The organism is Spirosoma spitsbergense DSM 19989 (assembly GCF_000374085.1).
GTDB lineage: Bacteria > Bacteroidota > Bacteroidia > Cytophagales > Spirosomataceae > Spirosoma > Spirosoma spitsbergense.
This window is the reverse complement of sequence record NZ_KB893522.1, coordinates 1-57,671: the sequence shown is the minus strand read 5'-3', so window position 1 is coordinate 57,671 and position 57,671 is coordinate 1. Positions and strand designations below refer to the sequence as shown.

General features: G+C 51.7%; 52 protein-coding genes and 1 pseudogene (1 of these 53 running past the window's edge). 24 read left to right on the top strand and 29 right to left on the bottom strand.

Going from position 1 to position 57,671, the window contains the following annotated elements:
• From B157_RS0113470 to B157_RS38990, 4 genes are all read left to right on the top strand, one after another.
• A protein-coding gene (locus B157_RS0113470) for a glycoside hydrolase family 3 C-terminal domain-containing protein (protein ID WP_211224991.1) crosses the window boundary here: on the top strand, positions 1 to 1,012 show its 3' end. It extends 1,499 nt beyond the left edge of the window; only the last 1,012 of its 2,511 coding nucleotides appear in the window; the start codon falls outside the window, past its left edge; the stop codon is at positions 1,010 to 1,012.
• A 21-nt stretch (positions 1,013 to 1,033) separates the two neighbouring features.
• Positions 1,034 to 3,367 carry a glycoside hydrolase family 3 N-terminal domain-containing protein gene (locus B157_RS0113465; RefSeq protein WP_020603841.1) on the top strand — a complete coding sequence of 778 codons (2,334 nt, stop codon included), beginning with the start codon at positions 1,034 to 1,036 and terminating at the stop codon, positions 3,365 to 3,367.
• 76 nt (positions 3,368 to 3,443) lie between these two features.
• Entirely contained in the window at positions 3,444 to 4,394 is a 951-nt protein-coding gene (locus tag B157_RS0113460) for a sugar phosphate isomerase/epimerase family protein (RefSeq protein WP_211224990.1), read from the top strand.
• Positions 4,395 to 4,465: 71 nt separating this feature from the next.
• Positions 4,466 to 4,636 carry a hypothetical protein gene (locus B157_RS38990; protein ID WP_020603839.1) on the top strand — a complete coding sequence of 57 codons (171 nt, stop codon included), beginning with the start codon at positions 4,466 to 4,468 and terminating at the stop codon, positions 4,634 to 4,636.
• A 70-nt stretch (positions 4,637 to 4,706) separates the two neighbouring features.
• On the opposite strand, the gene B157_RS0113450 is transcribed toward B157_RS38990, so the two are convergent.
• The 3 genes from B157_RS0113450 to holA form a co-directional block, all read right to left on the bottom strand.
• Positions 4,707 to 5,264, bottom strand: coding sequence for a hypothetical protein (locus tag B157_RS0113450; protein ID WP_020603838.1), 558 nt, complete (start codon positions 5,262 to 5,264; stop codon positions 4,707 to 4,709).
• Positions 5,265 to 5,293: 29 nt separating this feature from the next.
• Complete coding sequence (locus B157_RS0113445; protein ID WP_026308681.1) at positions 5,294 to 7,690, bottom strand: TonB-dependent receptor; 2,397 nt, start codon at positions 7,688 to 7,690, stop codon at positions 5,294 to 5,296.
• Between the two features lie 221 nt (positions 7,691 to 7,911).
• Positions 7,912 to 8,946, bottom strand: a complete 1,035-nt coding sequence (gene holA / locus B157_RS0113440; RefSeq protein WP_020603836.1) for a DNA polymerase III subunit delta — start codon at positions 8,944 to 8,946, stop codon at positions 7,912 to 7,914.
• 260 nt (positions 8,947 to 9,206) lie between these two features.
• On the opposite strand from holA, the gene B157_RS0113435 reads away from it, so the two are divergent.
• Together B157_RS0113435 and B157_RS0113430 are read left to right on the top strand one after the other, a co-directional pair.
• Positions 9,207 to 10,217, top strand: coding sequence for an aldo/keto reductase (locus B157_RS0113435; protein ID WP_020603835.1), 1,011 nt, complete (start codon positions 9,207 to 9,209; stop codon positions 10,215 to 10,217).
• 65 nt (positions 10,218 to 10,282) lie between these two features.
• Positions 10,283 to 11,218 (top strand): helix-turn-helix domain-containing protein, encoded by a 936-nt coding sequence (locus B157_RS0113430; RefSeq protein ID WP_020603834.1) that lies wholly within the window; start codon positions 10,283 to 10,285, stop codon positions 11,216 to 11,218.
• A gap of 2 nt (positions 11,219 to 11,220) precedes the next feature.
• Here the strand turns inward: B157_RS0113430 and B157_RS0113425 are convergent, their stop codons facing one another.
• The 7 genes from B157_RS0113425 to B157_RS0113395 all read right to left on the bottom strand — a co-directional run bounded on the left by B157_RS0113425 (position 11,221) and on the right by B157_RS0113395 (position 17,556).
• Positions 11,221 to 11,823 (bottom strand): acyl carrier protein phosphodiesterase, encoded by a 603-nt coding sequence (locus tag B157_RS0113425; RefSeq protein ID WP_020603833.1) that lies wholly within the window; start codon positions 11,821 to 11,823, stop codon positions 11,221 to 11,223.
• Positions 11,820 to 12,347 carry a deoxycytidylate deaminase gene (locus tag B157_RS0113420; RefSeq protein WP_020603832.1) on the bottom strand — a complete coding sequence of 176 codons (528 nt, stop codon included), beginning with the start codon at positions 12,345 to 12,347 and terminating at the stop codon, positions 11,820 to 11,822. The genes B157_RS0113425 and B157_RS0113420 overlap by 4 nt, the downstream gene beginning before the upstream one ends.
• A gap of 44 nt (positions 12,348 to 12,391) precedes the next feature.
• Positions 12,392 to 13,213, bottom strand: coding sequence for a TatD family hydrolase (locus tag B157_RS0113415; protein WP_020603831.1), 822 nt, complete (start codon positions 13,211 to 13,213; stop codon positions 12,392 to 12,394).
• A complete protein-coding gene (locus B157_RS0113410) occupies positions 13,210 to 14,226 on the bottom strand; it encodes a glycosyltransferase family 2 protein (RefSeq protein ID WP_020603830.1) in 1,017 nt (338 codons plus the stop codon). The genes B157_RS0113415 and B157_RS0113410 overlap by 4 nt, the downstream gene beginning before the upstream one ends.
• Positions 14,213 to 14,857, bottom strand: coding sequence for a polysaccharide deacetylase family protein (locus tag B157_RS0113405; RefSeq protein ID WP_020603829.1), 645 nt, complete (start codon positions 14,855 to 14,857; stop codon positions 14,213 to 14,215). The genes B157_RS0113410 and B157_RS0113405 overlap by 14 nt, the downstream gene beginning before the upstream one ends.
• A gap of 615 nt (positions 14,858 to 15,472) precedes the next feature.
• On the bottom strand, positions 15,473 to 16,594 hold the full coding sequence (locus B157_RS0113400; RefSeq protein ID WP_020603828.1) for a glycosyltransferase family 2 protein: 1,122 nt from the start codon (positions 16,592 to 16,594) through the stop codon (positions 15,473 to 15,475).
• Complete coding sequence (locus B157_RS0113395; protein WP_020603827.1) at positions 16,591 to 17,556, bottom strand: lysylphosphatidylglycerol synthase domain-containing protein; 966 nt, start codon at positions 17,554 to 17,556, stop codon at positions 16,591 to 16,593. The genes B157_RS0113400 and B157_RS0113395 overlap by 4 nt, the downstream gene beginning before the upstream one ends.
• A gap of 46 nt (positions 17,557 to 17,602) precedes the next feature.
• Between B157_RS0113395 and ruvC the strand changes: the two genes are divergently transcribed.
• The gene (gene ruvC, locus B157_RS0113390) at positions 17,603 to 18,193 is read left to right on the top strand and encodes a crossover junction endodeoxyribonuclease RuvC (protein ID WP_041952090.1); all 591 of its coding nucleotides are present in this window, start codon (positions 17,603 to 17,605) and stop codon (positions 18,191 to 18,193) included.
• Between the two features lie 136 nt (positions 18,194 to 18,329).
• Here ruvC and B157_RS0113380 read toward each other — a convergent pair whose 3' ends face one another.
• The 4 genes from B157_RS0113380 to B157_RS0113365 all read right to left on the bottom strand — a co-directional run bounded on the left by B157_RS0113380 (position 18,330) and on the right by B157_RS0113365 (position 21,607).
• The gene (locus tag B157_RS0113380; protein ID WP_020603824.1) at positions 18,330 to 18,677 is read right to left on the bottom strand and encodes a hypothetical protein; all 348 of its coding nucleotides are present in this window, start codon (positions 18,675 to 18,677) and stop codon (positions 18,330 to 18,332) included.
• Between the two features lie 95 nt (positions 18,678 to 18,772).
• Positions 18,773 to 20,368 (bottom strand): peptide chain release factor 3, encoded by a 1,596-nt coding sequence (locus B157_RS0113375; protein ID WP_020603823.1) that lies wholly within the window; start codon positions 20,366 to 20,368, stop codon positions 18,773 to 18,775.
• Between the two features lie 72 nt (positions 20,369 to 20,440).
• Positions 20,441 to 20,818: a DUF423 domain-containing protein gene (locus B157_RS0113370; protein ID WP_020603822.1), complete on the bottom strand. Its 378-nt coding sequence runs from the start codon at positions 20,816 to 20,818 to the stop codon at positions 20,441 to 20,443.
• Between the two features lie 129 nt (positions 20,819 to 20,947).
• Positions 20,948 to 21,607, bottom strand: a complete 660-nt coding sequence (locus B157_RS0113365) for a YggS family pyridoxal phosphate-dependent enzyme (RefSeq protein WP_020603821.1) — start codon at positions 21,605 to 21,607, stop codon at positions 20,948 to 20,950.
• Between the two features lie 181 nt (positions 21,608 to 21,788).
• Here B157_RS0113365 and B157_RS0113360 point away from each other — a divergent pair, with 181 nt between their 5' ends.
• From B157_RS0113360 to B157_RS0113315, 10 genes are all read left to right on the top strand, one after another.
• The gene (locus B157_RS0113360) at positions 21,789 to 22,730 is read left to right on the top strand and encodes a hypothetical protein (RefSeq protein WP_020603820.1); all 942 of its coding nucleotides are present in this window, start codon (positions 21,789 to 21,791) and stop codon (positions 22,728 to 22,730) included.
• A gap of 115 nt (positions 22,731 to 22,845) precedes the next feature.
• A complete protein-coding gene (gene rpsF / locus B157_RS0113355; protein WP_018620832.1) occupies positions 22,846 to 23,220 on the top strand; it encodes a 30S ribosomal protein S6 in 375 nt (124 codons plus the stop codon).
• Positions 23,221 to 23,222: 2 nt separating this feature from the next.
• On the top strand, positions 23,223 to 23,474 hold the full coding sequence (gene rpsR / locus B157_RS0113350) for a 30S ribosomal protein S18 (RefSeq protein ID WP_018620831.1): 252 nt from the start codon (positions 23,223 to 23,225) through the stop codon (positions 23,472 to 23,474).
• A gap of 99 nt (positions 23,475 to 23,573) precedes the next feature.
• Positions 23,574 to 24,017 (top strand): 50S ribosomal protein L9, encoded by a 444-nt coding sequence (rplI, locus tag B157_RS0113345; protein WP_020603819.1) that lies wholly within the window; start codon positions 23,574 to 23,576, stop codon positions 24,015 to 24,017.
• An 88-nt stretch (positions 24,018 to 24,105) separates the two neighbouring features.
• Positions 24,106 to 24,768, top strand: a complete 663-nt coding sequence (locus B157_RS0113340) for a Uma2 family endonuclease (RefSeq protein WP_020603818.1) — start codon at positions 24,106 to 24,108, stop codon at positions 24,766 to 24,768.
• Positions 24,769 to 24,845: 77 nt separating this feature from the next.
• On the top strand, positions 24,846 to 25,847 hold the full coding sequence (locus tag B157_RS0113335; RefSeq protein WP_020603817.1) for a GSCFA domain-containing protein: 1,002 nt from the start codon (positions 24,846 to 24,848) through the stop codon (positions 25,845 to 25,847).
• Between the two features lie 83 nt (positions 25,848 to 25,930).
• Positions 25,931 to 27,034, top strand: a complete 1,104-nt coding sequence (locus tag B157_RS0113330; protein WP_020603816.1) for an Mrp/NBP35 family ATP-binding protein — start codon at positions 25,931 to 25,933, stop codon at positions 27,032 to 27,034.
• Positions 27,035 to 27,074: 40 nt separating this feature from the next.
• Positions 27,075 to 27,341 (top strand): NifU family protein, encoded by a 267-nt coding sequence (locus B157_RS0113325; protein WP_020603815.1) that lies wholly within the window; start codon positions 27,075 to 27,077, stop codon positions 27,339 to 27,341.
• Between the two features lie 176 nt (positions 27,342 to 27,517).
• Positions 27,518 to 31,585 carry a putative type IX secretion system sortase PorU2 gene (gene porU2 / locus B157_RS0113320; protein WP_020603814.1) on the top strand — a complete coding sequence of 1,356 codons (4,068 nt, stop codon included), beginning with the start codon at positions 27,518 to 27,520 and terminating at the stop codon, positions 31,583 to 31,585.
• Positions 31,585 to 32,649, top strand: coding sequence for an acyltransferase family protein (locus B157_RS0113315; protein WP_020603813.1), 1,065 nt, complete (start codon positions 31,585 to 31,587; stop codon positions 32,647 to 32,649). Before porU2 ends, B157_RS0113315 begins: the two co-directional genes overlap by 1 nt.
• 57 nt (positions 32,650 to 32,706) lie before the next feature.
• Here the strand turns inward: B157_RS0113315 and B157_RS35300 are convergent, their stop codons facing one another.
• Together B157_RS35300 and B157_RS0113305 are read right to left on the bottom strand one after the other, a co-directional pair.
• Positions 32,707 to 35,046: a T9SS type A sorting domain-containing protein gene (locus B157_RS35300; RefSeq protein ID WP_084761810.1), complete on the bottom strand. Its 2,340-nt coding sequence runs from the start codon at positions 35,044 to 35,046 to the stop codon at positions 32,707 to 32,709.
• 166 nt (positions 35,047 to 35,212) lie between these two features.
• Positions 35,213 to 35,707, bottom strand: a complete 495-nt coding sequence (locus B157_RS0113305) for a hypothetical protein (RefSeq protein WP_020603810.1) — start codon at positions 35,705 to 35,707, stop codon at positions 35,213 to 35,215.
• A gap of 438 nt (positions 35,708 to 36,145) precedes the next feature.
• Here B157_RS0113305 and B157_RS0113300 point away from each other — a divergent pair, with 438 nt between their 5' ends.
• The 4 genes from B157_RS0113300 to B157_RS0113285 all read left to right on the top strand — a co-directional run bounded on the left by B157_RS0113300 (position 36,146) and on the right by B157_RS0113285 (position 39,939).
• Positions 36,146 to 36,886, top strand: coding sequence for a proteasome-type protease (locus B157_RS0113300; RefSeq protein ID WP_020603809.1), 741 nt, complete (start codon positions 36,146 to 36,148; stop codon positions 36,884 to 36,886).
• Between the two features lie 95 nt (positions 36,887 to 36,981).
• Positions 36,982 to 37,812 (top strand): transglutaminase family protein, encoded by an 831-nt coding sequence (locus B157_RS0113295; RefSeq protein WP_020603808.1) that lies wholly within the window; start codon positions 36,982 to 36,984, stop codon positions 37,810 to 37,812.
• A 98-nt stretch (positions 37,813 to 37,910) separates the two neighbouring features.
• Positions 37,911 to 39,323 (top strand): phosphoglucosamine mutase, encoded by a 1,413-nt coding sequence (glmM, locus tag B157_RS0113290; protein WP_020603807.1) that lies wholly within the window; start codon positions 37,911 to 37,913, stop codon positions 39,321 to 39,323.
• 253 nt (positions 39,324 to 39,576) lie between these two features.
• Positions 39,577 to 39,939 carry a YtxH domain-containing protein gene (locus B157_RS0113285; protein ID WP_020603806.1) on the top strand — a complete coding sequence of 121 codons (363 nt, stop codon included), beginning with the start codon at positions 39,577 to 39,579 and terminating at the stop codon, positions 39,937 to 39,939.
• 211 nt (positions 39,940 to 40,150) lie between these two features.
• Here the strand turns inward: B157_RS0113285 and B157_RS0113280 are convergent, their stop codons facing one another.
• The 3 genes from B157_RS0113280 to B157_RS40270 form a co-directional block, all read right to left on the bottom strand.
• Positions 40,151 to 40,669, bottom strand: a complete 519-nt coding sequence (locus B157_RS0113280) for a heme-degrading domain-containing protein (protein ID WP_026308679.1) — start codon at positions 40,667 to 40,669, stop codon at positions 40,151 to 40,153.
• A 102-nt stretch (positions 40,670 to 40,771) separates the two neighbouring features.
• A complete protein-coding gene (locus B157_RS0113275) occupies positions 40,772 to 41,782 on the bottom strand; it encodes a phytanoyl-CoA dioxygenase family protein (RefSeq protein WP_020603804.1) in 1,011 nt (336 codons plus the stop codon).
• Between the two features lie 127 nt (positions 41,783 to 41,909).
• Positions 41,910 to 42,095, bottom strand: a complete 186-nt coding sequence (locus B157_RS40270; protein ID WP_020603803.1) for a hypothetical protein — start codon at positions 42,093 to 42,095, stop codon at positions 41,910 to 41,912.
• A 43-nt stretch (positions 42,096 to 42,138) separates the two neighbouring features.
• Between B157_RS40270 and B157_RS35295 the strand changes: the two genes are divergently transcribed.
• Entirely contained in the window at positions 42,139 to 42,828 is a 690-nt protein-coding gene (locus B157_RS35295) for a helix-turn-helix domain-containing protein (protein WP_020603802.1), read from the top strand.
• 369 nt (positions 42,829 to 43,197) lie between these two features.
• Here B157_RS35295 and B157_RS0113260 read toward each other — a convergent pair whose 3' ends face one another.
• From B157_RS0113260 to B157_RS0113240, 5 genes are all read right to left on the bottom strand, one after another.
• Positions 43,198 to 44,211, bottom strand: coding sequence for a zinc-binding alcohol dehydrogenase family protein (locus tag B157_RS0113260; RefSeq protein WP_026308677.1), 1,014 nt, complete (start codon positions 44,209 to 44,211; stop codon positions 43,198 to 43,200).
• A 250-nt stretch (positions 44,212 to 44,461) separates the two neighbouring features.
• On the bottom strand, positions 44,462 to 45,823 hold the full coding sequence (locus B157_RS0113255) for a hypothetical protein (protein ID WP_020603799.1): 1,362 nt from the start codon (positions 45,821 to 45,823) through the stop codon (positions 44,462 to 44,464).
• A 117-nt stretch (positions 45,824 to 45,940) separates the two neighbouring features.
• A complete protein-coding gene (locus tag B157_RS0113250; RefSeq protein ID WP_020603798.1) occupies positions 45,941 to 47,839 on the bottom strand; it encodes an AAA domain-containing protein in 1,899 nt (632 codons plus the stop codon).
• A 138-nt stretch (positions 47,840 to 47,977) separates the two neighbouring features.
• On the bottom strand, positions 47,978 to 48,544 hold the full coding sequence (locus B157_RS0113245) for a dihydrofolate reductase family protein (RefSeq protein ID WP_026308676.1): 567 nt from the start codon (positions 48,542 to 48,544) through the stop codon (positions 47,978 to 47,980).
• A gap of 39 nt (positions 48,545 to 48,583) precedes the next feature.
• On the bottom strand, positions 48,584 to 49,045 hold the full coding sequence (locus tag B157_RS0113240) for a VOC family protein (RefSeq protein ID WP_020603796.1): 462 nt from the start codon (positions 49,043 to 49,045) through the stop codon (positions 48,584 to 48,586).
• A gap of 285 nt (positions 49,046 to 49,330) precedes the next feature.
• Between B157_RS0113240 and B157_RS0113235 the strand changes: the two genes are divergently transcribed.
• Positions 49,331 to 51,082 carry a PQQ-dependent sugar dehydrogenase gene (locus tag B157_RS0113235; protein ID WP_020603795.1) on the top strand — a complete coding sequence of 584 codons (1,752 nt, stop codon included), beginning with the start codon at positions 49,331 to 49,333 and terminating at the stop codon, positions 51,080 to 51,082.
• Positions 51,083 to 51,282: 200 nt separating this feature from the next.
• Here the strand turns inward: B157_RS0113235 and B157_RS0113225 are convergent, their stop codons facing one another.
• The 5 genes from B157_RS0113225 to B157_RS35290 all read right to left on the bottom strand — a co-directional run bounded on the left by B157_RS0113225 (position 51,283) and on the right by B157_RS35290 (position 57,392).
• The gene (locus B157_RS0113225; protein ID WP_026308675.1) at positions 51,283 to 52,725 is read right to left on the bottom strand and encodes a family 43 glycosylhydrolase; all 1,443 of its coding nucleotides are present in this window, start codon (positions 52,723 to 52,725) and stop codon (positions 51,283 to 51,285) included.
• Between the two features lie 361 nt (positions 52,726 to 53,086).
• Positions 53,087 to 53,845, bottom strand: coding sequence for a hypothetical protein (locus tag B157_RS0113220; RefSeq protein ID WP_020603792.1), 759 nt, complete (start codon positions 53,843 to 53,845; stop codon positions 53,087 to 53,089).
• A gap of 312 nt (positions 53,846 to 54,157) precedes the next feature.
• Positions 54,158 to 54,709: a hypothetical protein gene (locus tag B157_RS0113215; protein ID WP_020603791.1), complete on the bottom strand. Its 552-nt coding sequence runs from the start codon at positions 54,707 to 54,709 to the stop codon at positions 54,158 to 54,160.
• Positions 54,710 to 54,979: 270 nt separating this feature from the next.
• Positions 54,980 to 55,609 (bottom strand): response regulator, encoded by a 630-nt coding sequence (locus B157_RS0113210; RefSeq protein ID WP_020603790.1) that lies wholly within the window; start codon positions 55,607 to 55,609, stop codon positions 54,980 to 54,982.
• 43 nt (positions 55,610 to 55,652) lie between these two features.
• Positions 55,653 to 57,392 carry a tetratricopeptide repeat-containing sensor histidine kinase gene (locus B157_RS35290; RefSeq protein ID WP_281168463.1) on the bottom strand — a complete coding sequence of 580 codons (1,740 nt, stop codon included), beginning with the start codon at positions 57,390 to 57,392 and terminating at the stop codon, positions 55,653 to 55,655.
• Positions 57,393 to 57,425: 33 nt separating this feature from the next.
• On the opposite strand from B157_RS35290, the pseudogene B157_RS0113200 reads away from it, so the two are divergent.
• Positions 57,426 to 57,671 (top strand): annotated as a pseudogene (locus B157_RS0113200) (ISLre2-like element ISRsl1 family transposase); the annotation flags it as partial.

Sequence of the window (57,671 nt, the reverse complement as noted above, 5' to 3'; positions counted from 1 at the left end):
CAACGTGAAGGGGCTGCTCTACGCCTTTTATCCGGGGCAGGAAGGCGGGCGGGCCATTACCGACGTGCTGTTCGGCGCCCACAACCCATCGGGTAAGCTCCCGGCTACCATACCGAAGGACGATAGCCAGATTCTGCCCATCAGCCCCGATTTTCGTAACATGGTGAGCCGGGGCGTTGGTTACCGCTGGTTCGACTCGCAAAAGCTCACCCCCGAGTTTCCCTTCGGCTTCGGGCTCAGCTACACCACCTTTGCGTACAGCAACATCCGGATCAACCGCTCCGATGCCCGGGTGGGTGATCTGATCACCGTTTCGTTCGATCTGAAAAATACCGGTTCGGTGCCGGGTGCCGAGGTTGCCCAGTTGTACCTGTCGACTGACCGGATCGTGCCCAGCCTCCCCATGCCCGAAAAGCAGTTGCGGGGGTTTGAGAAAGTGCGGCTCAATCCCGGTGAAACCAAACGGATAACCCTGACGCTCACGCCCGAGGAACTGTACGTGTACGACGAACAAACCCACGCGTACCGCGTGCCCGAAGGCGCGTTTCGGGTCCAGGTAGGCGGGTCGTCGGGTACGCTGCCCCTACAGGCTGCCTTTACCCTTAGCCGGGCCGATGCCCGTCCTGACCTGATGGTGCGTAATATCCGCACCATCCCGGCCTTCCCCAAAGCGGGCGACACGGTCTTGTTTACAGCCTCGCTCATCAACAACGGCACGGGACCGACCCAAAAGGGCGACCTGCACCGCGTCAGTTTCGCCGTCGACGGCCGGGAGGTGGCCCTGTATCAATCCACCCGCACGAGTATTCCCGTGGGCGGCATGCAACAGATCTGCGGGCAGGCCATCGCCGGCAAAGGCTGGACGGTACCCACGGGCACGGTGACCATTAAGGCCCGAGCCGGGGGCGTAGCCGATAACGACCTGAACCCGGCCAATAACCGCTGCGAAGGGCGGCTCTCCTTACCCGATGGCCGTGTTATTCCAACCGACATTGCCAATCTCATCAAGTAACCCCATCCCCCCGCCGGGCTTATGAAGAAAATACATCGTTCCATCTGCCTCCTCACGGTGTCGACCTTTTTGCTGGCGGGCAACGCACCGGCCCCGCCGAAGCCGCTGTACAAAAACCCGAAGGCTCCGCTCGAAGCGCGGGTGCGGGACTTGCTGTCGCGCATGACGCTCGAAGATAAGTGCCGCCAGCTCGACGTCTGGCACCCCAAAGCCGACCTGAGCCAACCCGACACGCTCGCCCTGACCCTGGCCGCCATGGGCGATACCGTTCATAATGGCGTTGGTTTTCTGCAATTCAAGGTGCAGATGAACCGGGCAGACTACGCGGCCCGGTTCAACGCCATTCAGCGGTATTTTGTGGAGCAGACCCGGCTGGGCATTCCCGCTATTTCGAACGGCGAAGGATGCCACGGCTTTGTGGGCAATGAGGATAAGTCGACGGTATTTCCGGCTCCGCCCCTGCTGGGCAGCACCTGGAACCCCGACATGATCGAGCAGGTGTACACGGCCGTGGCCCGGGAAATGCGGAGCTACGGCATCACCCACACGGCTACCCCCGTCATCGACCTGCTGCGCGACCCCCGCTTCGGGCGGGCGGAAGAGTTTTTCGGCGAAGACCCGTACCACGTAGCCGAAATGGGCGTAGCGTCCATTCGGGGCTTGCAGGGCCGCACCCCCGACATCGACGAAAACCACCTGATTGCCTGCGCCAAGCATTTTTCGGGCCACGGCGAACCCGAAGGCGGCACGAACCTGGCGCCGGGAAATTTTTCGGAGCGGGTGCTGCGCGAAACGCATTTTTACCCGTTCGAGATGGCCGTCAAAAAGGCGAATGTGCGCACCGTGATGGCGTCGTACAACGAAATCGACGGGGTGCCGAATCACGCCAACAGCTGGCTGCTCAACGATGTGCTGCGGGGCGAGTGGGGCTTTACGGGCTACGTTATCTCTGATTATGACGCCATGAACCGCATGGTGTCGCGGCAGCATGCCAGTGCCAGCCAGGCCGAAGCGGGTCGCCGGGCCATCACGGCAGGCATGGATTTTGAATGCCCCAGCAGCCCGCAGGCGTACTGTTTCCGGTTTTTGCCGGAGCAGGTTCGGTCGGGGGAGGTGCCCCAAGCGGTCCTCGACTCGGCCGTGACCCGCGTGTTGCGGAACAAGTTTATGATGGGCCTGTTTGAGCATCCCTACATCCCGGTCATGAGCGAGCCGGAAGCGCAGGCAATGGCGCAGACTCACCGGCAACTGGCCCGGCAGGCAGCCGAAGAAGGGCTGATTCTGCTCCGCAACGAGAACCAGACGCTGCCCTTCAACGAAAACGGCATCATACGGCTGGCCGTTATCGGCCCCAACGCCGACGAGGTACATTATGGCAATTACTCCAACGACAAAACGCCCGGTGTTCCGATTCTGGACGGGCTGCGGGCCTACGGAAAGGGTAAGTTTGAGGTGGTTTACGCCGAGGGGTTCAAGATTTACGAGAACGACGAATCCATTGCCCCGGCCGACAAAACGCCCGAAGCCGAGCAGCGCCGGATTGCCGAAGCAGTGGCCCTGGCCGGCAGTTGCGACGCCGTGCTGCTGGTGATGGGCGGCAACGAGCTGACCTGCCGCGAAGAGTGGAAAGGCCACACCGGCGACCATTACGACCTGGACTTGCTGGGCCGGCAGAACGACCTGGCGAAGGCGATCTTCGGACTAAACAAACAAACCGCCGTGCTGCTCATCAACGGAAGGCCGCAGTCGGTCAACTACCTTTCCGAAAACGCCCCCGCCCTGCTGGAAGGCTGGTACCTGGGCCAGGAACAGGGAAATGCCGTGGCCAATGTACTGTTTGGCCGGACCAATCCGGCCGGCAAGCTTACCGTTACCATCCCACGTCACGTGGGCCAGTTGCCGGTGTATTACAACCATAAGCCCTACGTCCACGAAAGTCCGTACATCAACGGCGCGTACTCACCCCTGTACCCATTCGGCTATGGGCTGAGTTACACGACCTTCGCGTACCGGAACCTACGGCTGGACACCAGAAAAGTCGCCCCCGACGGGACGGTTACGGCCACGATTGAGGTAAGCAATACCGGCGACCGGGACGGCGACGAGGTGGTGCAGCTGTACATCCGCGACCTGATCAGCTCGGTTACGCGGCCGGTGCAGGAGCTGAAAGACTTCAAACGCATCCGGATCAACAAAGGCGAAACCAAAACGGTGTCCTTCCGGATAACACCCGACAAACTTCAATATTTCGGGCTGGGTATGAAGCGACTGGTGGAGCCGGGCGACTTCGAGGTACAGATCGGACGCAGTTCGGCCGACTACCTCAGGGATACCTTCGAAGTTGTCCGTCGCTGAGCCCCAAACCCGGTAAATTCAATACACTTTCTTGCTTTATACACTAGTGTCTCTTACATCCTTACCCCTTACGATTGTGCCTGTACATCCTACAAAACACCTTACCAGGATATCGTTGCTGGCTCTGCTGCTGGCGTTTAGCCACGTGGCCCTATTGGCGCAGGGCGTCATTAAGACAGATCACCCCGCCCACATCAAACTGGCGCTGAACGCCTACTCGTTCAACGACGTGCTGACGGGCAACCGGCAGGTCGATAAAAAAGCGACGCTGACCCTGCCCGAACTGCTGGACTGGTGCGCATCGCAGAACATTGCCGCGGTCGACCTGACCGGGTACTATTTTCCCGGCTACCCGGAAGTGCCCTCCGACGAGTACATCTATAACCTGAAGCGCAAAGCGTTCAAGCTGGGTATCGACATCAGCGGTACCGGCATCCGCAACAACTTTGCCTCGCCCGACCCCGCCGTGCGGGCGGCCGACGTGAAGCGGGCTAAAGAATGGATTATCGTCGCTGAAAAGCTGGGTGCTCCCGTGCTGCGTCTGTTTGCCGGCGAAATTCCGAAGGGTTACGAAAACAAGTGGGACGAGGTAGCGGGCTGGATGATCGACTCCTACAAAGAGTGCGCGGCTTTTGGGGCGCAGCACGGCGTAATTATCGGCATTCAGAACCACGGTGATATGCTGCAAACGGCCGAGCAGTGCATTAAAGTCGTGAAAGCCGTCGACTCTAAATGGGCGGGCCTTATTCTGGATACCGGCAATTTCAAGGTAGTCGATCCCTACGTCGATATCGAAGCCGTCATTCCATACACCGTGAACTGGCAGGTGAAAGAAAGCGTGTTCGGTATTGGCAGCGAGATCCCCACCGACATGCCCAGGCTCATGCAGATTCTGAAACGCAGCAATTACCGGGGATACCTGCCCATCGAAACGCTGTATGTAAAAAATAAACCCTATGATCCCTACGTGCTGGTACCGGCCATGCTCCTCGACCTAAAAGCCGCGCAGGATAAGGTGTTTAAGTAGATCACCTGTGTTGACCAACGCCATTGGGACCTTCCTGAAGCCAGGCTCAACGGCCTGTAGTTCCCAAACACATGAGTACGAAGCGGCTGGCTCTGGCTATACCGTTTGGTTTGACCACAACGAATTTCACTATTTATGGAAAAAAAACGGGTGATTTTATCCTGTACACTCGTGCCAGCCTGATTGGTAAGGGCAATATGCATCGAAAAACATATATCGAACGTATTGTAAGAAAGTTCTGAACCTCTCTTTTGGTACGCAGCGAGTTAATCCATCGGCAGTGTTAACCCACAATCTGATTCTAATTCCATCCTACTTAACCACTACCGGAAAATCGGTATCCAGGTCAGATGTACCGGGTGTGGGCGTTCCGTTTTTTGAACCCGGCTGGTGACGCAGTACCACATTCAGCTTGCCCGTGCCAACCGTTCCGGTCTTTATCTCGATGGTTAATCCGATTGGATACGGGCCGGGGGCGGGATTGGTGTCTTTATCCATCGGGGTTATGGTAAGCAAACTGGCGGGGGTGGGCGTATAGACAAACAGGTGCTCGTTTGCCAGGTCTCTTATCTCTTCAGTAGCATCCAGCGTGGGCATTATCGACTTATTGAGCAGCGTTATTTCGCCCCTATAGGTCGTATTCGCCCTGAGGTTTAGCGTAGCTCTGGTGAAATCGACTGTGGCGTTCAGGTTTTCAATGGTGGCCGTCACGATCTCGGTTGGAACGGCCTTATTTGTCAATACGAGGGTGGCGGTTGTCACAGCCTCATTGTCGCCGGTTGGCGACACATGCTGCTCATCTCTGTTACAACCTATGGCTACCAGCACAAGGCAGACCAGCCCAATAACCTGTTTTTCAATTTGTTTCATAATCAGTACAAAAACTACGAAGCTAAGATTTACGACTGCTTACCAACGCTAATGGGAAGTCGGAGTTTTAGTATGATACTGCGGCCCGGTTCATCGGCAAAGTAGCGGAACCGGTTCAGGTAATCGCGGTAGGCGGTGTTGGCAAGATTAGTCCCACTCAGAATAACACTCAGCGGATGCGCTCCTACCTGAACCGTAAAGCCTGCTTCGGCACCCAGCAGAAAGTAAGCCGGTGGCGGAGGGGCAAAATCGCCGGTAAAAATAACCTGCCCATCTCCCTGACGGGTGGTAACGGCGGGGGCGCGATTCTGCCGGGCCACATACAGTCCACTCGCTGAAATATACACGTCCGATAACTTACCACCCTGACTCAGGTCATAGCGCAGACTATTGTCGGAGCGATTGGGCGGAATGAACACGAGGTAGTTGCGCTCCGTCTGGTTGTAGGCAAACAGCAGGGAATTTTTGGTTGTAAGCGTCAACTGCGGGGTAATCTTATAGTTCAGGGTGGCATCGATGCCCCGAAATGTGGCGCGCACCTGCGTGTAGGTATAGGCCGGGAAGGCCCCCCGTTGCCGGATGATCGGAACGGAGTCCGGTTTCAGATAGATGTAATTGTTGATGAGGTTATTATAAAAACCAACCTCTCCACTCAGGCGATGACCCGAATACGCCAGTACGGCATTGCTGTTATACGCCTGCTCGGGTTTGAGAGTTGGATTACCAATTTCGTAGGCTACCGCGCTCTGGTGCAGGCCATTTGAATACAGATCAGCCACATTAGGTGCCCGCCAGGCCGTACTGAGATTGGCAGTCAACGTTAAGTCGGGACGTAGCTGATAGGCGGCTCCCAGTGAGCCATTGGCGTTCTGCCAGTTGTGGGTCGTATTATACGGCTGACTCGTTACTTCATTGAGGAAATAAGCCCGTAGCCAGCGGTAGTCGTAGCGCAATCCGGCCTCCAGCGTTACCCGCCCTTTGGCGTACCGCTCAATGGCAAAAAGTCCAGCCCCGTAACTACGAAAATTAGGAATCAGAAACAGATACTGCCGGATGTTCTTCTGCGTAATCCCATTGAAGCCCGCGCTACCCGACCACTGACCACCGCCCGGCGTTTTCAAATCCCGATGCTCCCATACTAAATCGGCGGTATGGGTTACCAGTTTAAGCGACAGTTCGGGGTTGGCTAATCCACTGAACGACAGGTAATCATACTCCTGACGGGTGTTTTGTTGCCGGGCAAAGGTAGCCGTTACGACGCCACCCTGCGCCGTGTGGTAGTACGCCCGTATTTTCAGTAAATCGTGCTTTACTGCTTGGTAAGGGCGATCCAGGGCGTACGAAAACCCGGGTTGAGACAGAGGCTCCGGGCGGCTGATAGCCGCGTAGAGATCAGACAGGCTACCCACCTGTGCGCCGGTAAACAAGCCAATCTTTGTGTCGAACTGACTATAAAAAGCTTCAATACCCACATTTTTATACTGGTAGTGAATATCACCCGAATAGTTGGTTTCGTGATAACTGGTATTGTCCAGAAAATAATTCGGTGTTTTGATATAGCCCGACCGTTTGAGTGTTCCCTGCAACCGCCAGCTTAATCCCGTCAGTTTTTTGGCGAAGGCTCCTTCTATCATGCCCGACGCCACGCCCATACGGCCATTGGTAGCTCCCACCAGATTTACTTCACCCTGTATACCCGACCGGGCAGGCATCTCTTTTGGTTCGACCAGAATAACGCCCCCGATGGCATCGGAGCCGTACCGGATGCTGGCCGCTCCTTTGATAACCGTTAGCCGGGAAGCCAGAAACTGGTCTACCTGTGGAGCGTGTTCGGTACCCCACTGCTGGTCTTCCTGCCGAATACCGTTATTCAGGATAATTATCCGGTTGCTATATAACCCGTGAATGACCGGCTTGGAAATGGTAGGGCCGGTCTGGATGGAATACAAACCAGTTATCGTTTTTAAACTCTCACCCAGCGACTGGCCACGCGTCTGATCGAGGGCAGCCCCTGATATACTACTTTGGGTCTGGAGTAGTTGCTGGGCCTCGGAGCGGTGTTCGGTCACGACTACCTCCTGAAGCATCTGGTTATCGGGCACCAGTTGAATATCGGGTACCGTAATGAGCGTGTCCCGGGTTACGACAACGGGCAACGTAACGGTTTTGTAGCCAACGAACTGGTAATCGACCGTATATTTTCCAGGACACAGGTTCGTTAACCGAAAGTAGCCGCTGGTATCCATTACCGCACCGGCCTTGAGTTCATGGATATAGGCAGTCGAGCCGAGCAACGGCTCCTGCGAATCCTGCCCCACAATACGCCCTTTGAGTATGGCAGTACAGGTTCCAGACTGCGCCCATCCCGCCGTAATTGTACTGATCAGCAACCAACTTATTACCCCTAACGTCCCGTATTTACGCATCACTTTTTCAACGCTACCCCTATGAATTACTCAGTAAAAAGTACCATTATGCAACAACGTTGCAATATTAACGTAAAAATAGTCAGGTTGTCTATTAAAATACGATAATGGCTTTTTTTCTGTCCCCTGTGTTATCAGACCTTATACGCATAAAGGTCGCTGACTATCAGTGACCTTTATGCGTTCTTGAGAATTCCCCCTTTGACCCAGTTGCCCGTTAATCAGTGCAGTATGTCAAAAATCAGTTCCCGCAAAATATCTGCTTCGGTCATGGTTGGGGTGTCGATACCTTTACTCTGCGCATCGGCCCGGCGGATGGCGTGAATGATGGCCGCTACTTTGGGCAGGGGGAATGTGCGGGCGGCAGAGAGGTAGTCTTTCACAAAATAGGGATTTACCCCCAGCAACGGTCCCAGCCCTTTATCGGTCTGATCTTTCGACGCCTGCACCAGTACCACCTTACTAAAATAGTTGAACAACTGCGCCAGAATGACGACCAGTGGATTATCTTTCGCATTACGTCCGAAGTAATCGACAATCTGGTTTGCCTTAACCACGTTTCGGTCGGTGAGGGCTTTCTGCAATTCAAACACGTTGTATTCTTTGCTGATGCCGACCAGCCGCTCAACGGTACTGGCCGAAATCTCTTCGCCCACGTGCAGATTAATCAGGATTTTATCAATTTCACCCGCCAGCCGTTTCAGGTCGTTACCAATGTGATCGGCCAGAAGCTGGCAGGCTTTGGGGCTTACTTTAGCCCCCTGTTCGCGGCAGTACTCCCCTACCCAGTCCGGTATTTTGTTGTCATACAGCTTCTTGACACCCAGTAGTTTCCCTTTTGCCCCGAAGGCTTTCACCCACGCTTTACGTTCATCGAGCGCAGGTTTTCCATCTTCCCGGACGTAACAGAGCATCAGAATCGTGCTGGAAAGGGGATTGAGGGCATAATCTTCAAACAACGTCTGCGTCGATTTGTCCCCGATGCCGTTCATTTGCTGGGCTTCTTTCACCAGGACCAGTTGCCGCTCGGCCATGAACGGGTACCGGCGGGCGTAGTTCAGCACGGCCCCGGCATCCGTATCTTTCCCGAACAACACGAACTGGTTGAACCCCCGTTCGGCAACGGGTACGGCCACTTTCTCCAGTTCCTCGGCAATCCGGTCGAGGTAAAAGGGTTCGTCGCCATGAATCAGGTAAACGGGAGCGATTCGTTTGTTACGAATATCTTTCAGCAGAGCGTCAACAGCAGCAATCAAGGTACGTACGATTTATGACCAAACAGCAGGCCGCAACACGCTAGTCGGGCAACCTCATTCGGTCTATGCCGCAAAATTAACGGTTTGGCCACTACCGCATCGGTTTATCCGTAAGATTTTACCCATCCGACGCTCAGCAAACCAGCTTAACAGGAACCTTGCTCCATTCTGGATACAACATTAAGAGATTGGGCTACTTTTCTGTTTTCGGGTCTGTTGACCTTTGTATCGTTAAAACACACAACAAAAAAGGTACACAGATGACTAGTATTCAACAAACAAAACTGGGTGGTCAGGGACTCATCGTTCCGAATGTAGGGCTTGGCTGTATGGGAATGACCAAAATTGCGGGAATGGATATTTATGGGAAAGCGGATGAGACCGAAGCAATCGCTACGATTCACCGTTCGCTGGAGCTGGGTGGCAATTTTTTAGACACGGCCGATTTATACGGGCCGCTGGCAAATGAACGACTGGTTGCAAAAGCGATAAAGGGGAACCGAAGCAGCTATATCATCGCGACCAAGTTCGGGTACGAAATCGATGATAATCAACAACTGACCCGGCGGATAAACGGCCAGCCGGATTACGTTAAAAAAGCCGTTGAACGCTCGCTGAAGAATCTGGGTACCGATTATATCGACCTGTATTACCTGCACCGGCTGGACCCGAACACGCCCATTGAAGAAACCGTTGGGGCAATGGCCGAGTTGGTCAGGGAAGGGAAAGTCGGCTACATTGGTCTGTCGGAAGTATCATCGGCCACTATCCGGAAGGCGCATCAGATTCATCCAATGACGGCTGTACAAACGGAATACTCCCTGTTCGAGCGCAGCGTTGAGGCAGAGGGCATTCTGGACACCCTCCGGGAACTGGGTATAGGGTTCGTAGCGTATTCACCCGTGGGCCGGGGATTTCTCTCCGGCGATATCAAAAATCCGGACGATTTCCCGGAAAACGATTTCCGACTGGGCATTCCCCGTTTTCAGGGCGAACAGTTTTATAAAAACATCGAACTGATCAATGCGATCAAACAACTGGCAAACACAAAAGAGATATCGGCCCCGCAACTGGCCATTGCCTGGATCATTGCGAAAGGGTTTGTTCCTATTCCGGGCACCAAGCGCCGGAAATACGTGGAAGAAAATATAGCGGCCTCCACTATAACCCTGACACCCGACGAACTGGCACAACTGGAAGCCATTGTACCGCTCGGCGTATCGACCGGCGATCGCTATGATGCCGCCGGTATGTCTATGGTTGGTTTATAACCGTCAAACACAGGAACGAGGAAAACGCATTGGTCGTTTTTCCTTGTTCCTACAAATCGACTGCAATGAAAAAAACGACGAATCCTCCTTACGTTATCAATTCAGTGTCGGAGTTACACCGGATACTGGGTTTACCCAAACCAGCGCATCCACTGGTAAGCGTCATCAATCTGGGGGACGTGACCTGCCACTTCGATGAAGACTTGACCAGCGTAATCTATAACTTTTACTCGATCTGTATCAAAAAAGGATTTGCCGGGACAATGAAGTACGGGCAGAACTACTACGATTTCGACGAGGGGATAATGACCTTTTTTTCACCGGGGCAGGTCATTTCGACTATTACGCCAGATGATATAGCCATATCCGGCTACTGGCTGGTCATCCATCCCGATTTTATCCAGCAATACCCGTTAGCCAAAAGTATCAAAGAACACGGCTATTTTTCTTACGCGGTCAATGAAGCGCTACACCTTTCCGAAAAAGAGGAAGCCCTGATTGCTACCATTTTCCAGAATATCGATCAGGAATACCGGTCCAGCATCGACGGCTACACGCAGGATGTAATCGTGTCGCACATTGACTTGTTGCTTAATTATGCCAACCGGTTCTATAACCGCCAGTTCATCACCCGCAAACAGGCGAGTCATGATATACTGACCAGGCTGGAAGAGATTCTGACGGATTGTTTTGATCAGGAAAAAGTACAGGCAACGGGGCTTCCAGCCCGGGGCCTTCCTACGGTTCAGTACATATCCGACATGCTGCACGTTTCGCCCAATTATTTAAGCGATATGCTGCGAAAACTGACCGGACAAAGTACCCAGCAGCACATTCACAACAAACTGATCGGGAAAGCCAAAGAGATTCTCTCAACCACTACACTGTCTGTCAGCGAGATCGCGTACCAGTTGGGTTTCGAATACCCGCAGTCGTTCAACAAATTATTCAAGAGCAAGACTCACCTCTCCCCCCTCGAATTCAGGCAATCGTTCAACTGAATTTACTCACTTAGAAGCAACGTGCGCGTTTGCTGGCAGTGCTCGACCAGCGCAGGCCAGAAAAGCGAGAAATGCCGGGCAATCTGATCGTAATAGGCCGTAAAATCGATGATAGCCGTGTCCAGCCCTGATGGGTAAGCCGTTCGGCGGGATACACCTTTGAGGGAGCGGTCGATGCCTTCGGCAAACTGATAGTTCGTTAGCCAGTCCTGCCGGATCATGTACTCGGCCATGCGCCCGGCAGCGGGTGGCAGCCGGGCGGCATGCACGGTTAGAACATGGTAGAAATCCGGCACAAACCCGGACAGGGTCTCGCCGGTTAGGGGCAGGAAATCGACCGCCAGAAAATGATCGAAGAAAATGTCGACAGCCGCACCGGCGTATTTATGGCAGCGCGGGTGTAACAAGTCCCGAACAGCCGCCACATCAGGATGGGCATCCGTGAAGGTGTCAATAGCCCGGTGCAATCGAACGCCTGTCACTTCGCCTGATGTGAGGTTATGGCGGGGATTTTTGGGATTACCCTTGATAAAATCACCGATAAAATTGCCGATGACAAGCCCCGGTTGCCGGTCCGACAGGTAGGCATGGGCCAGAATATTCATGGCTGTTCTACAGGAGCATCCATGCCAGCCACGTAGCGTTCGACCGTTACGCCAAACCGGCGCAGGAAATCGACGCCTTCGTCAGACGGTATTCCTTTGTATTCCGCGTAGGAATTCAGGTAAACGACCCGGGCTATTTTCATGCTATAGATGATTCGGGCGCAGGCAATGCAGGGCGACAGGGTAACGTAAATAGTAGCTCCTTCAATCTCAGAACCGTTTTTGGCCGCGTACAAAATCGCGTTCTGTTCGGCATGCAGCGCCAGCGAACACGACCCTTTCGAGTCACGGGGGCAACCGGCTTCGGGAAATTCTTCGTCGCAGTTGTGGGTTCCGGCGGGAGGACCGTTGTAGCCAATGGAAATGATACGGGTTTCGCGAGCCAGCACCGCACCTACCTGCGCCTTGATGCAGTGCGAACGCTTGGCCAGATTTACGGCCAGATCCATGAAAATATCATCGAAGCGCGGACGAATCGTCGGTGTTTGGGGACCGGAAAGGGGCATTTTGGCGGTGGGTATCATGCTGTAAAGGTAACGTCGGAATCAGGGATTTTAGTTAGCGACCGCTATCCCGGCAGCAAATTGGTATATAAGGCGGGGAGCAACGCCAGGGCATTGGCGGTTGTATGGCGGGCCACCTCGTCCACATGTAGCTGTTTCAGATCGGCAACCCGCTGGGCAATCAGGCGCAGATAAGCCGGTTCGTTGCGTTTACCCCGATACGGTACGGGAGCCAGATAAGGCGAATCGGTTTCCAGCACCAGATGGTCCAGCCCTATGTGTGGCAGCACCGTGTCCAGTCCCCCATTTTTGAATGTACTAACGCCACCAATCCCCAGCTTAAACCCCATTTCGATGGCTCGGCTGGCTTCGTCGAGGGTACCGACAAAACAGTGAAAAATACCCGTCAGATCGGGCAACGCCAGTTTTCCAATCAAATTGGCGGCTTCCTGAAATGCGTTTCGGTCATGGCCGGAGCGGGTATGCATGGACACGGGCAGTTTTTGTTCGGAAGCCCAGCGCAATTGGGTTTCAAACGCACTGAACTGCTGATCGACGTAGGTCATATCCCAGTAAAAATCCAGCCCAATTTCGCCCACGGCCATGAAGGCATGGCGGCTCAGATTTTCTTCCACAGCCGCCAGTTCATCCTCCACGGTATCCGTCACGTAAGACGGGTGCAGGCCCATCATGGGCAGGCAGCGGTCGGGATACAGCTCGGCCAGGGCCATCATTCCCGGTATGGTTTCGCGGGCACAGTTGGGCATCCAGATCTGGCTGATCTGCTGGGCAGTAGCCCGTTCCAGCCAGTTATCCCCATCCGTGCGCGCTGTTTCCCCGGCAAACTGCGGGTCATAAATATGGGCGTGGGTGTCAATAAGTATCATGCGTATTTCCTTCCTTTCCAGTCAATTTTTGTGGGCAACCAGTAAAAAACTACGGCTATTGGCCCGATAATGAGTTGGTACCCATCAAATAACAACGCATACGGCCACAATCTGGTTTGCCGCAGTCTGCTCAATCCCAGCGAAAGAACCATTGTCTGAATTAAGAGCCGACTCAGGTACAGCCCGATGGCCAGCACTGGAGAGAACCAGCCGATCAGCAACAGCAAGGGTCCGGCCAGGTAATTGCCGTACAAAAAACCCACTATCCAACCGGGCAAGGCGGTGGCTCCCCGCATCCAGCGTTTGCGCTGCTGCAAAAATGCCCTGAATGTAGCAACTGGCTCGGTATGAGCCAGTACCGATTCACTAAGCAGATTCTGAAAACCGTAGCCTTTCGCCAGAATGGCCCGAAAAAGAGCGTAGTCTTCCGTCACCGAAAAGGGCAGTGATTCGTACCCGCCAACAGCATCATAAGCAGAACGACTGACGGCCATGTTGTTGCCCATGGCCGTAATGGGCATGCCTACGATGCCTAGCAAATGCGTAAGGGTCAGATTATACAGCCAGTCAAGGGTTTGTAGTTTGTCAAATACCAACGTCCCTTCTGGCAGCGTAACCCCCGTTACCACACCCGTGTTGCCGGTAAACGAGCGCAGTATTTCGGTAAGCCAGTCTGGTGACACCTGCGTATCGGCATCCGTAAAAAACAGATACTGTCCTTTAGCCTGTCGGGCCAGCTGCGCCAGCACATTGGCCTTACCAGGCAGCCCATCCACTGACTCCGTGATAGTGAGCAGGCGGAAAACGGGGTTGTCCCGCACAAATTCGGCAACCAGTGCTGCGGTCTGGTCGGTAGACTGATCATTGCCGATCAGCACGTCAATGGAGTCGGCCGGGTAGTGGATCTCGCTGACTGCCCGCAGGCAGGTAAGTATAGTTTCCTGTTCGTTGCGGGCAGCAATCAGAATACTGACCAGCGGGTATTGTTGGTCGGGGGGGCTAGTAGCCGGCATAAATGGGTTGTGGAACGGCGCGAAATGAGAAGCCTCTCTCGGCAAAATACGCCAGCACTCGGGGCAGCACGTACCGCATGGTTGGCCAGGCTTTCAAACTATCGTGAAAGACCACAATAGAGCCGGGTTTGGTGTACTGAATTGTCTTTTTCAGACATACGTCGGGGGATAGTTTCCGGTCAAAATCCCCCGTCAGCACATCCCACATAACAATAGAATAGTTTTCCATCACCTGAGCCGCCTGCGTCTTTTTAATCCGGCCATAGGGCGGACGGAACAACGACGTTTCTACGCCCAGCAAGTCCTGGCACTGCTGAATATTATCCAGGTAAACGGCATCATCCGTTTTCCAGCCGTTGAGGTGATTGAACGTATGATTCCCGACCATATGCCCCGCTTCGAGCACGCGGTATAACACCTCACGATGCTTACGAACATTATCGCCAATACAAAAAAAAGTAGCCTGCGCCGAAAACTTATCCAGTTGCTCCAGGGCAAACTCCGTTACTTCGGGAATAGGCCCATCATCAAACGTCAGATAAATCGTTGGTTCGGACTCATCCACAATCTTCCACCAGCATTCGGGATAGATTGTCCGGAATAGAAAGTTAGACTTGTGAAGAAAAATCATAGATAAACGGCTACTGGCTGATAATAAACAGATTCTTTCGGAAAGGTTCTAGGTCCCTGCAACTAGTTGATCTCCGTTCCAAAGTTGGGGATAATCTACTTCTAAATAAATACCAGTATATGCAGCAATAAGTTTAGTCTCTCTGCTCAAAACTGATTTCTATTTCATCTGATGTACTATACTATCATACTATGCTATACGATTACCTCCCCCCCCCGTAGGCAGCATGATTAAGCCTAGAACCAATAAAAAGTGCCCAAAATCAGGTTGAATAACTTTTTACTGTTCCACTAAACACCTACCAATCTCATTAAAATGTGGTTAATTTATAGTTACTTACAACTATAAATTACGGCGTTTAATAAATATTACCCAGAAATCACACTAAGTATATTTACCAATTACATGTATAAACATTAAGTTTGTAGAACATTCACCGTAACTTATTTTTGTAGCATGCACCGCTTCATTTCATCAATTGACGTAGTTAACACGATTACCTGGTCAACAGTCCTTACCATTGCCGCACTTTTAGCTACGCTGATGGTTAAGGTTGTTTTTTAAAGACGGTTGTTGTGTTACCTCAGGAAACCTGCAACACCACCGTTAGTCTGCTTATGTAAGCCTGCGATCTTTCCAGACATACCCTTTCCCCTGAGCGGCCAGGCCGAAAAAAAGTACGTAGATCGGGTAAATCAACTGCGTTAATGGGATACCCCAAACGGTCGGCTTTTTTCGTAAAAAAACGAGTATCTGACGCAGGAACAGGAATTCAGGAATAACTTTCAGGCCCAGCACCACCAGCACCGTATTTCCGGTTAAATACCCCCCCAGCCAGCCCAGTAAGCTCATAATAGGTGCAGCATTACTCAGGAAGATAAACACGGCCAGCACCGACGGTCCGTAACTCGCGTACGCTTTCCATTTACTGGCCCAGCGTTTTCGCTGGTTGTAGAATGCGCTCCACGACCGATGTGGTCCGGTACGGACGATTGCTTCCGCACTTTTCAGAAAACGAATACCATCCGGATACCGGGCGGCAATCTTGTGCAGCAGAAATTCATCATCGCCAGAAGCCAGGTGGTCAACGCCGGCAAACCCACCTACTTCCGTAAATACCTTTTTTTCGTAACACAGGTTGGCTCCATTGCACATGGTTGGGTGTCCCAGTGCCAGTGTACACGCACCGGAACCGATTAAGCTGGCAAACTCCACCGTTTGCAGCGTATCGAACAAGCTGTGTTCATCCGTGAACGTTACCGGTCCCGAAATCAGTTTGGCACCCGTTCGGGTATAAAGCGCAGCAATCGTCTCCAGCCATTCGGGACCAACCCGGCAGTCACCATCGGTGGTAACGATAAGGTCGCCCGTGGCCTGTGCGATACTTTGGGTGATGGCGCGTTTCTTGGGGGATGCGGTACGCTCATTACTCAGCGAAAGTGGATACAGTGAGAAAGACGCCTGTTCGGCATATTGCCGGACAAGTTGCCCGGTGTTATCCGTTGACGCATCATCCGCTACGATTACCTCAAAATGGCGAAAGGTCTGCCTGCTCAGATCGTCCAGTAGTTTCCCGATGGTTGACGCTTCATTCCGGACCGGGATGATGACCGTAACACGCGGGCTACTCATGCCGGTAACGCCCGGAGTGAAAGTCGGCATACGGAGCCAGATTATCCAGAGCAGGGTAGTAAACAAAGCATACAGCAGGCTAACGGCCAGCAGAAATAAAGTCATTCGGCAGTTAGTTTAAGTTTCCAGACCCAGTACAGGCCAACCAGCACGGGTAGCAGAATATTAGCGAACCAGAGTAGTAGTGTAGCGGTAATCATCACCGGGACCGAAAGACCGAAGGGCGCAAATACCCACAGCGCAGCCGCTTCCCGAACGCCCAGATCACTCAGCAGGTTAAAAGCGGGTGTTACGGTCTTCACCAGGAAGACCAGTCCAATTCCCGACGCGGCTACGTTCGGCTCCATCACTATACCAACGACACGCAGGGCCAGATAAAACTGGATGGCAAATACACCATACCGTAAGGTGGCTACCAGCAGTGCCAGGGCTATTTCACGATCTGAATACAACCCGGCCACGTTCCAATAGGTGGCAAAGCGTTTCAACCCTGCCCGGCCAGACAACCAAGTCAGCAGCCGGGTGCGAATAAGCCCGAATACCACACCACCCACGGATAGCGTACCCAGTAGCACCAGCAGCCACCATCCGGCAGTACTGTTGCGGTCGGGGACCAGACGTATATGGTATGCCCAGGCTATCGTTCCCATGACCAGTGCCACGTAGAACTGCATCCCCCCCGACACCAGGGAGGCCCCTATGGCCGATCCTCGTTTACCATCACGCAGGGACAGCACCCGGCCAGCGGTATCACCCAATTGGGCGGGTAGCGCAAATCCCAGCGAGACACCCGCCAGTACCCCGCTGTAGGCCGCCCCGAACGACGTCTTTTCCACCCGCTGAAGCAGTATCCACCATTTCAGGGCTTCGAGCCCCCAGTTCACGGGCGTAAGCGTGCATAAACCAATAGCCCACCATTCGGGGTGTTCAACGGTTCGCAACTGCTTTCGCAGCACAGTCCAGTCGAACGGCTGTTGACGCAGCACATAACCGATATAAACCAGCAGTAAAGCAAAAACAGCGATTTTAGTCCAGAAAATGATTTTTTTACCCGAATTCAGCGACAAAACAGACAAGAACACGTTACTTTGTAAAAGACCCAACACCGTATTCATGATTATAACGCCCAAGCCCGTTGATACGACCAAAGAGAAAATTATTCTGGGCGTAGACCCAGGCACTATGGTTGCCGGTTACGGTATCATCTCCGTATCGGGGGGCGTTATGAGCATGATTCAGTACGGCGTGGTTCAGTTGAGCAAATATAGCACCTACCAGCTCAAGCTCCAGAAACTCTACGAAACCATTCTGCGGCTGATTGATGAGTACCATCCGGATGAGATGTCCATCGAAGACCCTTTTTTCGGTAAAAACGTTCAGGCTATGCTCAAGCTGGGCCGGGCACAAGGCGTTGTAATGGCAGCCGCTCTTTCGCGCAATATTCCCATTGTTGAATATGCGCCCCGGCGTATCAAACAGTCGGTTACGGGCAATGGAAATGCCTCCAAAGAGCAGGTATCGCAGATGGTTGGTCATCTGCTTCGGCAGGATCTCGACCCGAAGTTTTTCGATGCTACAGACGCCTTAGCAATCGCCATTTGCCACCACTTCCACGAAAACGCCCTGCCGGTTGCGCCGGGCAAGAAGAACAAGAAGGGTGCCTGGGGTGCTTTCGTCAGCGAGAACTCAGGCCGGGTTATGTAGCCTGGTAATCTCCTTTTCATATAATCCATACAACAAAAAAGCCTCCGCGACGGAGGCTCTCCTGTTGTTGACAGTTGGGTACCAGTTCGTTCTCCTGGCGCTGTCTTTCATTCATCAGAAAAATCACCATCATTAATTACTGATTGCCCGACTTAGGTGCTTTCTTTTTGGCCTTTACCGACGAAGCACTGGTCCGGGTACTGCTATGAGCGTCTACTTTTGTTGTACCCGTTGTTGAACCACTGCTAATAGCCTGGTTCTGACCGTTTGTCAAGCCCGTACCAGCGGGAGCCGTTCCCACTCCGACCGACACACCACCTGTACCGTCGTGCGTATTCTCGGCGGAGGGATTTGAGCGCATCACTTCATTTTTGGTTGGTGCCCCGGCCGTCGATTTTGTCTTTGTTTTGGCTGGTTTTTGTTGGGCACTGACCGTTCCGGCACACAGCAGAACGACGGCAGCGGCAGCGAGTAAGTTTGTCATGGGTATTATCCGTTTAACGTGAGTAATACCTGTATTAACCGATTCGACCGCAATGAGTTTACGGTAGCGGCCTAAAATAGACGGCAATGGTGATTCTAGGCAGCTACCTTAAACTCTGATGTTAAATGGAACGTTACATCCGGATTATTTTGCTGGTTCATACGCAGCATCCAGTCCGATTCAGCCAGAAAAACCGGGTTGTGATCTTTGTCGTACGCGATCTGGTTGCCTTTTAGCCGAATGAACTCCGCCAGTTTTGCCGGATCTTCCGCCGTAATCCAGCAGGCCTTCGTGTAGTTGAGCGGTACCCATCGGCACTTAGCCCCGTATTCGTTTTCCAGTCGGTACTGAATAACTTCGAACTGAAGCTCCCCTACGGTACCAACGATTTTACGATTACCCAGTTCAAGGGTGAATAACTGCGCTACCCCCTCATCCGTCAATTGCTGAATACCTTTGTCCAGTTGCTTGGATTTCATGGGGTCCAGATTAACGAGTTCCTTGAAAATTTCGGGGGAGAAACTGGGTATTCCCTGAAACTGCAACTCCTCACCCTCGGTCAGCGTATCGCCGATTTTGAAGGTGCCCGTATCGTAAAGCCCAACCACATCGCCGGGAAATCCTTCTTCCACCACGCTTTTGCTATCAGCCATAAAACTAAATGGGCTGGCAAAGCGCACGTTTTTATCCAGACGCGTATGATGGTAGAATTTACCCCGCTCAAAAACGCCCGAACAAATACGCAGAAACGCAATTCGGTCGCGGTGACGAGGGTCCAGATTAGCGTGAATTTTGAAGACAAAGCCACTGAAGTTCTTTTCATCGGGCTGCACCTCGCGCTTATCGGTAGGACGGGCAATGGGTTCGGGCGAAATATCACAGAACCCTTCCAGCAGTTCCTTTACCCCGAAGTTATTGACCGCCGACCCAAAGAATACCGGGGCCAGCTGTCCATCCAGATACGCCTGCCGCTCGAACGTGTCATATACCCCGTCAATCAGGTCAACATCCTCCCGGAGCTGAGCCGCATCGCGGGCACCGACTTTCTCATCGAGCAAATCATCCGCCAGGTCAATGGGTAGTACATCGGCCTCGACCTTCGTTTTGTTGGCTTTGAAGAAATATAATTTTTTCTCGATGAGGCTGTATACCCCTTTAAAGTCGGAGCCCATGTTGACCGGCCATGTCATGGGCCGCACCCGAATGTTCAGTTTCTCTTCCAGCTCATCCAGGAGGTCGAACGGATTGCGGCCTTCGCGGTCAAGTTTATTGATAAATATAATAACCGGCGTATCCCGCATCCGGCAAACTTCCATCAGCCGTTCGGTTTGTTCCTCAACGCCTTTCACGCAGTCGATCACCAGAATAACACTGTCGACAGCCGTCAGCGTGCGGTACGTATCTTCCGCAAAGTCTTTGTGACCAGGTGTATCGAGGATATTAATTTTCAGGTTATCGTAGTCAAACGTCATAACCGACGTAGCGACGGAGATACCCCGCTGCTTCTCGATTTCCATGAAATCGGAGGTAGCTGTCTTCTTGATTTTATTCGATTTTACCGCCCCGGCCGTTTGAATTGCCCCGCCAAACAGCAGAAGCTTTTCAGTTAGCGTGGTCTTACCGGCATCCGGGTGGCTTATGATGGCGAATGTCCGCCGACGGGCAGTTTCAGCCGCTACATTAGTTTGCATTATTCTCAGAATAAAAAGACAAAGATAAGATTTCCATGATGAATGATGAACCCCGTTGCATCATTCATCATTTCAGACAAATGCCCACAGCATCAGCGCCCAGCCCACAATCATGGCCAGCCCACCGATGGGTGTGATAGCACCGAGCCACGTAATACCCGTGAAACAGAGAATATATAGTGAGCCGGAAAAAATAATGACGCCCCCCAGAAACGAATAACCTGCCCAGTTGAGCAGTTTCACAACAGTAGGATTAGTACCGAACGTGTGCATGAGCAGGCCCACCAGCACCAGCGCAAAAGCATGATAAAACTGATACTTTACCGCCGTCTCAAACGTAGCACCCCGACCCGATGCCTCAAGCATGCTCCTGAGGGCATGAGCGCCAAACGCACCCAGTGCAACACCTAATAAGCCAAGTAACGCGCCGGCTTGAATAAAGAATTTCATAAAATATGGTTTTCTGTTTATGGTTACGGGATGGGGCCTGAGCTTGATTAAGGCAAAAGCAGCAATACCGCTTCGCGTAACCGCACCGGTGACCCGGCAGAAACTACATACCTCAAACCGTGAACCCGTTTAGTTTCTGCTTCCAAAAATAGCACTCCCAACCCGGACCATGGTGCTGCCTTCCTCAACGGCCAGTTGATAATCGCCACTCATACCCATCGACAGCTCGCTAAACTGAATCATGGGTCGCTGAATCTGTGCTAATTTATCATACAAAGCTTTTAGTCCCCTAAATTCCTGCCTGACCTGATCCTCGTTACCGGTATTGGTTGCCAGTCCCATCAGACCGATAATACGGATATTTGGTAACTCATCCAGCGCAGCATCAGCGAGTAGAGCTTCGGCCTCATCGGCCGAAAGGCCAAATTTGGTTTCTTCATCGGCAATATAAATCTGGAGCAGACAGTCAATCGTCCGATTTTGCCGGGACGCCTGCTTATTGATCTCCTGCAACAGCCGAAGACTATCCACCGACTGAATCAGTGCCACAAAAGGCGCAATGTACTTGACCTTATTGGTTTGCAGGTGACCAATTAAATGCCACTCTACATCGGCTGGTAACTGAGGCTGCTTTTCGGCCATTTCCTGCACTTTGTTTTCCCCAAACCGCCGACAACCGGCATCGTACGCTTCGCGTAACAGCGCAACAGGCTTCGTTTTTGTCACAGCGATCAAGGCAGCTTTACCCGCTAATTGATGCTCGATCTGTTTAATGGTATCCTCAATCATACTGCCTTCCGTAGCACCTTTATGGCCCTGTTTTAGTATTATTGTGCAAAGTTAGGGGTAGGAATCACGCGTTTTGTCGTGTTTTTTGGCCACAAACTAGCTAAAGAGATAATAAATTACCCAGCACTTTAGTTCTGGTAAAGATTTCAAGCTTAACCTGTCCGTTTAATTAATGACACCTATGGAACCCCGACCACAACCCCAAAATAATAGTCGTAGTTACTTATTAGCGGCCTTATTTATTCTGGCTGCCCTTAATCTGCTGCTGTTATATTTCTACTACCAGGAGAAGCAGGAAAACAAAACAAAAGATGCCACTATTGCGGCCAAAACGGAGGAAGTGCTGATTGCAAAAACTAAACTCGACTCTATATCAGCCCAGTTAGACTCCAAGATCGCTGAAATTCAGCGATTAGGCGGCAACGTCGATTCACTCATGAAAGTGAAGACGCAACTGGAAAAGGACAAGCGTGAACTAAAGAACGTCGGCTCATTCGATAATAAGAAGTACGACCAGAAAATTCGAAATTACCAGGCCATTCTGGCACAGAAAGACCAGGAGATTGCCCGGCTGAAAGAAGAAAACGGTGTCCTGGCGCAGCAAAACGAAGCATTAGCGGAGGAAAACAGTGGTCTGAAAGCCGAAAGACAATCCCTGAGTGATTCGGTCATGTCGGTCACCACCAAAAACCAGGAACTTGCCGAAAAGGTGTCTATAGCTGCCGCATTGAGGGCCGAAGCCGTTACGGTTAATAGTGTTAACGCCCGAGGCAAAGAAAACGACGGCGGTACCTACAAAGCAAAAAAGACCGATAAAATTCACGTATCTGTTTTGTTAGCCCCTAACGGCCTGGCTAAAAAAGACGAAAAGGTGGTATACATACGTGTTATGGACCCCAGTGGAGCCGTCATCTCGGATATGGCAACGGGGTCTGGCGAGTTCACCTACAACGGGCAGGGCATGGTTTACACGGCTATGCAGCGTTTTAATTTTGACAATAGCCGCCAGCGTATCGACTTCTTCTACGGTCGGGGAGGGCAACGTTTCAACCCAGGCAAGTACAACATCGAGGTCTACAGCGAAGGATTTCGCATTGGCGAAGGGGAGTTCACGATAAAATAGCAGCGGACACGGGGCACTGGGCCAAAGGCGTAAGACGAACTTTTTCATCTTACGCCTTTGGCCCAGTGCTTTTTTTTCGTACCTTTGCGCCCTCATTTCAAACCAATTACAAACAATGTTTCCTAATAACTACGAGACGGTGTTCATTTTAACTCCCGTTTTATCTGATGCTCAGATGAAGGACGCCGTTGATAAGTTCCGTGCAGTGCTGACCGACAACGGTGCGGAGCTTATTCATGAAGACCATATGGGCCTTCGCAAACTGGCCTATCCAATACAGCACAAGAACACGGGTTACTATCAACTCTTCGAGTTTAAGGCCCCCGGCACGATCATCGAGAAACTCAACACTGAGTACCTCCGTGATGAGCGTATCATTCGTCACCTGACGATTTCGCTCGACAAGCACGCTGTTGCCTACAATGACAAGAAGCGCAATGGCTTAGTGGGTAAGAAAAAACAAACCGAAAACGCCGGGGAGGCCAAGTAATCATGAGTCTGCAAAACGAATCTGTCTCGAAAACCGAGAACCGCAAAAAATACGACCGCTTCAAGAAAGCCGGCATCAAATACATTGACTATAAGGATGGCAACTTCCTGCTGAAACTGTTGAACGAGCAAGGTAAAATCCTGCCCCGACGGCTGACAGGAACGACCCTAAAAAACCAGCGCAAAGTGGCCCAGGCTGTCAAACGCGCTCGTCATTTAGCTATCCTGCCTTACGTAGGCGATTCACTGAAATAAATCTATAGTCGTAAGGCGTAAAGTCGTGCGTCGCAGGTGTTATAGCCTGCGTCAGCGACTTACGGCTTACGACTTGTACGACTTACGACTTTTCAAGAAATGAATATCATTTTAAAAACCGATATTGCCGGCCTGGGCTACAAGAACGACACCGTAGCGGTGAAGCCCGGTTACGGACGCAACTACCTGATTCCTCAGGGGTATGCTATGATGGCAACCGACTCTAACAAGAAGATTGTTGCCGAAAACATTCGTCAGGCGGCCCACAAAGCCGAAAAACTAAAGACCGACGCTCAGAACATTGCTGATGGCATTGGTGAAATGACGCTGACGATCCCAGCGAAAGCGGGCGACAGCGGCAAGATCTTTGGTCGGGTAACCAATACCCAGGTGGCTGAAGCCCTTCGTGAGAAAGGATTTGACATCGACCGGAAGAAAATTACGGTTGAAGATGTAAAAACCCTTGGTACCTACGAAGCTTCGCTGGACCTGCATAAGGAAGTGAAGCACAAAGTAAAATTTGATGTTGTTTCGGCTGAATAAGCCGTAACTTTTTCCGATACAAACGACCGGCCGCTCTGAAGCGAAGCCGGTCGTTTTTTTGTTATATTTGGGTAAATAAATCCCTTCAATGGCCACCCTCGATATTGAGCAATTATTAGATGCACCCAATCTACCGCAACTTATAAAACAGGCGGAACTGGCTTTGCGGCAGGAAGCCCGCAGGCGGGAGGATTTTTACGCCTGGTTAAAAGAAGACGTGAAAGCTGAATTTATTAATGGACAGATTGTAATGCACTCCCCTGTCAAAGAACGGCACTGGACCACTGTGGGGAATATTTATCGACTACTGAGTTTGTATGCCATCAAGAAGAAAATTGGCCGGGTCGCGTCCGAAAAAGCCTTGATTGCCCTAATTCGCAACGACTATGAACCGGATGTTTGCTTCTGGAAGCAGGAAAAAGCGGTACTTTTCACCGCCGACCAGATGAAATTACCTGCCCCAGATTTAGTGATCGAGGTGCTGTCTAAAGGAACAGCCAAACGTGACAGGGGAGTAAAGTTTACTGATTATGCGGCTAATGGGATAGCCGAATACTGGATCGTTAATCCCGGCAAAAAGACGGTAGAGCAGTACGAATTAGATCCAGATTTGGAAGAGTACGCATCTGTGGGTACGTTTAGTCAGCAGGAAGAAATCGAGTCAAAACAGGTAGTCGGGTTTCGCGTTTCCGTGCTGGCTCTGTTCGATGAAGAAGCGAATATAACAGCGTATGAAAAACTTTTTTTCTAACTCATAATCAAGACCTTAGACCAGAAAATCTTTTCACAGAGACGGACCCAAACGGGCCGTTTTTTTGTTGATAAGGTATGCAGTTTCATACCGAATTTTCACCCGAAGCACTCCCCTCACGAATCGGTCTGAAGAGCCGAGTCGTGACTCTTGGCTCCTGCTTTGCCGAGGTAATGGGGCAACGGTTAGTAGATCATAAACTAACCGTTCTGAACAACCCATTCGGCACCATTTTCAACCCGGTCTCCATCGCTAAACTAGTAACGATGGCCCTTCAGGGAACGATGCCGGACGAAAATCGATACCTTGAACGCGACGGGGTCTGGTTTCACTACGATTTTCATTCGTCCTTGTGGGCAACCAGTCAGGGCGAACTTCGGGATAAACTGAAAGTCATCCTGGCCACAACGGCCAACGCCATTCGGCAGGCAGACTTTTTACTACTCACCCTCGGTTCGGCGGTGGTGTACCGGCACATCGAAACGGGTAAGGTAGTAGCCAATTGCCATAAAATGCCGGGAGCCTTGTTTGAGCGATACTTGTATCATATTGACCATCTCCGCGACGATATGACCCGGCTGCTGAAAACCCTGCACAAAGCCAATCCCAGTCTGAAGGTAGCAGTAACGGTCAGTCCCGTTCGGCACACGCGCGATACCCTACCGCTCAACAGCGTGAGTAAATCGACCCTGCGCGTCATCAGCCACGAGCTCACCATCTGGCACACCTGGGTTCATTACTTCCCCGCTTATGAACTGATGATGGACGACCTGCGCGATTATCGGTTTTACGAAGCGGATATGATTCATCCCAATGCCCAGGCGCACGACTATATTTTCAGTAAGTTTGCGGAAAGCGCGTTTGATACCGACCTTCGCGGTTTCATTACCGAATGGGCACAAATCCGCAAGTCATTGGCGCACCGCCCGCTGTACGGTGATGACAGTCCGGTGCACCGGTTGTTTCTGTCCAGGCTCCTCACGCAATTGGAAACACTATCGAAACGGGTAAACGTTTCGGCGGAACTGGCAGACGTTAGCGGGCGTTTGGGAAAATGTATAATGGACAATGTACGATGAATAATACATCGTTGAAAAGTCGCTCATTATCCATTCGGGGCCGCCCGCGCGGTACATTCTACATTCTACATTATTCATTATTTATGTCTGATTACCAGTTATCAACAGAAGCCGTACTTCGGGCGTTGAGCACCGTTGAAGAACCCGATTTGAAGCGTGATATCGTTTCCCTTAACATGGTGAAAGACGTTACGCTGGGTATCAGTTCCGTACGGTTTACGGTGGTGCTAACCACACCTGCCTGCCCGCTCAAAGAGGTTATCCGCAAACGCTGCGAAGATGCCATTCATACCCACATCGGGGCCAGTATTCAGGTTACGATTGATATGACGTCTGACGTGACCTCAACGCGGGCCAACGCCCCCACGTTGCCGGGCGTGAAAAACATTATTGCCGTTTCGTCGGGCAAAGGCGGTGTCGGCAAATCAACCGTTACGGCGAATCTGGCCATTGCGTTGCATAAATCAGGGGCCAGAGTAGGCATCATTGATGCGGATATTTATGGTCCTTCCATGCCTACCATGTTCGGCGCGGAGAATATTCAACCCCGCATTTTTCAGCAGGACGGGCAAACCCGCATGGAACCAATCATGCAGTTTGGCATAAAAATACTGTCGATGGGCTTTTTAGTAGCACCCGGTCAGGCGATCATATGGCGGGGAACTATGGCGGGCCGGGCCCTGCAGCAGTTTTTCTCCGATGCCGACTGGGGTGAGCTGGATTACCTGCTCATTGACCTCCCTCCCGGCACGGGCGATATTCACCTGACGCTGGTGCAAACCGTTCCGGTTACGGGGGCCATTATCGTTACCACCCCCCAAAAGGTGGCCCTGGCTGATGCAACTAAAGGACTATCCATGTTCCGGCAGCCCCAAATCAACGTACCCGTGCTCGGTGTCATCGAGAATATGTCTTTCTTCACCCCGGCCGAACTGCCCGACCATAAGTACTACCTTTTTGGCAAAGGAGGTGGGCAACTGCTGGCCGATAAGTTTGACGTACCCCTATTGGGCCAGATTCCCCTCGTCCAGAGCATTCGTGAAGCGGGCGATGAAGGCCGCCCGGCCATCAGTGCCGGAGAACCCATTGCCAGCGAAGCCTTCCGGGCAACGGCAGAAGCCCTGGCGCAACAGGTCGCCATCCGTAACGCAACGGTAGAGCGTACAGAACGGGTTAAGGTTGCATAAATCACATAAAACGTATAAATTTACCGTAAATCAATTTGTAATGGAAACGGTAGTTACCAACGATCAATTAATCACCAGGATTGAGCAGGCCCTCGACAGTATGCGGCCCTATCTAGCAGCTGATGGCGGAAACGTAAAAATCCTGGAAGTGACTGATGATAAAACAGTACGGCTCGAACTGATGGGGTCGTGTGGTACATGTCCTATGTCGGCTATGACGTTCAAAGGGGGGCTGGAAGAAGCTATTCTGAAAGCAGTCCCTGAAATAATGAAGGTGGAAGCGGTAAATATCACGCCTGCGTTTTAATGCCCGCCAAAATAAGCACATCGCTGTTTTCCCTAAACAGATAGTCGGTACCCTTGTTTTCGGGGACCAAAGGTACCGACCTAAAGAATGAATGTAGCCTAGGCTACGTAAACCGCAACGCAGGCTTGTGAGGTATCCGTTGCGTTAGAGTTGTTTACACACAAACATCCACTCCATTGGCAATCAGCAAGCTTCCGTATACGGCCATTACCGGAGTGGCGGTCGTATTGCTGATCGTCTTTCCTGTACGCACGCAGGCCCAATCCAGCCCGAACGACCCCGACCCTACGCGCTGGATCAACTACGATCAGCCCTATTATAAGATACCGATTGCCGAAAATGGGATTTATCGCCTAACCGCAACTGAACTACAACAGGCGGGTGTGCCGGTTCAGCAGATTACGCCCGGTACCATGCAGCTTTTCCACCGGGGCGTGGAGCAGGCTATTTACGTTGACGGAGAGGCAGACGGTCATTTTGACACAGGTGATTTTCTTGAATTTTATGGGCAGCGTAATGATGGAGCACCTGATTCACTTCTCTACCGACCGTACACAGCCCAGCCTCACCCGTATTATAGCCTGTTCAACGACACTACTGCTTATTTCCTGACGTGGCAGCTCAACCTGCCCAACAGGGCAGTGCAACCCGGTAAACGCATGGCTGCGTACACCGATACCACCAGCAATCTGGTTCCGGAAACCTACCACTGGGCGGAGGAGCTACGGCTATTCACCGACAACTACCCCGGCTGGGCCGCTGGTCTGCCCCAAAAGGTAGAATATAGCTACTACGAAGCGGGCGAAGGCTACACGGGTCCAATCCAGCAGAAAGATAAACCATTCGCCATCCCTTTTCAACTGACAAACGCAGGTAGGGATGGCCCAAAGCCAGCGATTGACATGTTAGTGGTGGGGCGGGGCTTCAGCAATCACCGGGTAGACTGCCTGGTGGGGTCGATACTCACAGGTCAGCGATTACTGAATAGCACCCGGTTTGTGGGATACGATAATGCCCGCATTCAGCATACAGTCAACTGGTCGGATGTAGGCACCGATGGTCGATTAGCGGTTTCGACCGTTTCCGACGGGGAAGCTGCCCCTACCGATGATTATTCCGTTTCATATAGCCGGGTCCGGTATCCGCAGCAACTAACGGCGAACGGTCAGACGCAAACCGTATTTCGACTCGAATCCAATCCACTGGGGCGTTCCCGAATGGACGTAACGAACGTAGTACCAGGTACTCGATTTTGGGACATATCAAATCCTGACGCGCCCATTCGGGTAGGCACCACAACGACTCGAACCGTCAACACCGTCCGGGTTGTGGTACGAAATACCGATACGCCCTGTACCCTGTTCAGCACATCCGAATTCCATAAAACGCCTGACATCCGGCCCGTATCTTTCGTCAATTGGCATAATCGAAAACCAACTTATCTGATTATCACGCATGACCTGCTGTTACAATCCGGCAGAACGTCGGGTACAATCAACGCGATTCAGGCGTATGCAAATTACCGGGCATCGGTAGCCGGGGGGAGTTATGACACGCTCACGGCAACCATGCAGCAACTTTTCGACCAGTATAGTTACGGTGAGCGACATCCACTGGCTATCCGGCGCTTTGCCCGGCAAATGCTTCGGCAACGGGGGGATGCAGTGCCCTATCTGCTCCTGATTGGGCGTAGTCGCAGTACGCCCGGCATCCGGCGCAACCCGTTACAGACTCAGCTGGATATGGTAATGACCGCTGGATTTCCCGGCTCCGATGGCCCATTTACCACCGGTCTGTCCGGCACGGAACTGGACGTTCCGACCCTGCCTACGGGTCGCATCAATGCGGGCACACCGCAGGAAGTACTCGATTACCTCAATAAAGTAAAGCAGTACGAAGGTTCGTCGGATGATGCGCTCTGGCGTAAAAACGTCCTGCACCTGAGCGGAGGTCAGTCATCGGGAGAGCGGGACTTGTTTCGTGGGTTAGTAGACTCCTACCAAAAGCAGGCAATAAGTCCGTCGCTGGGAGCGCGGGTGACGACCTTTGAGAAAGCAACTGACAATCTGGTTGAGTCCTTACCCATCGCCAAACCTGTCAACGCGGGCGTTGGCTTAATCACTTTCTTCGGGCATTCGGGACTGGACGTGACTGACCTGGACATTGGTTTCGCTTCCAGCGATGCGCTCGGCTACCGGAATACCGGCCAATACCCGCTCCTGTTCGTGAATGGCTGTGCCATCGGGAATTTCTTTTTTGGCCGCCCAACATTAACAACGGATTGGGTTCTCACACCCAACCGGGGTGCTATTGCGGCCATCGCCCAGAGCCATCTCGGCTACACGGAGGTGATGCACGAGTACACCACGCAGTTTTATACCCTCCTGACCGATAGTACGTACCTGTACAAATCCATAGGCCAGCTCCAGCAGGAAACGATCCGGCGGGTACTGGCTCAAACACCCGGTGGCCGTACCCTGGCAAATACACAACAAATGGTGCTGCAGGGCGACCCGGCGATCCACCTGTTCCCCTTCCGAACCCCCGACTACGCCCTGCCCAGTGGAGGGCTAACCGTTCAGGATACCCACAACGGGCCATTGACAACCCTGAGTGACTCGGTACAGATTCGGGCTGTCATTCAGAATGCCGGGCAGTACAGACCGGGGATGCTTCCAGTTCTGGTGCGCAGACGGGTGAACGGGAGGGAATCGGGCCTATTCGACCTAACCATCCCCCATACCGTTGCCTACCGGGATACCCTGACAATAACATTTCCCAATGACCGGCTGGCGGACGGGCAAAACCTGTTCGACGTAACCATCAATCCCACCGGATTACCCAACTCCCAAACCGAAGCCAACCGGACTAATAATCAGGCTACGGTTGAAATCAGTGTTGCCCCGCAACAACCTGTTCTGGTTTATCCGCCCGATGGTGGCCTGGTAAAAACAACCAGCGTACGGTTGGTCGCGCAGTATTTTGGTGATGGAAACCAGTCATTCGACCTGGAACTGGATAGCACGAACCAGTTCAACTCGCCCTTCAAACAAACGCAGCATCTGGTGGCGGGCAACAGCATTAGTTACCTGACCACTGTACCCAGTCGCCCTAACACGCCGTATTTCTGGCGCGTTCGTCGGGCCGATAGCGCGGTAGGATTAGCCCCTTGGTCTATGGCATCGTTTACTTACGCCCCATCCAGCGTATTGACTGGCCTGCCCGAAGGGCAGCTTCAACTGGCACTGGCGAGTCCCTTACCGGCCAGCGTAGAGCAGGGGGCGGTATTGCACATTCCGATGGCGTTTACCAACCTGAGTTCCTATGCCTTTGGCGGTGACTCACTCATTGTCCGGCAAACGATTTACGCGGCCGGGTTATCGAATCCACAAACCAGCCAGTGGCGGATACCCTCCCCAATGCCTTCCGACACCGTTCGATTCACTACCCCTATTGCCACCGAAAAACTACCGGGTCTCAACCGGCTTGTGCTCACGGTAAATCCGCATCTTCAACCCGAATATTCCTATCTGAACAACACCCTCAATGTTCCCCTGTTCGTACAACCCGACACGTTTGGACCGTTGCTGGAAGTTGCGTTCGATGGTGCCCGCATTACGGATGGGGCCGTGGTTTCGGCCAGGCCCCGGATTGACCTGCTGGTAGCCGATGAAAACCACTCGCTCATCCGGCACGACACGACGGGGCTTGATTTATACCTGCAACGACCCGGCAAAAATGAGCCGTTCGAGCGACTCAGCTGGCAGAAAGCGACTATCCCGGCGATAGGTGCCGACAGTGCATTCCGCGTACGCTATCCCTCCCCGCTTCTATCCGAAGGACTCTATCACCTGCTGGCTACAGCCCGCGATGCCATCGGTAATAGGGCCATTCCTTATCAGGTTAGTTTTCGGGTTGTAGCGGAGTCTGCACTGACCAGCTTGCAGGTGTACCCAAACCCATTTTACGCCCAGTCCCTTTTTGCCTTTACCCTAACCGGGAGTCAGCCCCCAGAGGGCTTGATTATTACCCTGACCGACCTGAACGGGCAAGTCGTGCGGCACCTTGCCTTACCAACCCGTATCGGGCTGAATGAATGGCTATGGAACGGTCGTTCAGACGCGGGTGCGCTGCTACCGGCGGGGATATATACGTACACAATCAATCTTTCCGATCCGGTAGCCTGGCCCGTGGCGGCAGGGTTAACCGGGCAGTTGAGTGGTCGGCTTATTCTGACCCGCTAATGGCCGTTTCCAGCAAACCAGACCAGTATATCTCAGCCCTGACCGGCCTGCGGGCCATTGCCGCCTATCTGGTTTTTCTTCATCACGACACCCCAGCTTCACCCGGCACAATTGCCCATCACGTGTTCGACCAGGGTTACATCGGCGTAACGGTATTTTTCGTGCTGAGCGGCTTTCTGATTTATCACCGGTACGCCGATGCCTATTTCAGGCAGGAAAACTGGTCGTGGCAACGATACCTACAAAACCGTTTCGCCCGTATTTATCCGTTATATGCCCTGCTATTACTCATAACTGTTGGCGTGGCTACCTGGCGGGGGAATCCGATGTCGTTATCAGTATTCAGCCTGAATATAACATTGCTGAAGGGCTTATTCAATGCGTATAAATTCAGTGGAATTGCACAGAGCTGGAGTTTGACCGTAGAAATTTGTTTTTATCTGATGGCTCCACTCCTGTTTTTACTCTTGAGACGCTGGGGACCACTTTGGCTGACGGTTGGGCTGGTTAGCGGGGGTATCTTGTTGTGGACAACGATTGGGCAACTGGCTTTTTATGGGTTATTTAGTCCCCTCTCCTTCATTTTTTTCTACACATTTTTTGGCCGGGGGTTCGAGTTTGTTATGGGGATGTGGCTGGCCCAGCGGTGGCATCAGAACCGCTTACCTGGGGTTCCATACCCGACTTTGGCAGGGCTGATTATCCTGCTTGGCTGCGTCGGTTGGCAGGCCGGTTTATCCCATTTCACAATAGATCCCGTTCAGGGCATCTGGAGCGAAATTCTGACGTATAACATCCTCCTTCCCATTGGTATCGGTTTCTTTTTTACGGGGCTGATTACCCAACCGTCAGTAGCTGGCCGGTTGTTATCCCATCCACTGATGCAGATACTGGGCCGGAGTTCCTATGCCTTCTACCTTATCCATACAGGCCTTTTAAGCAACGTATTACAAAAGGCAGGCGTCACACACAGTGGGCTTCGGTTCATCCTGCTGACTGTAGCAGCCTATCTCCTGTACTACCTGATTGAAAGTCCGTTACAACGGTTGCTTCGTGCTGATTAAGAAAAGGTACAAACACTGCCCCGTTCGGCAATCGACGGTCCAATGAAATTCTGCCAATCACTCCACCCCTACCCGCAGCACCGACTGGCGCGTTCCGGTCACTACTTTAAGCAGGTAAGTACCTACCGGAACGCCGTTGAGCGACCAGTCGGCCTGCTTTTTACCCGTGAAAGCCGGTAGCTGAAACTGACGCACTGCCCGACCCGAGACATCAAGCATTTCAACCTGCACGGCCGACCGTTCGGGCTGTTCGATTTCCAGCCGCAGACGGTCAGTTACCGGGTTCGGAACAATTCTTACCGATAATGATTCTATGGGTTCATTGAGGGCAGTCAGTATAAAATTCAGGGCATCGGACGGGGGCGACGCGCAACCATTGGCGGTGGTGACAACATAATACTGACCACTGGCAAACGGCACAAGCGTTGGCCCCGTGGCATTGGGAACCGGTGTGCCGGGACTGGTTCCCGTCTGAACGTACCACTGGATACCCGTCGTTTGGTTGACGGTTAAGGTGCTGTTCCCGACTACGCTCACAACCGGCTTTGGTGGCACCGGATTCAGGGATTTTACCGTAACGAATACCGTAGGTGCGCTACAGAGATTGCTATCCCGTACGCTCACCGTATACGTTCCTTCGGGCAGGGCGGTCTGTCTGGCAGCGTAATTTTTGAGGGTATCCTGCCGCTCGGTCTGCCAGTAATAGGTAAATGGTTTTGTGCCTCCCTTTACCAAAACCGTTGCCTCACCATCTTTCCCTCCCGCACAGGAAATATTGTTGACACTACCAACTGAAAGGCTCAATGGATTCTGGTCTACCACAACGGCGGTGGCAGAGTCGCTACAGCCGCCATCATCCACTATCCGCAACCGGTACGTATTGGGTGTCAGCTGGCCGATTTGACTATTCGTCTGTAAAGGTCGACCAATTACCTGAAACTGGAGGCCCGTTCCCGTCCCTCCCGTAGCGGTCAGACTAACGGCTCCGGTAGCACATGAACAACAGGTTGCCGGTAGGGCACTGGCCTGCACTTTTACCGGATTTATTTTACCGACCGTTGCCGACGCGAGACTCGTGCAACCATTGGCATCCGTCCCAACAATCGTATAGGTACCCACGGCAACCCCGTTGAATACCGCAGCAGACGGGGCTGTTTGTTCGGAAAGCTGATAGGTCACGGCCCCCGTACCACCGGTAGCGCCAACTTTAATGGAGCCTGTACTAGGTCCCAAACAGTTGACGGGTGTAGTTGAGGCAGTCAGCACCAGCGGGGCTGGCTGCCCGATTGTTGTGCTTTGTTTTCCCTGACACCCGATGTTATCAATAACGGTAAACTCATAAGTACCGGCAGCCAGGCCGGTAAATTGTGCGCCCGTCTGAAAGGGTCCACTGCCCAACTTGTACTGATACGCCCCCGACCCGCCGGAAACAGAAATGGCCACGCTACCATCGGCCGAGCCAACGCAACGGGTTAACTGAGGAGTTAATTTGATGGTAAATGGAGTCGGTTGCCCAATGGTTATATCTTTATACAGCACACAGGTATTCTTATCAGAGACGATAAGCGTGTACTCTGTTCCAGCCTTCAAATCCTGAAAAACTCCGCTAGTTTGCTGGGCAGTAACATTAAGGAGTGCATACCGGTAGTTACCTGACCCGCCCGACGCTACGACTGAAATAGCCCCGTCTGCGCCACCAACGCATTTTGTACTGATAACCGAAACACTGGCGGATAAGGCCGGGGGCTGCGTTAGCGTAACGCTCGTTTGAAGCAGGCAACCTTCCGTATCTTTCACAACGATGGGATACGTACCCGCCCGCAAAGCACCGAATGTATTGAGCGTTTGAAAGGGCTGACCATCAAACTGATACTGCAAAGCACCTGACCCTCCACTGGCATTGATAACGACCATTCCGTCTTTATTACCGTTGCATACGGGAGGAATCGTGTCGAGCTTTACCGTGATCGGCTGGATAACCCGTACCGTAGCTGTTGCGGTGGTTGCCGTAACGGTTGTTACAATAGCCGTTGTAGTGTTAGCGGTTGTACTCGTAGCGGTAGAACTGACAACCGTTGTGCTGGTTACCTCGCAGATGGCCGTGTACGAAGTCGTTTGTTTTGGTGCTACGCTAATGACGCTCCCGGTTTGGGCAGTTGACCAGCGAAGAGAACCGGACGCAGGACAACCGGACGCCGTGAGTGTGGTACTGGTTCCCGCACAAACGGCTGCCGTTGCGGTACTTACCACTACGGTTAGGGCAGCAGGAGCAGCAGCCGGTTGCGGAATGGACGCGTATACCCGCCCCCAACCAATGAGTAACCCGAGGAAAACAAAAGCGATAGTCCTGTTAATCAGTACGGTGAACAGGCAAAAAGACGATAAAAAATTTCTCATATCAGGCAGGTAACGGTCATAGCCAACAAACAAAGATAGTCTGTCCAGTTACGAAACATATATTACCGGCATGGTATTACAGTGATTTACGCCACCAACTTATCGTACGGAAGCGACGGCTGACGCGGGCGGACTTTTCTCAGGAAGGAAGCGGCAATTGAACAGGTCAATAGAACAGGCCCCAATCGTCGGGGGCATCGTTATCTTTATCGAAGCTGTTGACCCACTCAACGAATAACAGCCGGAATTGCTCTATTTCCTCACGGAGTACGTTCAGGTAGGCAGTGGCCGTCAGTTTCTCCGCTTTACAATAGGATGTTTGAGCAAGTAATTCGCGGGCATGCATTTTTATAATGACGGCGTTTTCCATGCGCAGGGTGTATAAGTCCCCTCCTTCGGCACCAACAATTTTTGGCGCCAGCATCATGGCATTGGCCAGCATCTGCTCATGCATCATCAGCACATCCTCTTCTTTGTTGATGGTTTCAACGATGGCCTGCGTCAGTTCCATCAATTCATTAGCCTTCCGGAGGATGGGCAGATTTTTAATGCGCCGGTTTTCGGCCTCCATTTCGGCACGGGCTTCTTCAGGATCGTAGTCCTCATCGAAGCCATCCCAGTCCAGGAAGTTGTCGTCGTCGTCCTCGTCGTCAAAGTTCATCGAAACACAATGTATAGGAAATGATCACCTTCTACTTGCCAAAGTAACACAAAGGTTTCCCAAAAACAAACCTTTCGTTGCCAAAATACCGTTCGGCCCAGTTGATCCAATATCCGTTCGAGACCCGCATAATGGATGGGTATTACCCTGCCTGACTATTTTTTACGAGTACCTTTAAAGGGCCAGCCTACCGGTAATTGCTGGTAAATCCAGTCTTCCCTACAATAATATAGATCAGAGGTCTCATTTTTGCTGCTTACCGCTGTTCTTCCCTGGCTAGCACATTACAGGAATTTAACAACACACAATATCATTTTTCGGGAAAACGAGTAGCAAATCGAACAAAAACGGGGGCAATCTGTATATTTGTCCGGTGCAGTACCTGGAGGCATTTACTCTTGCACTACTGTGCTGCTCCTGCTTTACCCTCTGTATCGAATGACATATTGTTTAGGCGTTAAAGTTGCTTCGGGCCTGGTTGCTATCGCCGATAGACGGTTAACTTCCGGCACAGAAGTTTCGTCGAACCGAAAGATTTCGGTTCACGAAGTTGAGAATCATTCGCTGTTTATTATGACCTCGGGTTTACGTTCCGTCCGGGACAAAGCCATCACTTACTTTAGTGAAGTGCTTACCGAGCAGGACCGTTCATTCAATAAACTGTATAAGGCAGTCAACGCGTTTGGCGAACAGGTAAAGCGTGTCGCTCAGGAAGATAAATCGTCTATTGTTGCCAATGGGTTGAACTTCAACCTGCACGCCATTGTAGGGGGCCAGCTTGAAGATGATACGGAACACAAACTATACATGCTTTACCCCGAAGGCAACTGGGTGGAGGTAGATCAGGGATCACCGTTCAAGATTATTGGAAACTCCGGCTACGGCAAACCACTCCTGTTCCGAAACCTATCGTACGAATCCAGTTTACAGGACGCCCTCAAAATCGGCTTTTTGGCTTTCGATGCCACCCGGGTTAGTGCCAGCGATGTCGATTACCCGCTGGATATTGTGATTTACCCCAAAGATAGTTTCCACATGACCGAGTATCGACTTGAGAAAGAGGACATGGATGAGGTATCGCACCAGTGGAGTGCGCTGCTCAGCAACTCGGTACGAAAACTTCCCGCTACCTGGATGGACCCAATCTTTGAAAAAGTAAGAGCGGTGAAAGATATATGATGTATACTACAGAATGTATAGCTGATGCGTAAACCTCAATCGCCCTGCTATAGATCAATATATAGCGCATATCCTACATCCTACAACAAAAAAACATGAACCTCCACGTTCGGCACGAATCAGAATACACATACGATATGCCGGTGGCTCTGGGGCCGCAAACGCTTTACCTGTATCCCCGCATGTACCCCTACCAGCGGCTGCTGTCTTACAAATTATCTATTGATCCGAAACCAGCCCAGATTGTACGGAATATCGATGTTGAAGGCAACGTACAGCAACTGGTGTATTTTAGTCAGCCAACGCGCTACCTGAACGTTTGCGTCGAGATTGAACTCTATTCAGAAGAGTTTAACTCGTTCGATTTTGTTTTATTCCCCTTTGACACGCAAACCGTACCGTTCCGGTACCCCAAAGAAGTGGAGTCCCTGCTTCGTCCCTATCTGGAGCGGGTGGACATATCGGAGCATATAGAAACCTGGGCCCGGCGGCTGGCTTCCGGATCGGGGTGGCAGACAACCTCCTTTTTAACGACGCTCAATCAAACGATTCGGGAGTTCACCTACGAGATCCGGGAAGAGGGCGCGGCCTTCCCGCCCGAACAAACGCTGAGCCAGCGGAAAGGCTCCTGCCGCGATTATGCAACGCTGTTTATTGCTGCCTGCCGGAGCCTGGGCATCGCGTCCCGGTTTGTGAGTGGCTACCTATTTGGCAATCCCCAGCAGGAGCATGAACTTCATGCCTGGGCAGAAGTATACCTGCCCGGCGCAGGCTGGCGGGGCTTCGACCCCACAGAAGGGTCGGTGGTGGTTAACCGGCATATTTTTCTGGCCTCAACGGGGCAGCCCGATCTGGTTGCCCCCATCAGTGGTATGTTCACGGGCCGGGCCAAGTCCGTCCTGCGCTCAGAACTAACGTTTCTATAGCGTCTATAGCATTAATGAGCTGTTAAAGCTTTGTGCTGCTTACCATCACTATTTCCTATCTTTGCCCCCATATTTAACGTATTTAGTAAACCCAGCACGTGGCATTAATTAAGTCTATTTCCGGGATTAGAGGAACGATTGGGGGGCGCAGCGGAAACGGGCTGACACCCCTGGATGTAGTTAAGTTTACAGCCGCCTTTGGCCATTGGCTCAAACAACAAAGCCCTGACCGACAAACCGTTGTGATTGGGCGGGATGGCCGTTTGTCGGGAGAAATGGTATCCAAACTGGTAGCAGCCACCCTACAGGGCATTGGGTTGAACGTTATAGATTTAGGCTTGTCAACAACGCCAACGGTGGAGCTGGCCGTAACGGGCGAAGAGGCAGCGGGGGGCATCATTCTGACCGCGAGCCATAATCCTATTCAATGGAACGCCCTTAAACTACTCAACGAAACCGGTGAGTTTATCTCGGCGCAGGATGGAGCTGATGTACTGGCAATTGCCGAAACCGAGTCCTTCGACTTTGTGGAGGTACGTAAACTAGGGCAATACCGGACCGACTCAACCTGGCTACAGAAGCATATCGATCTGATCCTGGATTTGCCGCTGGTTGACCGCGATGCAATTGCCGGACGAAACTTCCGGCTCGTTGTTGATGCCGTCAACTCAACTGGGGGTATTGCCGTTCCGCTCCTGCTGGAAGCACTGGGCGTAGAAAAAATCACGAAACTCCACTGCGAACCAACGGGCGACTTTGCCCACAACCCCGAACCACTACCCGAAAATCTGCGCGACATTATCAAGGAGATGCAGAAAGGCAATGCCGATCTGGGTATCGTGGTAGACCCGGATGTGGATCGGTTAGCCCTCATTTGTGAAGATGGCTCTCCCTTTGGTGAAGAATACACGCTGGTTTCGGTCGCTGATTATGTACTCAAACACCGGTCGGCCATTGGTGAGCTACCAGGCAATACCGTTTCAAATATGTCGAGCACCGTTGCGCTGCGCGATGTGACCCAACGATACGGTGGGCAGCATTTTGCCTCGGCCGTGGGAGAGGTCAACGTAGTTGAGATGATGAAAGCAAACCAGGCGGTAATCGGTGGTGAAGGGAACGGCGGTATCATTTACCCCGATTTGCATCACGGACGCGATGCGCTGGTGGGTATCGCTTTGTTTCTTACCCATCTGGCTAAATCGGGGCGATCGGCATCCATGCTTCGCCGGACCTATCCCAACTATTACATCTCCAAAAATAAAATTGAACTGACCGCCGATATCAATGTAGATGCCGTGCTGGAACGGATAAAGACCAAATACGCCCGTAATCCAATCAACACCATAGACGGAGTCAAGATTGAGTTTGATAAAGAATGGGTACACCTTCGGAAGTCAAATACGGAACCTATAATCCGGATATACTCCGAATCGGATACGCTCGCTACGGCTGACTACCTGGCCAGAAAAATCATTGACGATATCCGGGAATTGATTTCAGAGAAACGTTGACTGTTCCTCTCTTAACCGAAATGTTACCGGGCCGCTATGCACACGTAGCGGCCTTTTTATTTTAGTTCACGCCTACGAATGGCCCCTAACTTGTAGAAAAAAGTACCCACTACACAAATTGATTTAGTGCCTATAAACGCCTGAACAAAATTCAATTCACTGATAGTCAATTTATTGCCAATTCACTCTAGGTTATGGCATAATTTTCCCTGGTCAGTCATCAATCCCAGAACGAATTAAAAGATATACCATTATGAGCTTTTTAAAAGGAGTATTAACGGGTTTGGCGATTGGCTACCTGACAGCCCCCCGCAGCGGTAAAGACACGCGTGAGAAGTTGACGAAAGGTGCCAATGATTTACAGAATCAGTGGGAAGAGGGCCTGAACCAGGTGAAATCCCAAATCGATCAGTTTACGGGTAAGGCTGAAAATCAGGCAGACCGGTACGCTGACGAAGCGGAGCAGATATTCGATAAGTACAAGGATGAGACGCAGGAGACAGTCGACTACAAGCGCGACCAAACCAAAACGGCTTACAACAAGTCGGTCGATGAAACGGCCTCGGCTGCCAAGTCAGGCATAAACGATGCAAAGGATGCCCTGAAGTTCAACTAGCAATAGTAATGCACAGGGATGAAGACAGTCCGGCAATTTTTGCCACGGACAAGCTTCTCATTGACATATATACCCGTTTTCTGGCCTGCTCTAATAGAATGTATTCTATGGGAGCAGGCCGTTTTATGTTATCAGCTCCACGAAAAAGGGGATTGACTGGACCGCATTATAGACTTTACAAAACCGTTTAAACGCTATCCATTTTCTTCAATCAATCATCCATATCATCCGCCGGTCCGAGTGCCAGTTCGCTCAATGACCGATTAAGCCAGTTGGCCAGCACTTCAACGATGATATTGTGGTCATCGCGCATCGGCAGACCCGATACCGCGATGGTTCCAATGCACCCCATACCGCGCAACAGAATCGGGAATCCCCCGCCCGCCGTGGCATGGTCCCGCAACGAAAGTCCCGACTGTTCAGTGAGCGTCGTTCCTTTCTTCCGTAGCTCCATCCGCATGGCGTAGGAACTTCGGTGAAACCGTTGTACCACGTTGCGCTTCCGCCGAATCCAGTCGCCGTTATCCGGCGTTGTACCGGGCATCGCGTAGAAGAACAACGGAAAATCCGTTAGCTGAATCTCAATAGCGGCTGCTTTACCACGGGCTTCGACCGCTTCTTTCAGGTGCATACCCAGTTGCCAGGCCATATCGGCCGAAAAGGAATCGAATTGTAGCTGTTCTTCCTGAAGCGCCAGCCGCGCCATGTCGTCCTCAAGTATTGTGTTCATGGGGTAAAGCTAGGAAAGCTTTCCCCTATGCTCAAAAAAAGTATTTGGGAATACCCGTTCACAGGATAGACTAAATGAACAGTAAAGCAGCCAGCCCTACGCCTACTCATCCCACAAGTCGAGACCGAGGAGTTTACGGCCCAGTTCGTTCAATTCGGCGGTTTGGTGACGGTCACGCTCCCAGTGGCGTGGGTCGCCGGGGAAGGCGTACCCTTCGGGGGCTACCCGGTCGCGCCAGGAGGTGATGCGCCACTGCCGCAACGCTTCGTTATCTTCTTCGGCGGGCATCATGGATATGTATTGCGCTATTCGTACCTTATTACCGGAGCGGTTGGGCCGGATGCCGTGGGGTTGCGTACTATTGAAAATCAGCAGATCGCCCGCGTCCATTTTCACCTTTACCAGTTTGTCTTCCAGCCCCGTGATGTCGGGTTTAAACCGGTTGCGGTCTTCGGGTTGGGTGAGTTTCCAGGTGTCGTAATTTCGGTAAAGCTCAGGGATGCACTGGAAACCACCCATATTTTCGTCGTTCTGGTCGGCAAGGGCCAGCACACCCTGCACGTTTTGCGGCCGGGTTTCGGGGTCATAATCCCAGTGAATAAAGCCTTTGAAGGTATCTTCCGGGCGCAGGGGCAAGTTCAGGTTGGCCCGGTCGATGGTGACCCAGAGTTTTTCGGTGCCCCAAATATCGACGAAGGCGTCGTAGACCCGCGGCATCTGTCGGTTGTCCCACTCATACTGGTGATTGTACAGTTCGACCATGCCACTCCCGGCCAGTTCCTTCATCTTCATCTCAGCGCGGGGTGGCGCGTACCAGGTAGTGGGGTCACTGGGGTCTTTTTCCTCAAATTCCCATAGGAAATTAGCCAGCCGTTCGGCCTGCTCGCGGGGAACGGCCTGTTTGATCACGATATAGCCGTTCTCTTTCCAGAACTGCCAGTCAGCTTCCGACAGCACCCGCAGGGGTTTATCGGCGTCGTTGCCACTACGGTCGTTCAGTTTGAGCTTGCTGCTGGTTGCGGTTGAGGGGTTACCCGGAATGTCTTTGTGCGCATTATTAGGGGCCATACTTTGTGCCATCGTGGGTGTCATTGTGGCTGGCGTTACTTCCATGTCAGTAGTGTTTAGACGTGATTTTATTGTAACAAAGGTAGTTTAGCGGTCAGGATAGCTGTTACGACAAAACTGGCCACTTTTTGCACTATATTGCTCTTCTTATCGCTTTTTAACACTTATCAGGTCATTTTATGGCAAAATCGTCTACTATATGAAGATTGCGCTGGAACAAATCACCCCGGATGTCGATAGTTCGTTCCACCTGCTGGTGACGCCCCGGCTGAGCGACGTTCTTCTGTGGCACTACCATCCGGAGTATGAGATCGTTTTCATCGAGGGAGCCAGCGGCACCCGGCACGTGGGCGACCATATTTCGCGCTATGAGGGTAGTGACCTGGTGTTTATCGGTCCCAATGTACCCCACCTCAATCGCTCCGGCGACCCGGTTCGATTACGGCGTTACCACCGACCACCGCGAGGTGGTGGTGCAGCTGAAAGAAACCTTTCTGGGCGAAACGTTCTGGCAGGCCCCCGAATTTTCAGCGATTACAGCCCTGTTTCATCGGGCACGCTCGGGCGTTTCGTTTTACGGCGAAACCAAACAGCGGGTGGGAGAAAAGCTCAGCCAGTTAGCCGGTCTGCCCGCTTTTGAGCGACTGCTGGCATTACTGAGCATCTTTCAGGAACTGGCCATCAGCACTGAGTACACATCCCTGCATGGGCAGGCCGTGACGAGTGCGTATAACCTGAAGGAGCAGCAACGGCTGAAACAGGTCAACCAGTTCATTGCGGAGCAGTACACCCGCAAGATCGACATTCCGGAAGTAGCCGCGGTGGCCAGCCTGACGGAGTCCGCATTCTGCCGGTATTTCAAACGGATAACGCACCTCACCTTCACGCAGTTTCTGAATCAGTACCGCATCAGTCAGGCGCAGAAACTACTGTTGCTGGATTATACGGTGTCAGAAGCCTGTTTTGCCTGCGGCTTTGAAAGTCTGTCGTATTTCAATAGGATTTTCCGGCGGGTCACGAACGAAAATCCGTTGCTGTTTAAGAAGCGACACCAGGTCCCGGTGATATTCACGCAACAGGCCAACCCATGATCATCCAGTTCAGTCAGCAGGAGATAACTGACATGAGACGCTACCTCGACAGAATCGAGTCGGGCGAAACCCAGCAACCGGACGCGGAATGGACCAGGCTCTTCCATTTCGATCAGTTGCTGACTGCCTGCGCAGCGGATCATCAGCACGAACGTGCCGCGCAACCCTGCTTCTCAGGTTAGCAACCCAATCTGTTCAGTACGGCTACAAGAAGCTGCTTGAATTAATCGCTTTGGCCCGAAAGTGCATCTTTTGGCGATAGGCCGCGTTACTTTTTTCGCCCGTAGCTACAGCTACGAACTCAAAAAGTGCCTCGCCTACCACCAAAATCTACTAATTTCTGTCTCAAATCGCTAACTCAAACAGCTTCTAAAACATGATAACCAGCTTACCGATGGTTTTCCCGGATTCCAATTGTGTATGGGCACTTTTTACCGTTTCGGACGACAGTCCGTGCAACACCTGATTCACTATTGGAACCAGTGTGCCAATTTCCAGTAAGGCAGCTACGCGGTTCAGGATTCGGTGCTGTTCGATCATGTCGTCGGTCTGGTACGTTGACCGGGTAAACATCAGTTCCCAGGAAAACGTCACGCTTTTGCTCTTCAGCTTGTTCAGCACAACCGGCTCGGCACTGCCCGTAATGGAGGCAATGTGCCCCTGCGGCTTGATCAGTTCGGCCATAGCATCCCAGTATTCGTTAGTGTTTACAAAGTCCACAATGAAATCGACGTGTTGAATGCCCTGACTTCTGACTTCATCCACTAAATCCTGGTGGTTCACCACCACGTCAGCCCCCATTTTATGGCACCAGTCTGCGGTTTCGGGGCGTGATGCCGTTGCAATGACCCGCAGGCCCAGTAACTTTTTAGCGAGCTGAATCGCTATCGAGCCAACCCCACCAGCACCACCAATGATCAACAGGGTTTTGCCCGCATCCCGTTCGGGACTTAACCGCATCCGGTCGAAGAAAGTCTCCCAGGCCGTCAGGGCAACCAGCGGAACACCAGCTGCTTCTTCGATTGAAAGGTTTGCCGGTTTTTTGCCGACCAGCCGTTCGTCGATGAGCTGGTATTCGGCGTAACTACCGGATTTGGTAATATCCCCGGCATAGTACACGGCATCGCCCGGGTTGAAAAGGATTACGTTTTCGCCTACGCTTTCTACCGTACCAACGGCATCCCAGCCAATGATTTTGGGGGTATCCAACACCGTATCTTTAGCTGAATTCTGCCGGACTTTATAATCGACCGGGTTGACAGAAACCGCCTGTATCTTCACCAGCAGGTCGTATCCGGCAGGCACTGGTTTTTCGATGTCGACATCCAGAAAACTGTTCGGGTCGGTAATGGGTAACGAGGTTTTAAATCCAACGGCTTTCATGGTCATTCAGAAGTTAATGCAAGTAGATGATAAAGATGTAACCTGCGTTTTGCCCAAGCTGTTCCTTTGCACATCTAACCTCACGCCCATTCCCAGGCGCTCTGATAAGCATCCAGCCCCTCGGCGTAGATGATGAAATTGGAGAAGAACGGTAGGCTTGTCGTTACTGCGGGGTCACGGAAATGTACACGATATTGCGCTCCTACTCCAGGAAACCAGGAAAAAAAATCTCATTCTACCAATGGGTATGCTACGGCTCAGGTACGTACCAGAACGGAATAGCCACCATTTCGTCGGCCTCTTTTTTTCGGGGGTCCTGCACGGACACCCGAAGCAGATTACTGCCTGTTTTTAAGTTGCCAGGCACCAGCACCGTTTGCCAGCCGCGTTGTTCCTGCATCCCGGCTTTGGTAAAGAACAGGTCGGGCTGGGTGTAGACCGAATCGTTGACGGTGATGCGAATCAGTTGCTGAATCTGTTGCCGACTCCAGGTAGCAAACAACCGGCGACGCTCCTGTCTCGACAACGTATCGCTCCAGACGGGTTCGGGTGCCACCCGCGTAAGCAGCGTGTCGAGGGCTTTGGGATACCCAATGAACAGGCGCAGATAAGGCTCCCGTATCACGTCTGACTGAATGGATGCCACGTCGACGGAGGTCCCCTCCTGGCGTTGGCTATCGTAGGACGCAGGATTAATGTAAAGGCTATCGATCCGGGCTGTATAGAGATGACGGCTGTTAAGAAACGATGCCCGACCGTTGCTTTTGGCTGTATCGGCGGTGTATTCGAGGATGAATGTCACAAAAAACACCACCATAAATAGGGCAAACGTCTGAAACAGCTTGCCGGGCCGGATATTGCTGTAAAACGTGTTGGTGACGTAGGACGTGTGTTTGTACGTGCCCAACGCCATCAATTGCATCAGCTTGGTTAACCGGTAATTGAGTTGAATGCCCCTGGGTGTTTCTTTTATCTTCTTTTGACTCAGCACGATAATGGCTATGTAGAACACAGCCACCAGGGTACCCAGGGCAATTTTGACCCCAAACCAGACATTGGCTGGTACATTGGGTTGAACAACTAAGTAGATTAGTAGCCCCAGCATATAGAGTACAGCTACCACGATCAGAAAAAATACAAACTGAAAGGCGAGGGCAAACACGATGTTGCACCGTTTGTCGAGCCAGAGAATATAGCGGTCCAGGGGGCCGAGTTCGTCAGACAGTCGTTGCTGTGCGTAGGGTGTCGAGAATGGAATGCGGTCGTAGCGAATGCCCGACGGAAAAACAGCCAGTAGACCCACCAGCCCCACCCAGAAAGCCCGCATCACGAAGTTAGCCAGGAAGGCCGCAAATAACACATAACAGGTGGCCCGTATCAGGCTGTAGGCCAGCGACGGCAGCATGGCCGCCGGGCCGTCGGTCTGAGTCAGAAAATTAAACCGGATATAGCTGAACGCGTACTCCAGCAGGTCGGGCAATTGCAGAATGGCGAACATAGCCACCCCCGAAATGGCTAGTTCGAGGTTCCAGCTTTGGGTAGTTAACTCCCGGAGCTTGTCCTGGTCGTCAGGTGTAAGTTGTGAAGCAGACGGTGGGTTGTTGTCAGACATGGGTACTTATAGGCGCTGGTGGTTCAGATTCAGGCGGCTCGTAACATCGCTTTGGCAATATCGACACATTTAGGTTAGGCTACTGTTCCCAACACAGGAAAGTTCATCAGGCCAGCCTCATGCCCATTCCCAGGCACTCTGATAGGCGTTCAGACTTTCGGCGTAGGTGATGAAATCCGTGTAGAACGGCAGGCTCGATAGGGTAGCACTGTCGCCAATGACGATCAGTTTCTTCCGCGCGCGGGTCATGGCCACGTTCATCCGGCGAATCTCCGACAGAAATCCAATTTCCTGTCTGTCATTGCTGCGGGTCATGGAAATATACACGATATCGCGCTCCTGCCCCTGAAAACTGTCGATGGTGTTCACCGAAATACTGGCCCGGTACGGCTGTACCTCAGGGGCATGGCTGAGTTGCTCGTTCAGCACCGCCAGTTGCTGTTTGTACGGCGAAATAATCGCGATACTGGGAAAACTGGCGGGTGTGTAGGTCTGGCTTAGTTCAGTCACTGCCTGCGTCAGGTGTTTGACCAGCAGGGCCGCTTCTTCGGGATTGGTCGAACTCGTACCCGCCAGTTTTTCCTCGAATCCACAACCGGCGGTGTCGATAAACAACAGGGCACTGTCGCCGGGAAACAGCGCGTGGCTCGCGACGGATGCGTGCGCCCGCAACAGATTACCGTAAAACACCCGCGACGAATACCCCATAATGTGCTCGTGCATCCGGTACTGCTCGTCCAACAGATTCACCGCTTCGGGGTGCAGCGCAATGCATTTTTCGAGCAGGGTAACATTTAACCCCTGCCGGGCAGCTTCCATTGATTTTATCGTGGGTGCCAACTGAAACGGGTCACCCGCCAGCACCACTTTCTGCGCTTTCAGGATGGGTATCCAGCAGGCGGGTTCGAGGGCCTGCCCGGCTTCATCGATCACGACAGTCTGGAACGTCAGGTTGCGGACCATGTACTGGTTGGACCCCACCAGCGTCGCCGTGATGACCTGCGCTTTCCCGATCAGGTCATCGATGATGTACTGCTCGGTATTATTGACCTCCTTCATGATCCGGTGCGCTTCATCGAACAGGGCTTTCCGCTGGTCACGCTCGGCCTTGCCAAAACTGCGCTTGTACTTGTGGGCCATGTTCTTGAACTCGGCAGCCTGTTTCTTGAGCTTCTTCGACTCGCGCATCATCGGGTGATCGCTCATTTTATGGTCCAGCGTGAGCGCCATCAGCCGTTCCGACACCCGGCTGGGGTTGCCCACCCGCAACACGTTCAGCCCTTCTTCGTGGAGTTTCTCGCTCAGCAGATCGACGGCCGTATTGCTGGGGGCTACCACCAGAATCTGCTTATGATCCTGCTTATTCAGGGCCTTGATCGCCTGCACCAGCGTGGTGGTTTTGCCCGTGCCGGGGGGACCATGTACGATAGCTAGTTCATTGGCGGCCAGAATTTTGTTGACTGCCCGGTTCTGACTCTCGTTGAGCCGGGGAATGGAAACGGGCGGGAGTTCGGGGTGAAAGGTGGGCGCGGCCACGCCCGTAAGGATATTGACGAGCCGGTTTTTTCCGCCCTCGGCGAGGGTATTGGCCAGTTTGACTGCGTCCTGCATCTCGTCGTAACTCTTATCGTCGAAGAGCATTTCGATGCCCAGTTTCCCATCCCGCGACCAGTCGGGCAGTTCATCCGTCAGCAGGGTGATTTTGAGCCGGTTGCCGCTCTGGTACGAGATCGTGCCTTCGACGCGGTCGGTTTTGGGGTCGTGGTTGCTGAACAGCAGGGCGGGCATACCAGCCCGTAGCTGATGGGAAATATCCTGATGAGTCGTCCGTTCTACTTCGACGGTTACGTAATCGCCCCGACTCATTTCGGAACCCCGGATGGCGATGGGATACCAGGTCAGGCCGTTGGCCCGGCGCTCGGCAATACTGGTCGACTGGGTAAGGTTATGGTACTGGATGCGGTCTTCATCCCGTTCCAGTTTCAGCAGGTCGAGCAGCTTCTTAAAGTAATCCATACCACAAAGGTAATCCAGAAAGCAAACGGGATTTGGGGATTACGATTAGTGAGCAGTTGGTGACCGATGGCGATTGATAGCCATAAAACAATAATTCAGAAACGAAGCAATCGGCACTTGCTCAACAATGAGGCTCTGTCAATCGATATTTGGTTTGTAACTCAAAACAATTTTACCCCCAGGATAGAGTCTGGATTGTAGGGGTGAAAATTTCTGCGTTCTGCCAAGCGATTTAAAAATTGGCATACCGTTGCCGATAGCGACCGGATTTACAATGAGATGGTATTCGTCAATAAGTCCTTCCTTTATTAGTGATGAAACAAACCCGGCACCGCCGTAAACAATAATATCTTTCCCGTTTTGTTTTTTTAAGTTGGCAATCTCATCGGCCAGATCTCCTTTTGCCAAACTGGTGTTGTTCCAGGTCGATTTGTCGAGCGTTTTGGTGAAAACAACTTTTGGGATATCGACCATTTTCCTGGCAAATGAATTGTCCGGATCGGCACTGACCGTATTCTCCCAATGCCTCACAAAGTCGTCTGTCATTTTCCTACCCAGCAAAAGAGTGTCTGAAGAATCAACGAGGGAGTTGATAAACTGCCAAAGCTGGTCATCTGGATTCCAGGTCATCCAATCCTGTTCGCCATTGGGCCGGGCAACATATCCATCTATGGACATCTGTATTTGTAATTTTACTTTTCTCACGGTGTTCTACTGTCTATTTTTCACGTTAACACTTGCCGACTAGGCCTGTTCCAGCGCAGCAATGTCCAGTTTAGTCATTTTCAGCATGGCCTGCATCACCCGCTTTGCTTTCTCCGGGTCTTTATCGCCCAGCAGCCTGCCCAGCACCGAGGGAACAATTTGCCACGACACCCCGAAAGCATCTTTTAGCCAGCCACACGGGCCTTCCTGCCCACCTTCGGAGAGTTTCTCCCAATAACTATCGATTTCGGCCTGGGTTTCGCAGGTAACGAAGAGCGATATACCGTTGGCAAATGTGAAATTAGGACCACCGTTCAGCGCCATAAACTCTTGACCATAGAGCTGAAACGAAACGGACATTACCATGCCGGCCGGTACGGGAGCCCCCTCGCCGTAACGACTGATTCGGGTGATTGATGCGTTTTTAAACGTGGAAGTATAAAGCCTTGCGGCTGCTTCGGCCTGATCGTTGAAGGTCAGGAATGTCGTGATTTTCTGCATATTGTTTACTGGTTTGCTATCAACAAATATAGTGCAGTTTAGAGCAGCCGAAGGGGGACAAAAACGACAGGGTGCAGGTTTTTTCGCGACTATCTGGCCACCCATAATTCAACTACTCATCCGTTGGTAGACTATAAAGCGGTTCTCAACCGCCGATAAAAGGGCCAATAAACACAGGGCAACCATAAATTAATCACGAAACCGCTAAAGAAAAGGGAGTAAAAAGGCTTTACCCCCTAATCAAACCCTTTGGGCTTCTCTCAGATAAGGGGGTCAATAAATCCTATGATTCAATCCTTTATTCGCTGTTTTTATCTGACAGGGTTATTCCTGTGCTGTGCCGGACTGCTCATCGCCCAAACGCCCGGCCGGAGTCCGAGTCAGCCCGCCCTATACAAGACGTCGGATCAGACGCCCCTGCTGGCGCAGGGGAAGCAGTTGTTCCAGACGAACTGTTCGGCCTGTCATAACTTTTCGCAAACGGGCATCGGTCCCAATCTGGCCGAAATACCCACTGACATTTCACCGGCCTGGGTGCAACGGTTTATCCGAAATGCCCCCCTGCTCATTGAAGACGGTGACAAACGGGCTAACCAATTGTATCGGCAGTATAAACTGATGATGCCCGCTTTTACTCAGTTGAGCGACACCGAAGTAGAAGCACTGACCCAGTACATTGGTGCAAATCGAAGACAATCCACGGCCTTAGCCGAGGACAAAACGCTGGGGGCGGCTATCAGCGACCCGGTGCCGCAAAAGATTGGCTCGTCGGGTCTGCGCCTGATGCTGGACGAAATTACGACCGCCCCCATTACCAACGCCCCGCCGGCGGTGGCCCGCATTAACACCATGCGGGTGTTGCGGCAGGGTGCACAGGAGCAGCTATTTATCGCCGATCTACAGGGAATTTTGTACCGAATGCAGGATAAAAGCCTGCAAACCGTGCTGGACTTGCGGGAGCAGTTCGCGCAGTTTATCAATAAACCGGGTTTAGGTACGGGTTTTGGCAGTTTCGCGCTTCATCCGTTATTCACTCAAAACGGCCTGCTCTACACCACACACACCGAAAAGGCAAAAACGGCCCCGGCAGATTTCACCTATGCCGATTCCATTCCGGTAGCCATGCAATGGGTGGTAACGGAATGGGCGATTGAGAACCCCTCAGCCACTTTTTTCAGGGGCAAGCCCAGGGAATTGATGCGGATCGACATGGTATCACCCATCCACGGTATGCAGGAGATTGCCTTCAACCCATTGGCTACCCGGGGTAACCCCGATTTCGGCAACCTGTATATCGGCATTGGCGATGGCGGAGCAACCGAAAATGGCTACTATTTCCTGTGCAACGACAGCCGTAAAATATGGGGTAAACTATTGCGCATCAACCCATTGGACCGAAATAGCAAAAATGGCCGATACGGCATTCCGGCCGATAATCCCTACGCGAACGATTCCTCGTCCATGGGTGAAATCTATTGTCGGGGTTTCCGGAACCCGAACCGCTTTTCTTGGCTACCCGATGGCCAGCTATTGGTAGCCGACATCGGGCAAACCAACGCCGAAGAGTTGAATCTGGCCGTTAAAGGAGCCGATTATGGCTGGCCCGAACGAGAAGGCACGTACCGGATCAATCACCGGGCCAAAATGGATAAAGTTTACGCTCTGCCCCCAACCGAGAATCCCGGCACATACCGCTACCCGGTTGCTTTTTTTGACCACGACGAGGGAAATGCGATTTCGGGCGGGTACGTGTATTCGGGTAAGGAAATACCCCTGCTCAGGAATAAATACGTGTTTGGCGATGTAGTCAGTGGCCGGGTGTTCCTGGTAGATGATGCGCAGTTGAAGCAGGGGCAGCAGGCTACAATAACCGAACTGGACATCCGGATCAATGGTCAGCCAACTTCTTTTAAAGAACTAAATCAGGGTAAAAAAGCGGACCTCCGAATCGGGGAAGGTCCCAACGGGGCACTCTACTTCTTCACTAAAACCAACGGCAAACTATACAAAGTAACAGCCTGTACACCCATTCCCTGACACTCCTCGTTTGTTCAGTCATTGTATTTTGAGACAGACGATCCCTCACACAATCATCAACTGTCGACCATTTTTTGGGTTATGGTTGCTGAACCACCAGGCGGGCAGCTTTTCAACGTAATCCATACCGCAAAGGTAAGCCAGAAAGCAATCGCGGTTCGGGGTGTTATCCTGATTGAACCGTACCGACCGACGTGGTCTCAGTAAGCCCTAAAATTCCATTTGGAATTATCGCTGCTGAAATCAAATTCTGCCAGTGTCGGTGTGCTGTCTCCGGACGATACCAGCGCGAGTTTCTTTCCTGAATTGGGAACGGTCCTGGGCATTATCCGGTAGGTACCATCTGTCAATTGGTCGATTCGCCAGAGCTGTTCGGGGGTGCCGGTAAAGGCCGGTACGGTTATTACTTCGGCATCGGCAGTGGCCGCTAAAGCCCGCTCCGTTCCTGCCAGTACAATTTTATAATAAGGTCCGCCCAAATACCCGGTGGAATCAGGCGCATCGGTAATTGTCCACTGTTGATGGGGACGGGACATATAGTCGCCTATTCTCAGGTTAATGGTACCCGTTGGCCAGTTTTTTAGTACATCGGCTAATTGCTGGGCCGGAACGGGTTTTATGGGTTCATTGTCGGACTGGCTAAACCGCCGTGGTGCAACGGGCATTCGGGTAAAATCAACGGCCAGTTCCAAGCCATATCCCCTTCTTACGGATTCAATTTCATACGTGCCTTCTTTAAACTTTTCTCCGGCAACAGGCCATCCATCTTTCCAGACCACCGGCAGTATGCCCAGTACGCTGCGGCCACCCTGCTCTAAATCGGCTTCGTAATGGATGGACATCTTCTCAACGCCTTTCTCAAGAACGATATGGCCAAAATGGCCGGGGCCGATCAAGCCGCCACGAGTAGCAACCACCAGTTTGCCGCCCCCTTCCAGCATGCTTCTGCCTACATTATCGAAGTAAGGACCGGTTACTTGTTTCGACCGGCCAACCACCACATTATAGGTCGAGTTGGCCCCGTCGCAGCAACTGCCGTGCGTGGCCAGCAGGTAGTACCACCCGTCTCGATACACTAACGTGCTGGCTTCACATACGATGGCTACATCGACGGGTTTGTTACCCGCTTTAAGTTTTCCGGTTTTGGGGTCTAATTCGATCAGGCGGGTGAAGCCAAAATAGGTGCCGTAACTTAGCCAAAGGCGTCCGGTAGTAGGGTCCAGCATAACACCGGGGTCGATGGCGTCATTCTCCTCGTAGCCATCCGACGTAGCCACCACAACCGGTTCTGAGTAGTTGAAATCAGGCGACTTTGGGTCCAGTGTCTTGTTCCACATGGTCAGAATAGCGCCTTTGTGGTTGCCGGAACCGCCGGTTGCTCCATATATCACGAGGTAACGATTACCCAGTTTGATGACATCGGGAGCCGCTCCACCACCCGGCCTCACCCCGCCCCCGTACCAGGTCCAGCCATCGTCGGAAATCAATCCGCCACCGCCCGTACCGAATGTGTAATACTTGCCGTCACATTCGGCGACGGTTGAGGGGTCATGGATGAAGGGTCTTCCGACCTGGGCTAATCCTGTCTGTGTTGTCAATAAAGCGAATAAGGCTGTCAGGCAGGATACGTTCATTCTTTTCATGTAAGTGCTCAGGTATAAACAGGATAGGATATTTTGAAACGGCTTTTCTGTCATCCCGACAGCGGAGGAATCTTTATTCTCCTGAAGGCCGGGCGGCCCGTGCCGGACTTTGTCTAAATACGAGTTATGTCCCCTTATTGATTTGTAGTTATTAACCGCCGTTTTACCACCCCCAACCCCCTCCTAAAACAGGATGGGGCTATGCAACGAGGTCTCCTTTTCCAGGCCCCCTCCTGTTTTAGGAGGGGGTTGGGGGTGGTAAAGTCTGGCGGCATTTCTGCGGTTAATTTATTAAAATCATTCAGGGGATTTAGAAGTGGAGCAGATTAAAGAAAAGGAAGCTTTAACAGACCAATAAATTCTACTGATAAGTAATACCAAAGCCTTTTACGGGCGCCCCTTTTTCATCGATAAAACGAACACAGAAATTAGCCATTCCCGGTCCGTTTATGACCGCCCCACGGATGACATTCTTCCCCTTTTTGAGCGTTAAACGGGCAGACGTACCATTGTCGGCAATCATATCCCGGTCGCCAGAAAGCAGCAACGCTTCCTGGCCGTTCAACCACCACATACTACCAGAATTACATCCGGCCGCCAGCCTGACATTATTGATTTGTTCGGGGCAATTGACGACGGTGACAAGCCAAACCAGTATTCCAAATCTTGGCTGGTTCAGGGCGTAGGTAAAATGGTACAGATTAACGTTGAATGCCTTGCTATCCAACGCGTACCACGTCAGATCCTGGTTTCCCACGTTTACCGTTTCGCCATTTTTGGGAACGGTGGTGTAATCGGGGGAAAAATTATCGGTGGAAAAAGCGGTTCTGAGGTAGTTGTCCGTGAATATGTTATTCCGGGCAATGTCCTTCTTCACCGGTTCCAGCATGAGCCAGCGCTGAATAAACCCCTTGGCACCAGGTGCTTTTTTTGCGGCAGAGGCTGGCGTAAAGTGTTTGGATAAGGTATGTGTCGTATCGCCCTTTATGGGTATGGGAGGCAGGGGTGGTCGTTGTCCCGGACCCGGCCCCTGTGCCAAAGCGGAAAGGCCCCCGAGTTGCAATCCGGCTAAAAGGACAAACGTTAGAGCGGGCAACAGGAAGTTGTCTTTTCTGTTCATGGTAGATTCCTTCTGTAATCAGTACTGTCAGAGACAGTAAGCTTACTTTAGGCAAACCTACTCAACGAAGCGAATAAAATGGGATCGGTTTCGTGCGCCTTAAAAGCGTGATAATGCACATGAAATGGAACCAGTGCGATGTGCTGAACGGCAGAATGGCACTTACCATTAAAGGCAACCTCAGCCGCTCTGACACGCGGCTGAGGTTGCCCTGCCTTCCTCTCAAATCATGGAACCAATAATACGTAAATAATCAGTGTTATTTTGCACCGCTGAGGTTTCACCTACTTACCCGTTTGGCACCGATTCGGGTTACCAGGTAACCCGAATCGGTGATGAGAAATTATTGGCTTCATTTCCCTCGGCTATTGAATGGCCACCGTCAGCCTCAAAAACAAGCTCTATAGCCCTGGAACCGTCGGTTGGCATATACTGGTTAGAAATCCAAATATAATCTGAAGTGTCGTTTGAGCCTCCCGCCGGTTTAGTCCACACTGTATTCGGTGCTAAGTCAGTCGTCCGTCGGTACGACCGTAGATAGCGATTGTAATAGCTAGTTGCAGACTTACGCATCCGCTGATACACTTTTATCTCATCGTACTGTGTTGTCGAAACGAATGATGTGGCTGTACCGATGTTTTTCTCCATGATAGTAACTTGAAATATTCGCCCTCCAGCCCCATCACCAACAGTGCTGCCACTGTAGATCACTCTGTCAATTTTCAGATCGACATTAGCAATCTTACGCGCACTAGCGTCCGATTTTGTTTGGTTTTGCTGTGGCTCAACAACGGCCATATCCTGCTTTGAGCAGCCAAAAAGCACCAGAACAGTACCTACGAGTAATAATGATAGCGTTTTCATACTAATTGATAGTTAAGTGATTGGATACGAATGAATACGCCAGTGAGTTGCCTGAAAATGGCTTATTGCTGTTCCCCTTGGCGATGTACAAAGGTGGTATAACCCGCCACATGACACAATACCATATTCGGGTTATAAGTTGTACAGAAGATTCGTTATGAGGTGGTTATGAGAGACCAACAGGCGTTTTTTCATAAAACAGTGAAGGTAGAGGCAACAAAGCGGTTGCCACCCCAAAACAGGGAGCCTATAGACGTTGGTTAGTCTGACTTATTTCCCCTGAGATACTTTGTAGAGGGCTTCGGTAGCGCTGTTTACGTGGAGCTTCCTGTAAATACTTTTGATGTGAACGCGCACCGTTTCGATGGAGATGGCTAACTGAGCGGCCAGCATTTTATAGCTGTAGCCTTTTACCAGAAAGTCTAAAATTTCATTCTCCCGTTTGCTCAGTAGTTCGAGGTTGGGGTCTTTTTTGGTTTCATATTTTGGAATGAAGCCCAGCACTTTCCGGGCAATCGTTCCCGACATGGGCGCACCGCCGTTGAGCACATCAAGGATAGAAGCCTGCAACAGCTCAAGGTTACTTTTCAAAATGTACCCATTGGCACCGGCACAAATGGCGTTAAACACGTTTTCGTCGTCTTCAAATACGGTGAACATCAGCACAGCCACCTCTTTATTTACGGTGCGGAGTTCTTTTACGGCATCGACCCCGTTGCTGTGTGGCATCTCGATGTCCATAATAATCACATCGGGGGTATAGGCCAGCACGTCTTTTTTGACCGAACTGGCATCTGTAAAAGCCGCCACGACCGCTACGGAATTATCCCATTCCAGCATCGTTACCACGCTGTCGCGCAGGGGTTCGTTGTCTTCGTAGATGAGCACTTTTGGATTCATGCGTCAAAAGTAATGCGTACGTTTTGGGTAATCCATACCCTATTCATGGTATTGGTAGTTGCACCAGTATCATCGTACCATCCTGCCCCGGCAGTATCGAGAGTTTGCCCCCCAGTTGGGTAGCCCGGTCGGTCATACTTTTTGTGCCGGTACCGGTAGAGCCGCCTTTCCAGCGACCATTATCCGCAATTTTTACCTCTAACTGCCCATCCTTTTTCGTGAAGAGCAGCGAAACCGCCGACGCACCGGCATGTTTGGCGATGTTGCTGATGGCTTCCTTGCAAATCAGCAGCAACTCTTTACGGGTTTCTACCGACAGTTCGTTGTCCAGCAACGTCTCATCCAGGGAAATTATCGTTTCGATATCCTGCGATTCCAGCGTGTGCGCTGCGTACTCACGTATGCGGGCAACAAGGCTTTCGATTTTCTCATTTTCCGGCCTGATGGCCCAGACAATGTCACTCATTTTCTCCTGTACTGCTTTGCTTTGACCCACAATTTTGGTCAGCATTTCCCGGGCCTGTTCGGGCTGTGAGAGCATCGCTTTCTGGGATACATTACTCAGAATATTGATGCTGGTGAGAGTGCTGCCAATTTCGTCGTGCAGGTTTTTGCTGATGCTGTTGCGAATAGCCAGCAAATCGGCTTGTTGCTGTATTTTTCGTTTGAGTTTAAACCGGTTAAAAAACGTAAACCCTGAAAATAGTAATAGTACAAGGCCGCCCAACAGTAGGTTTCTGACTATTTTCTGGTTAGCTAATTCATTAACGCGTATTTGTTTCTCTTTTTCAGCCAACGCCAATTGCTGTTCTCTGTTTTTAGTAAGCAGACTTTGTTTCTCTAATTCTTCGTCCTGTAATTGTTTTTCTTTCGATAGTATTTCTATTTCGATTTGTTTCTGTTTTACCTCCAGTACATTGCCTTCGATAACGGCATTTTGTTTATCGATTTGAAGTTCTTTTAGTGTTTCCAGCGTATGTAGCCGGGTTATTTCATTATCTTTCTTTTCGGTTTCGTACTGCGTTCTGATTTCCGTTATTTTAGCCAGATTGCTTTTCTCTGCAATACTGTCGCGATAAATAGTATACGTTTTATAATGACTATAGCCTTTTTCATAATCATGGCGGGACACATAAAAGGTGCTCATTTTTTCGTGTGCATTCCCAATATTTTCTTTATTCCTCAACTCGGTAGCCAGGCTCAGGGCACGGTTATAATAATTGATTGACTTCAGCGAATCGTTGGCAACGTTAGCCAGGTTACCTGCCGAAACATACAACCGGGACAACAACTGTTTATCATTACTTTCTTCGAACAGGTTGATGGCTTTATTTTGCCAGTCAAGAGCTTCTGTATAGTTTTTTATCCGCGAATAATAGGCCGACATAGCCGCATATGCCGAAGCCAGTAACTTTGGCTTTTTCACCTGTTGGGCATAGGCAATAGCTTGCTGTAAGTGGTTAAAGGCCAAAGGGTAGACTCCTTTTAAAATGTAAAGCTGCCCAATGTTTAAATTGGTGATAACCAAGCCATTCGTATCATTCAGTTTCTCCCGGATTTCGATACTGCTTTTCTGGTATTGAATGGCATCATCTACCTTACCCATCAAATAATACAGCGACGCTATGTTGCTATACGTTTCGCCCATACCGGCCAGGTGGCCGTTTTTTTCGTACAAACCAAGGGCTTTTACAAAGCTATCCATCGCCTTGTCTTTATTGCCAAGAGCCAGATAAAGCGAACCAAAGTTACTATAGACTTCGGCTGTTTTTTTGGGTGCAATTCAAATTGTCGCAACCATGTCGTAGCTTAGGGCATGCCTGACGAACACTCCCTGCCCTTCACCGAAGAAGAATATGTGGCTTTGGCCCGCCAGAAATATAGCGAACTCAAAGCCCTCAGAAGTAAGCCTACCTTCTATGACTACGAGAAGTCATTTGAGGAGATTTGGCTCGACTTGGGGCGACAAGTCCTGGAAAAGAGTCTGAGTCAGGTACCGACTGATCGTCGTAAAAAAAAAGATGAAAACACGCTTTGGACCCATACAGATAGCTAATAGTGA

Bases quoted from the DNA above. Each gene is read 5' to 3' on its own strand.
- B157_RS0113215 (WP_020603791.1), bottom strand. From the start codon at position 54,709: ATGAAAACGCTATCATTATTACTCGTAGGTACTGTTCTGGTGCTTTTT.
- B157_RS0113425 (WP_020603833.1), bottom strand. From the start codon at position 11,823: ATGAATATTCTGGCCCATGCCTACCTGTCGGACCGGCAACCGGGGCTT.
- B157_RS0113255 (WP_020603799.1), bottom strand. From the start codon at position 45,823: ATGTCTGACAACAACCCACCGTCTGCTTCACAACTTACACCTGACGAC.
- B157_RS0113445 (WP_026308681.1), bottom strand. From the start codon at position 7,690: ATGCGTAAATACGGGACGTTAGGGGTAATAAGTTGGTTGCTGATCAGT.
- B157_RS40270 (WP_020603803.1), bottom strand. From the start codon at position 42,095: ATGGTCGCCCACGTGCCGGGTGCCGCTGGCTCCCTCGATGAAAACGAT.
- B157_RS0113210 (WP_020603790.1), bottom strand. From the start codon at position 55,609: ATGAATCCAAAAGTGCTCATCTACGAAGACAACGAACCCCTGCGCGAC.
- B157_RS0113430 (WP_020603834.1), top strand. From the start codon at position 10,283: ATGAAAAAAACGACGAATCCTCCTTACGTTATCAATTCAGTGTCGGAG.
- B157_RS0113225 (WP_026308675.1), bottom strand. From the start codon at position 52,725: ATGAAAAGAATGAACGTATCCTGCCTGACAGCCTTATTCGCTTTATTG.
- rpsR (WP_018620831.1), top strand. From the start codon at position 23,223: ATGAGTCTGCAAAACGAATCTGTCTCGAAAACCGAGAACCGCAAAAAA.
- B157_RS0113325 (WP_020603815.1), top strand. From the start codon at position 27,075: ATGGAAACGGTAGTTACCAACGATCAATTAATCACCAGGATTGAGCAG.
- B157_RS0113405 (WP_020603829.1), bottom strand. From the start codon at position 14,857: ATGATTTTTCTTCACAAGTCTAACTTTCTATTCCGGACAATCTATCCC.
- B157_RS0113315 (WP_020603813.1), top strand. From the start codon at position 31,585: ATGGCCGTTTCCAGCAAACCAGACCAGTATATCTCAGCCCTGACCGGC.
- B157_RS0113410 (WP_020603830.1), bottom strand. From the start codon at position 14,226: ATGCCGGCTACTAGCCCCCCCGACCAACAATACCCGCTGGTCAGTATT.
- B157_RS0113305 (WP_020603810.1), bottom strand. From the start codon at position 35,707: ATGAACTTTGACGACGAGGACGACGACGACAACTTCCTGGACTGGGAT.
- B157_RS0113240 (WP_020603796.1), bottom strand. From the start codon at position 49,045: ATGCAGAAAATCACGACATTCCTGACCTTCAACGATCAGGCCGAAGCA.
- rpsF (WP_018620832.1), top strand. From the start codon at position 22,846: ATGTTTCCTAATAACTACGAGACGGTGTTCATTTTAACTCCCGTTTTA.
- B157_RS0113360 (WP_020603820.1), top strand. From the start codon at position 21,789: ATGGAACCCCGACCACAACCCCAAAATAATAGTCGTAGTTACTTATTA.
- B157_RS35300 (WP_084761810.1), bottom strand. From the start codon at position 35,046: ATGAGAAATTTTTTATCGTCTTTTTGCCTGTTCACCGTACTGATTAAC.
- B157_RS0113300 (WP_020603809.1), top strand. From the start codon at position 36,146: ATGACATATTGTTTAGGCGTTAAAGTTGCTTCGGGCCTGGTTGCTATC.
- rplI (WP_020603819.1), top strand. From the start codon at position 23,574: ATGAATATCATTTTAAAAACCGATATTGCCGGCCTGGGCTACAAGAAC.
- B157_RS35295 (WP_020603802.1), top strand. From the start codon at position 42,139: ATGTACCCCACCTCAATCGCTCCGGCGACCCGGTTCGATTACGGCGTT.
- B157_RS38990 (WP_020603839.1), top strand. From the start codon at position 4,466: ATGAGTACGAAGCGGCTGGCTCTGGCTATACCGTTTGGTTTGACCACA.
- ruvC (WP_041952090.1), top strand. From the start codon at position 17,603: ATGATTATAACGCCCAAGCCCGTTGATACGACCAAAGAGAAAATTATT.
- B157_RS0113450 (WP_020603838.1), bottom strand. From the start codon at position 5,264: ATGAAACAAATTGAAAAACAGGTTATTGGGCTGGTCTGCCTTGTGCTG.
- B157_RS0113400 (WP_020603828.1), bottom strand. From the start codon at position 16,594: ATGACTTTATTTCTGCTGGCCGTTAGCCTGCTGTATGCTTTGTTTACT.
- B157_RS0113280 (WP_026308679.1), bottom strand. From the start codon at position 40,669: ATGAACACAATACTTGAGGACGACATGGCGCGGCTGGCGCTTCAGGAA.
- B157_RS0113330 (WP_020603816.1), top strand. From the start codon at position 25,931: ATGTCTGATTACCAGTTATCAACAGAAGCCGTACTTCGGGCGTTGAGC.
- B157_RS0113375 (WP_020603823.1), bottom strand. From the start codon at position 20,368: ATGCAAACTAATGTAGCGGCTGAAACTGCCCGTCGGCGGACATTCGCC.
- B157_RS0113370 (WP_020603822.1), bottom strand. From the start codon at position 20,818: ATGAAATTCTTTATTCAAGCCGGCGCGTTACTTGGCTTATTAGGTGTT.
- B157_RS0113275 (WP_020603804.1), bottom strand. From the start codon at position 41,782: ATGGAAGTAACGCCAGCCACAATGACACCCACGATGGCACAAAGTATG.
- B157_RS0113380 (WP_020603824.1), bottom strand. From the start codon at position 18,677: ATGACAAACTTACTCGCTGCCGCTGCCGTCGTTCTGCTGTGTGCCGGA.
- B157_RS0113260 (WP_026308677.1), bottom strand. From the start codon at position 44,211: ATGAAAGCCGTTGGATTTAAAACCTCGTTACCCATTACCGACCCGAAC.
- B157_RS0113250 (WP_020603798.1), bottom strand. From the start codon at position 47,839: ATGGATTACTTTAAGAAGCTGCTCGACCTGCTGAAACTGGAACGGGAT.
- B157_RS0113435 (WP_020603835.1), top strand. From the start codon at position 9,207: ATGACTAGTATTCAACAAACAAAACTGGGTGGTCAGGGACTCATCGTT.
- B157_RS0113235 (WP_020603795.1), top strand. From the start codon at position 49,331: ATGATTCAATCCTTTATTCGCTGTTTTTATCTGACAGGGTTATTCCTG.
- B157_RS0113420 (WP_020603832.1), bottom strand. From the start codon at position 12,347: ATGATACCCACCGCCAAAATGCCCCTTTCCGGTCCCCAAACACCGACG.
- B157_RS0113465 (WP_020603841.1), top strand. From the start codon at position 1,034: ATGAAGAAAATACATCGTTCCATCTGCCTCCTCACGGTGTCGACCTTT.
- B157_RS0113340 (WP_020603818.1), top strand. From the start codon at position 24,106: ATGGCCACCCTCGATATTGAGCAATTATTAGATGCACCCAATCTACCG.
- B157_RS0113220 (WP_020603792.1), bottom strand. From the start codon at position 53,845: ATGAACAGAAAAGACAACTTCCTGTTGCCCGCTCTAACGTTTGTCCTT.
- B157_RS0113365 (WP_020603821.1), bottom strand. From the start codon at position 21,607: ATGATTGAGGATACCATTAAACAGATCGAGCATCAATTAGCGGGTAAA.
- B157_RS0113415 (WP_020603831.1), bottom strand. From the start codon at position 13,213: ATGATACTTATTGACACCCACGCCCATATTTATGACCCGCAGTTTGCC.
- B157_RS0113295 (WP_020603808.1), top strand. From the start codon at position 36,982: ATGAACCTCCACGTTCGGCACGAATCAGAATACACATACGATATGCCG.
- B157_RS0113335 (WP_020603817.1), top strand. From the start codon at position 24,846: ATGCAGTTTCATACCGAATTTTCACCCGAAGCACTCCCCTCACGAATC.
- B157_RS0113285 (WP_020603806.1), top strand. From the start codon at position 39,577: ATGAGCTTTTTAAAAGGAGTATTAACGGGTTTGGCGATTGGCTACCTG.